Genomic DNA, 52,288 nt, shown 5'->3' with positions numbered 1-52,288 from the left:
CGCGGGGGGCCATGGGCGGCGCGCTCGTGGCCGGGGTGCGCGGTGGCGCCCCCGGGGGGGGCGCGGGGCCCGACGGTCCGGGCCGGCTACTTCAGGCGCTCGGCGATGCGGTTGCGCATGGAGTCCATCGTGAAGCCCCTGGGGTCGGGCTTGCCCGGCTGCCACTCGCGGTGGCCGATCACCGAGCGGGCCGTCCAGCGGTGGATCCGGCAGACGGCCGCCGAGGCGCGGGCGATGGCGTCCAGCTGGACCGCCGGCCAGGGGTCCTGGCCGTCGCCGAGGTTCTCGCACTCGAAGCCGTAGAAGTGGCGGTTGCCGTCGGTGTCCGTCTCGTTGTCCGGCGGGAGCCGCTTCTCCGCGATCACCGCCGCGAGGACGTCGGAGTCGCCGGCGCCCGCGTGGTTGGCACGGCCGTAGCCGACGAGGTGGACGCGACCGTCCTTGGCGATCACGCCGTGGCAGAGGGGGCCGGGCAGGGCGCTGTGGCCCTCGCGGCAGAGCTCGACGGTGTACGGGGTGCCGCGCGTGACGGTGTGGTGGATCATCACCCCGTGCACGGGCCCCCAGGGGCCCTTGTGGTTGCGGTTGTGGGTGCGCCAGGCGCCGACCTCGACGACGGTCAGACCCTCGTTGCGCAGTGCGTTGACGAAACGGTCCGCGGACATGGGTGCGGCCATGGCCGCCTCCTTCGTTGCGGTGCGCGACGGGCACCCTCTGTGCCCGACTGCTCACCCTCCGGTGTAGTGGAGGCGGCCCTTCCGCGGCTAGTGCATTCGTACGGCGAGCGAGCGGATCCGGCCAGGGATCAGACCGATGCGAGCCACAGGTCCGGGCCGAAGACCTCGTAGTGGATGTCGGCGGCCGGCAGGCCCTTGGCGATCAGCTGTTCGCGCACGGCCCGCATGAAGGGGAGCGGTCCGCACAGGTAGGCCCTGGTGCCCGGGGCGACGGGGACCGCCGAGAGGTCCATGAGGCCCTCGCCGTCGCCCGGTTCGGCCGCCTCCTCGTACCAGAACCGCGCCGAGGCGTCGGCGAGCTTGTGCGTCAGGGCCCGGTGGTCGCTCCTCAGCGCGTGGTCGGCGGGGGAGCGGTCGGCGTGCAGCACGGTCACCGGGGCGGCGTGTCCGGTGTCGGCCAGGTGCTCCAGCATCGAGAGCATCGGGGTGCAGCCGATGCCGGCCGAGGCGAGCAGGACGGGGGCGGCGGAGTCCGCCAGGACCAGGTCGCCGTACGGGGCCGAGACCCGCAGGGTGTCGCCGGTGCGGACCCGGGTGTGCAGGTGGTGGGAGACCTCGCCGTCGGGGCCCGCGGCGGCCGGGCCGTGGATCCGCTTGACGGTGATCGCGCGGACCGCGGAGCCGGGTGAGGTGATGAGGCTGTACTGGCGGATCTGGCGGGCGCCGTCCGGGAGCTCGACCTGGACGGAGACGTACTGGCCGGGCCGGTGCGCGGGCGCGGGGGCGCCGTCCGCGGGGGCGATCCGGAAGGTGGCGCAGTCCGCCGTCTCCTCCGTCCGGCCGGTGACGGTCCACTCGCGCCACACGTCGCCGGCGACGACCCGCTGCTCGGCGTAGAGGCGCTCCTCCAGGGCGATCAGGGCGTTCGCCATCAGCCAGTAGACCTCGTCCCAGGCCCGGGCCACCTCGGGGGTGACGGCCTCGCCGAGGACCTCGGCGATGGCCTCGAAGAGGTGCCGGTGGACGACCGCGTACTGCTCGCGGGTGACGCCGAGGCTGGCGTGCTTGTGGGCGATGCGGCTCAGCATCACGTCGGGGCGGGTGTCCGGGTGGGCGAGGAGGTGGGTCGCGAAGGCGGCGATGGAGCCGGCGAGGGCCTGCTTCTGGAGGCCGGCGTTCTGGTTGCCCCGGTTGAAGAGGTCGCGGATCAGTGCCGGGTGGGCCGCGAAGAGCTTGGTGTAGAAGAGCTCGGCGATGTCGCCGATCGCCGCCCCGACGGCGGGCAGGGTGGCTCGTACGGTCGCGCTGGACTTCTCGGACAGCATGCGGGACTCCTTGCGTGTTGGGCGTGACTCTTTGAACTTGCATCTAAGATGCGTATTTTTGATCGCGAAAGACCGGTGGGGTGCGGACTTCCGTTCGAACTCCCGCCGGAAATGATTCCGGCGGGTCGGGGCGGGGGTGGTAATCGGCCATCCGGCCCGGATGGGTCAGGGGCCTGCGGCCCCGGTCGGCGCCCGGCTGGAAATGCCCAGCAGGAGCGGCCCGGTCGGGGACGCCACCAGGTCGTTCACCGTCAGCGGGTCCAGTGCGGCGTAGAAGGCATCCTGGGCCCGGCGCAGGGCGCCGCGCAGGACGCAGGCGCCGCGCAGCGGGCAGGGGGTGGTGCCTTCGCAGTCCACGACGTCACCCTCGCCCTCCAGTTCGCGCACCACCGCGCCGACCCGTGCGGCGCGCCCGGCGGCGGTCAGGGCGAGCCCGCCGCCACGGCCGCGCCGCGCCTCGACCAGGCCGAGGTGCTGCAGCCTGGCGACCACTTTGGCCGTGTGCGTGTAGGGGACCTCCATGGTCGCCGCCACGTCACGGGTGGTCGGGAGGTCCGTTTCCTCGATGGCCAGGCGCATCAGGACGCGCAGCGCCAGGTCGGTGAATCGGGTCAGCCGCATGGGGCCACCGTAGAGAAATTTGTATCTCATATGCAAGTTAGGTGTTCGCGGATCCCCTGCTTGGCCGAAAACGATGGGAAGCGTGGGACTGAAGGGGCTCATGGGGCGGTGGTGACCCCAAAGGGTGCCCCGCGCCCGGACGGGGTAGTCCCACCCGTTTGTGTAATGGTCCCACCACGTTCCGTGCTGAAAGGCTGCACTCGCAGATCCATGGAGTGATCGAAAGGGAAAGACATGTCGGTCCAGGCGGGTTCCGAGTCCGAGGCCCAGACACCGCAGCGCAGTCTTGGGACGGCGGCCGCACGGAACTTGGCAACCACGACCAAGTCCGCGCCGCAGATGCAGGAGATCACCTCGCGGTGGCTCCTGAAGATGCTGCCGTGGGTGTCGGTGCAGGGCGGCACGTACCGCGTCAACCGCAGGCTGAGCTACTCGGTCGGCAACGGCGTCGTGGAGTTCATCAAGACCGGCACCCAGGTCCAGGTGATCCCGGCCGAGCTCGGCGAGCTCCCGCTGCTGCGCGACTACGAGGACCTCGACGTCCTCGGCGAACTCGCCCAGCGGTGCCGGCAGATCGACTTCGAGGCCGGCCAGGAGCTGACCTCCTTCGGCAGCCCCGCCGACCAGGTCTTCCTGCTCGCCCACGGCCGCATCGACCAGATCGGCCCCGGCCCCTACGGGCAGGACGCCGTCCTGCGGACCGTCGCCGACGGCGCGTACTTCGGCGACGACTGCCTCGTCGATGAAGAATCGATTTGGGAGTACACCGCCCGCGCCGCCACCTCCGGCACCGCGCTCGCCCTGTCCCGGCAGGACTTCCAGCTCCTCGCCGACCGGGTCGAGTCACTGCGCGAGCACGTGGAGGACGTACGGACCCGGCCCGGCCGGGAGACCAACAAGTACGGCGAGGCCGCGATCGAGCTCTCCGCCGGCCACCGGGGCGAGGCCGTCCTCCCCGGCACCTTCGTGGACTACGAGGCCCGGCCGCGCGAGTACGAGCTCTCCATTGCACAAACGGTCCTGCGCGTGCACAGCCGCGTCGCCGACCTCTACAACCACCCGATGAACCAGACCGAGCAGCAGTTGCGGCTCACGGTCGAGGCGCTGCGCGAGCGCCAGGAGCACGAGATGCTCAACAACCGCGACTTCGGCCTGCTCCACAACGCCGACTACGACCAGCGCATCCAGCCGCACGACGGCGCGCCCAGCCCCGACGACATGGACCAGCTGCTCAGCATGCGGCGCGGCTCCAAGCTGTTCCTGGCGCACCCCAAGGCGATCGCCGCCTTCGGCCGCGAGTGCAACAAGCGCGGCATCCACCCGGAGTCGGTCGACATCGGCGGCAACCGGGTGCCGGCCTGGCGCGGAGTGCCGATCTTCCCGTGCAACAAGATCCCGATCAGTGACGCCCGCACCACGTCCATCCTGTGCATGCGCACCGGCGAGGACGAGCAGGGCGTGATCGGCCTGCACCAGCCGGGCATCCCGGACGAGATCGAGCCGAGCCTGTCGGTGCGCTTCATGGGCATCAGCGAGCAGGCGATCATCTCGTACCTGGTCACCGCCTACTTCTCGGCCGCCGTACTGGTGCCGGACGCGCTCGGCGTGCTGGAGAACGTCGAGATCGGCCGCTGGCGCTGACCGCCGTGAACGCCATCGCGACCGGGGAGGGCCAGGACGCCGCGGCCCTGCTGGAACGGACGAGAGAAACGGTTGACCCGCAGCTGCGCCGCACGGTCGAGAGCCTGCCGGGTTCGATGCGGCGCGTGGCGATGTACCACTTCGGCTGGGAGCACGAGGACGGCAGCCCCGCCGCCGGCGGGGCCGGCAAGGCCATCCGGCCGGCCCTGGTACTGGCCGCGGCCCAGGCCCTGCGGGGTCCGGGGGCCGGCCCGGCCGACGCGGCGGTACGGGCGGCCGCCGCCGTGGAGCTGGCCCACAACTTCACGCTGCTGCACGACGACATCATCGACAAGGACGTCCGGCGTCGCGGCCGGGCCACGGCCTGGACCGTCTTCGGGACGCCGGACGCGATCATCACGGGCGACGCGATGATGGCGCTCGCGCTGAGGCTGCTCGCGGAGGACCCGCACCCGGCCGCCGCGGCGGCCTCGGCCCGGCTCGCGGCCTGCATCATCGAGCTGTGCGCGGGACAGCAGGCGGACTGCGCCTTCGAGCAGCGCCCGGACGTCTCGCTCGACGAGTGCCTGGCCATGGCCACGGCCAAGACCGGGGCGCTGCTGGGCTGCTCGTGCGCGCTCGGCGCCCTGTACGCCGGGGCCGGGGCGGACGAGGTCGACGCCATGGACGCCTTCGGCCGGGAGGCAGGGCTGGCCTTCCAGCTGATCGACGACCTGATCGGCATCTGGGGGGACCCGGGGCACACCGGCAAGCCCGCCGGGGCCGACCTGATCGCCCGCAAGAAGTCCCTCCCGGTCGTGGCCGCCCTCACCTCGGGCACCGCCGCCGGCAAGGAGCTGGCCGCGCTGTACGCGGGCCCCATGACCGGGGACGACGTGCGCAGGGCGGCCGACGCGGTGGACCGGGCCGGCGGGCGCGACTGGGCCCAGGCGGAGGCCGCGGACCGGATGGGGCGGGCGGTCCAGCAGCTGTCCCGGGCCGTTCCGGACCTCGGGGCGGCGGGCGGGCTGCTGGCGCTCGCGGAGTTCGTGACGCGCCGTACGAAATGAGCCCGGGGCCCGTTCCGGTACCACTCGGTGCCGGAACGGGCCTTACCGCATTCCGGTGCCAACTCTAGGATCGCTCACGGTTGTTGACGCGTGAGTGAAGGGTGTGGCCAGTGGCACTGGAGATACGTCAGGCGGATCAGTCGGACCGGGACGCGGTGGCGCGGCTCCTCGACGATGCCTTCCGCACCGACCCGGTGAGCAGCTGGGTCTTCCCGGACCCGGAGCACCGGGCCGCGGTGCACGGGAAGTTCCTGGGCGTCTTCGTGGACGTGGCGCTGGAGGAGGGGCGGATCGACTACGCCGCGGACGGCTCGGCGGCCGCGCTCTGGCTGCGGATCCCGGCGGGCGTTCCGGAGGGCGAGGACGAGGTTCCGGCCAGGATGCGGGCCGTGGCGGACCCGGACAACGAGCGGTGCGAGCTGGTCGGCCGCCTCACGGGCGCCGTGCATCCGACGGCGGAGGAGCACGAGTACCTGCTGATGATCGCGGTCGCCCCGGGCCGCCAGGGGCAGGGGCTGGGCAGCGAGCTGATCCGGCCGGTGCTGGAGCGGTGCGACCGCGAGGGCGTGCCGGCGTACCTGGAGGCCAGCAGCGAGCGCAGCAAGGGGCTGTACGAGCGGCTCGGCTGGGAGTTCACGGGGGAGGCGGTGCGGCTCCCCGAGGGGCCGTTGATGTGGCCGATGTGGCGCAAGCCGCAGGACTGACAGGGCCGACGGGTCGACGGGGCCGACGGGGGACGGCAGGGCGGACGGCGGTGGGGCTTGCGTAACCACTGCAGGCGAAGTACTTTATGCGACGTGCCCCGGAGCGGTGGCACCGTCCAGCGAAAGAGAATCGCTTGCGCAGGCTCACGTACTTCATCGCCACCTCGGTCGACGGGTTCATCGGTGCCCCGGACGGCGACGGCGACTTCTTCTACAGCCACCTCGACCCCGAGTTCGTCGGGTTCCTCGCGGCCGAATACCCCGAGACCGTCTCCGCCCAGGGCCGCACCCACCTCGGCATCGCCGACGCAGCGCCCAAGCGCTTCGACGCGGTGATCATGGGGCGCAACACTTACGAGCCGGGCCTCAAGCAGGGCATGACCAGCCCATACGGCCACCTGCCCGAGCAGTACGTCGTCTCGCGCTCCCTCACCACCCCGCCGGACCCGCAGGTCCAGCTGATCAACGGTGACCTCGCGGCCCGGGTCCGCGAGCTCAAGGCCCGCGACGGCCTCGGCATCTGGCTCTGCGGCGGCGCGGACCTCGCCACCCAGCTGATCGACGAGATCGACGAGATCATCGTCAAGACCTACCCGGTCTTCGCGGGCACCGGCATGCCGATGTCGCGCGCCGGCTTCGAGGTGCGCGCGCTGGAGCTCACGGAGGTCAAGACCTTCGGCGGCGGCCAGATCGTCAGCACGTACGCCCGCAGGCGCTGACCCGCCGAACGCACGGAAACCGGCCTACCGTGGAGGTATGGCCGGTGAACAGCAGCACCACGCGCACGAGACGGTGGCCCCGCAGGCCGGGCACGAACAGCAGGCGTGCCCGGCGTGCGGGCGCCGCGTCGACACGGTCGTCAGGCGGCGCAAGTCCCTCGGGGTCTTCATTCCGGTGTGGGGCCGGGGTCCGTGTCACAACCCCGACTGCACCGATTACGCGGATCCCGAGGAGCGGTGACTCAGCCCTTGACGGCGAGTTCCTTCGCGCCCAGGCCGGACGCGAAGCCGTTGGCCCAGAGCTGGTTGACCCGCGCCCGCTCGGCGGAGTTCGGGTTGGCGTTCTGGCACGAGGTGCCCGGGCCGCCGCCCGACATCAGCTCGCTGCACGGGCCCGAGTAGTGGTCCGGCAGACCCAGCACGTGGCCGGTCTCGTGCGCGGTCACCCGGGTGGAGTTGTACTGCTGGTTCTGCCGGTAGTCGAGGAAGATGTAGCCCCGGCCGTGTCCGTCCGTGCTCGCGTACGAGCCGCGTGAGTCGTTGCCCTCGCGGTACGAGAAGTTCCCGCCCGAGGACACCTCCTGCAGCTTGACGTTGGACACCGAGCTGTTCCAGATCTGCGTGGAGCGGGCTATCTGGCTGCGGAAGCTGGGGGCACTGCGGGTGTTGTACGTGACGGTCACGGCCAGGGCGCCCGGGTTGGCGGCGCGCTGCTCGGCGACCGAGCGCTGCACGGCCTCGAAGAAGGCGCGGTTGGCGGCGTCGTTCTCCGGCGAACGCTCGTACGCGGCGTAGCTCACGGCGTTTCCGACGGGGGCGGGCGCGGCGGTGGCGGTGGGGACGACACCAAGGGTGGCGGCGAGGCCGAGGCCTGCGGTCGTGGCCAGCATGACCTTACGGGAGTGGCGCATGTGGGGGAGCTCCTACTCGTCCGGTGCGGTGGGGGGTGGTGGTTCGGTACCGGAGTCTGCGGGAGCGGAAGTGCCCGGCGGATGATGTCACTGCCCGATAGCGCGGGCCTATCGGGAAGATTTCGACAGCCCAACTAGCGTGAGAATGGCGGGATTCGGGGGGCTATCGGTGGCTGGTGCGGTCCGCAGGGCCCGGCCTACCCTCTGGGCATGGAGCTTGAGGTCAGGCACCTGCGCGCCCTGTGCGCCATCGCCGACGCCGGAAGCCTGCACAAGGCCGCCCGGCAACTCGGCGTGAGCCAGCCCTCCCTGACGACCCAATTGCGCCGCATCGAACGGGCCCTCGACGGCGAGCTGTTCCTGCGCGAGCGCACCGGCTGCCGCCCCACCCCCTTCGGTCGTACCGTCCTGGGCCGGGCCCGTCCGCTGCTCGCCGGGATGGCCGCGCTGGTGGCGGAGGCCCGCGAACTGGCCCAGGGGTCCCGGCTGCGCATCGGCTCCACCGCCAGCAGCGCACTGCCGGGATGGCTGCGGCGGATCCACCGGCGGCTGCCGGACACCGAGACCTCGCTGGTGGTGGACGTCTCCGCCAACGCGCTGCTCAGGATGGTCTCCGTCGGGCAGCTGGACGTGGCGTTCGTGCACGAGGTGGAGGGCAGCCCGCTGCGGGTGCCGTCCGGGCTGCAGATGCACGTGCTGATGGAGCGGGAACCGCAGTTCGTGTCGATGTCCCGGGACCATCCGGCCGCCGCGCAGGCGGTGGTCTCCTTACAGGACCTGGCCGCCGACCGCTGGATGGTGGACCCCTCGGTCGACGGCGAGTGGGACGGCCTGCGCCGGGTCTTCGCCGGGGCCGGGCTGGACCCGCCGGTGCTGCACGCCGACTACCACACGGCGACCTCGCTGATCATCTCCGGCGAGGCGGTCGCCCCCTGCCAGCCGACCTCCGGGCCGCGCGAGGACATGGCGATCCGGCCGCTGGCCGGGGACCCGCTGGCAGTGCGCCTGCTGCTGGCCACCCGGCCCGGCGCACACGCGGAGGTCTACGAGGACCTGCGCGCGGCCTATCGCGAAGCCGCGCTGCGGACACCCCCGTACCGGGCCTGGCTGCACCACCACGCGAGCCCGCTGCTGGAGGTCGCCTGAAGAACGGTGCCGCGCGGCCGGGCCGTGCCGCCTAACGCCTCGTACGGGCCCGGTCGTAGGCCAGCGACAGGGCTCCCTGGGCCACCAGAACGGCCCCCGCCGCCGCCCATCCGGGGCTGCGCCGGTGTGCCGCCCAGGCCAGCAGGGGGGCTCCGGCCGCCACTTGGGCCGCGCCCAGCAGCCGGGCCTTCGGGCCGCGGACCCACGGGCCCAGCGGGCCCCCCTCCACCGCGTCGAGCTCGGTCCGTACCGCGTCGCGCCAGCCGGACCACTCCACCGTCTCGACGCCGGGAGCCACCCGCGCCGTCGCCCGCAGCCGGTCGGCCGGCTCGCCCGGGGTCAGCCCGGTCGGCAGGGCCAGTCCGGCCCGCGTCAGCAGGGCGACCAGCGCGCGCAGCCGGCCCTCCCCGTCGACGCCGGGGTCGGTATCGGTGCGGGTGAGGCGTTCCAGTTCCTCCAGGTCGAGGACGGGGTCGAGGCCCAGCCGCGCCGACAGGGCCCGCATGGCGTCCGGATCGCCGGCCGGCCGCCCGGCCGCGTCCCACGCGTAGGCGGCGGTGCGCCGGAAACCTCCGGCCAGGGCGAAGCCGGCCCGGCCGTCCTCCCACCACAGACCGAGGACCGGCCAGTTGGCGCCGACGGCGATCGCCGATCCCCAGCCGGAGAGGACCTCCGACACGTCCTCCGGGCCGTCCCGCCAGGGCTTGTCCTCGGGGACGAGCACGCTCCATTCGCCTGCCGGGGCGAGCAGCAGGCGTACGCGCAACAGGTGTGCCGGGACCCGTACGGCTTGGGGTTCGGCGCGGCAGAGCAGCATTCCGCCGGTCACGGTCCTGGAGATTGACATGCCCACACAATAGTCCAAAACGCCCCAAACGGTGGGATTTCTGTAGGGCGCTTGACTTCCCTCGACCGCGATATATCGTGTTAGCAGAAGACGCGATATGTTGCGTGCGTCGAGCCCGGTCCGTGAACGCACGAGGAGGATCAGCACCATGGCAGAGCAGTCGCCCCGGCCGTCGCAGTCGACGTCGACATGGCACTTCGCCGAACCGCAGAAGCTCACCTTCGAGGAGCCGGTGACCGAGCTCCGCGTCCGCGTCGTGAGCGGCACGGTCAACGTGGTCGCCGCCGAGGAGGGCCCCGCCCGCCTGGAGGTGACCGAGGTCGACGGACCGCCGCTGTACGTCGTGCAGGACGGCGGCACGCTGACCGTCTCCTACGAGGACGCGCCCTGGAACGGCGCCCAGCGCCTCAAGGAGTGGTTCGAGTCCAAGCCCTGGAAGGCATGGTCCGGTTCGTCCTCCGGCCGCAAGGCCTGGGAGCGCAGCGCCGCGATCACCCTCACCGTCCCCGCCGCCACCCGGGTCCACGTGACCGGCGTCGACGCCACCGCCTTCGTCTCCGGCATCGCCGGAGGCACGGACGTCATCGGGGTGTCCGGCGACGCCACGCTGGTCGGGCTGTCCGGCCGGGTCAAGGCGAACACCGTCTCCGGCAGCGTCGAGGCCCAGTCCGTCACCGGCGACCTCGGATTCCACTCGGTCTCCGGCGGCCTGACGGTGGTCGACGGCGCGGGCGTGCGGGTGCGGGCCGATTCGGTCAGCGGTGACATGCTCATCGACCTGGACCCCGGCCCGGAGGCCGCCCGCCCCGTGGACATCGCCCTGAAGTCCGTGTCCGGCCAGGTCGCGATACGCCTCCCGCACCCCGCCGACGCCCGGGTGGAGGCCAACACCGCCACCGGCGGCATCTCCAACGCCTTCGAGGACCTGCATGCCTCGGCCCAGCTGGGCGCCAAGCGGATCACCGGAACCCTCGGGACCGGCGCAGGCACCCTGCGGGCCACCACGGTCTCCGGCGCCATCGCGCTGCTGCGCCGCCCCCAGGCCGAGGCCGACGCCCCCACCCCGCTCGCGCTCGACAAGAAGGTGCTCTGACATGCCGCCCGTCTTCGCCCACGGCCGCCTCCGCCTGTACCTCCTCAAGCTGCTGGACGAGGCCCCGCGCCACGGGTACGAGGTGATCCGCCTGCTGGAGGAGCGCTTCCAGGGCCTGTACGCGCCCTCCGCGGGCACCGTGTACCCGCGGCTGTCCAAGCTGGAGGCCGAGGGCCTGGTCACACACGCCACCGAGGGCGGGCGCAAGGTGTACTCCATCACCGAGGCGGGCCGCGCCGAGTTGGCCGACCGCCGCGGCGAACTCGCCGACCTGGAACTGGAGATCCGCGAATCGGTCACCGAACTGGCCGCGGAGATCCGCAGCGAGGTCCGGGGCGCGGCGGGAGACCTGCGGCGCGAGATGCGGGCGGCGGCCTCCGCGTCGGCGACGCAGGTGACCGAGGACGAGTCCTGGAAGGCCGCCAAGGAGGAGCTGCGCAAGGCGCGGCAGGAGTGGAAGGAACAGGCGCGCCGGGCGAAGGACGAGAGCCGCCGTGCCCGCGAGGAGGCGCAGCAGGCCCGCCGCCAGGCCAAGGAGGCCCAGGAGCGGGCCCGCGAGGAGGTCCAGCGCATCGCGGGCCAGCTGCAGGAGCAGTTCGCCAAGTCCGGCGGCGTCCTGGGCAGTCTGGCCGGCGCCTGGCTCGGCGGCGGTTCGCAGACCACGCCCCAGGCGGGTGGCGATGCGGCGGGCGGCGGCGCGGCGGGTACGGAGCCCCGTACGGCGGCTGCCGACGCGGAGGTGGCCGACGCGGCGGCCGCGGACTGGGCCGAGGACCTGACGTCCACCGGCGACCCGGCCCGTGACCTGGACCGGCTGCTGGACCGCTTCCGCGACGAGGTCCGCGACGCGGCGCGCGACCACGGGGTGACCGCGGCCCAGCTGGCCGGGGCCCGGGTCCACCTCGCGACCGCCGCCGCCCGGCTGGGGGCGACCTTCGGGGCGAGGCCGTAGCCGTCCGCAGCGCGGGGTGCGGGGCGCCGCCCCGGACCCCGCGCCCCGAACGCCGGCGGGGCTGAAGATGCGGGCGCTGCCCGGTCCCGCGGGTGAAGTGGCGGCGGGGCCCGAGGGGCGTGGAGCGGGATGGCGTTCGGCGCCCTGCGGGGATCCCCCGGCCCCGCCGGGGGCGGTCAGGCCGCCAGGGTCGTCTCGGCCGTGCCGTAGGTGATGCCGTGATCCGTCAGGATCTCGGAGACCGTGCCGGGGCGGGAGAGCAGGGCCAGCAGGAGGTGGACCGTGCCGATGTGGCGGTCCTTGCGGCCCAGCGCGATGCGGAGTGACTGCTCCAGGACCTTCTTGGAGCCCTGGGTGAAGGGGACGTGGTGGCTGCCGGCGCGAGCCGGGAGGAGTGAGGCGCCCAGGGTCCGTCTGCGGGGCGCCGGGGCGGACAGGGCGCCCTCGCCGTGGGTCTCCTCGATGCGGGAGACGATCTCGGTGAGGTCGATGCCGAGTCCGGCCAGCGCCTCCTCGTCCGCCCTGGACATGCCGCCCCGGCGGCGGGCCGCCGCGAGATCGGCGGCCACCGCCGCGCGGTCCACCCCGAGGGGGTCCAGGGCGCCCAGGGCCAGCAGGGCGAGCAGCAGGTGTTCCTCGGTGACGGTGGCGGCCCCGGTCTGCCGGGCCTCGGTCACCGCCCCGGTCACGGTCGACCGGGCGTCACGGGTGAAGCGTTCGAACATCAGAGCCTCCCGTACTTCTTGTGCACGGCCTGTCGGCTGACGCCGAGCTCGGCCGCGATCTCCTGCCAGGACCACCCCTGCGCGCGGGCGCTGCGTACCTGTACTGCCTCCAGCTGCTCCAGCAGCCTCCGGAGGGCGGCCACGGCACGCAGGCCCACACGTGGGTCGCGGTCACCGGCCCGCTCGGCGAGATCAGTGGCTTCGGTCATGGATGTCAATGTAGGTTGACGCGGGAGGTTCGTCAACCCCAGTTGACGTCAGGGGGTGAGGACGATCTTGCCGAAGAGGTCGCCCGACGCGAGCTTCTCGAACCCCTCGCGGGCCCGGTCCAGCGGCAGCACCTCGTCGATGACCGGCCGCAGCCCGGTGGTCGCACAGAAGGCGAGGAGGTCCTCCAGCTCGTCCTTCGAGCCCATGGTCGAGCCGACCACCTTCAGCTCCAGGAAGAAGATCCGGGTCAGCTCGGCGTGCGCCGGACGGTCCCCGCTCGTGGCGCCGGAGATCACCAGGGTGCCTCCCGGGCGCAGCGACTTCACCGAGTGGGACCAGGTGGCGGCGCCCACCGTCTCGATCACCGCGTCCACCCGCTGCGGCAGCCGCGCGCCCGGCTCGTACGCCTCCACCGCGCCCAGCTCCACGGCCCGCTTGCGCTTGGCCTCGTCCCGGCTCGTGGCGAAGACCCGCAGGCCGGCCGCCTTGCCGAGGGCGATCGCGGCGGTCGCGACACCACCGCCGGCGCCCTGCACCAGCACCGAGTCCCCGGGGCGGACCCCGGCGTTGGTGAACAGCATCCGGTACGCCGTCAGCCAGGCCGTCGGAAGGCAGGCGGCCTCCTCGAAGGTCAGCTCGGCGGGCTTGCGCAGCACGTTCCAGGCGGGGACGGTCACCTGCTCGGCGAAGGTCCCCTGGTAGCGCTCGGTCAGGATCGAGCGGGGCTCGTCGGGGCCGACCCCGTGGCCGCTCTGGCCGATCACGGAGTGCAGGACGACCTCGTTGCCGTCCTGGTCGATCCCGGCGGCGTCGCAGCCGAGGATCATCGGGAGTCTTTCCTCACCGAGGCCCACCCCGCGCAGCGACCACAGGTCGTGGTGGTTGAGGGAGGCGGCCTTGACGTTCACGGTCACCCAGCCGGGCCGGGCCTCGGGAGCCGGGCGGTCGCCCAGCACTAGGCCGTTCAGCGGCTGGTCACGGTCGATTCGGGCGGCGTAGGCAGCGAACATGCGGCGACGCTACCGCTCGGTAGGGGCGGGTTCCAGTCCCTCGGGGACCGCCTGCCTGAGGTCTTCGTCTCAGCCCGCGCGGTCGGGCCCTTCCGTGGCCGCGGTCCTCCCGGTGGCCCCCGTCCGCCGGGGCGGGTACGAAGAAAGGCCCGGCCGGAGGGATCCGGTCGGGCCTTTTCTCGTACTGCTCAGGTCTGCGGTCAGACCAGGCGGGCCACACCATCGGCCTTCGCCGCGGCGGCGACCGCCGTGGCGACGGCCTCGGCCACGCGCTCGTCGAACGGCGACGGGATCACGTAGTCGGCGGCGAGCTCGTCACCCACGACACCGGCGATGGCGTCGGCGGCGGCGATCTTCATGCCCTCGGTGATCCGGGTGGCGCGGACCTTCAGGGCGCCCTGGAAGATGCCCGGGAACGCCAGCACGTTGTTGATCTGGTTCGGGAAGTCCGAGCGGCCCGTGGCCACGACCGCCGCGTACTTGTGCGCGACGTCCGGGTGGACCTCCGGGTTCGGGTTGGCCATGGCGAAGACGAACGCGTCCTTCGCCATCGAGGCCACCGCCTCCTCCGGGACCGTACCGCCGGAGACGCCGATGAAGACGTCCGCGCCGTTCAGCGCCGTCTCCAGGGAGCCGGTCCGGCCGGTCCTGTTCGTCAGGCCCGCGATCTCCGCCTTGACGTCCGTCAGGTCGGAGCGGTCCGCGGACACGACGCCCTTGCGGTCGGTGACGCAGACGTCGCCGATGCCCGCGTCCACCAGGATCTTCGCGATGGCGATACCGGCGGCGCCGGCGCCCGAGATCACGGCGCGCAGGTCGCCGAGGGTGCGACCCGTCAGCTTCGCCGCGTTGCGCAGCGCGGCCAGCGTCACGATGGCCGTGCCGTGCTGGTCGTCGTGGAAGATCGGGATGTCCAGCGCCTCCTGGAGGCGGCGCTCGATCTCGAAGCAGCGGGGGGCGGAGATGTCCTCCAGGTTCACCCCGCCGAAGGACGGAGCGAGGCGGATGACCGTCTCGATGATCTCGTCCGTGTCCTTGGTGGCGAGCGCGATCGGGACCGCGTCCACGCCGCCGAACTGCTTGAAGAGGATGGCCTTGCCCTCCATGACGGGGAGGGAGGCCTCGGGACCGATGTCACCGAGTCCGAGCACGGCCGTACCGTCGGTGACGACGGCGACCACGTTGGACTTCCAGGTGTACTCGTTCACCAGCTCCGGCTGCTCGGCGATGGCGGTGCACACCTTCGCCACGCCGGGCGTGTACGCCAGGGAGAGGTCATCCTTGTTGGTGACCGGCACTGTGGCCTGGATGGCCATCTTGCCGCCCCGGTGCAGCGCGAACACCGCGTCCGGGTTGTTGTCCGTGACGCTGTCACTGCGAGGGTTGAAGATTTCCGCTGCCACTTCGTGTGACCCCTTAAGTCCTTTGAATCGTTGAGGGTGGCCACTCCTGGTTAAGGGGTGGGCGGGCACCGCGTCCGTACTCCGCGTCAACGGTTGGCCCGTCTCCGCGAAGGGGAGGTTCGTACGCGCGGGCGCGCCGCACGCGCGCCCTGAGCCCCGGATGAGGGGTGTAAGGATCTGTTCTACCCGAAGAACGCTCGCCCAGACGAGTCGATTCCCGCTCAACTGTAGGTCCCTTGCCCGGCTTTTGGCGAAAAGTCCAAACCTTGCTGTCCGGTGGGCGAGACGCTCCGTAGAAACTGCGGCAAAAAGACCAGGTCACAGCAGTATCTGCGGTCCGGAACCCCCTTCTCCGCAGTCCTGTTGGGCCACCCCCGCCGCCCGTTATGCGATTTTGACCTGACGGGCACCCTGAATGTCTCAGTCCGAATGGCAAGATGCCGTAATCACACAAGGTCGCGACACTCGATGGTGCGTGTCCGACCGTTTTTCGATGCTTTTCCACCAGCGCCGGAGGAACCAAGCCATGACCGCTAGCACCACCCGTCGTACGACCGCCGCACGGTCCCGGATCGCCGCGGTCGGCGCGATCGCGGTCGCGGGCGCCCTGATCCTCACCGGTTGTGGTGACCAGACCGACAAGGCTTCCACCAGCCCGTCGGGTGCGGCGAACAACAGCAGCGCGCCGCTCTTCTCGAAGCTTCCGAAGAAGATCCAGGACGCCGGTGTCATCAAGGTCGGCACCGACGCGACCTACGCGCCGATGGAGTTCACCGAGGGTGGCAAGATCGTCGGCGTCGACCCCGACATCGCGGCGGCCCTGAGCAAGCAGCTCGGCGTTCAGTTCAAGTTCGAGTCGGGCACCTTCGACACTCTGATCGGCAGCATGCAGACGGGTCGCAGCGACCTGGTCATGTCCTCGCTCACCGACACCAAGGCCCGTCAGGAGGGCCTGGACGACAAGGGCGCCAAGACCGGTGCCGGTGTCGACTTCGTCGACTACTTCTCCGCCTCCACCGGCATCCTGGTCAAGAAGGGCAACCCCCAGGGCATCAAGACCCTCGACGACCTGTGCGGCAAGACGGTCGCCGTCCAGCGCGGCACCACGTACGAGGAGTCCGCCAAGACCCAGGCCGAGAAGTGCAAGACGGACGGCAAGGGCGAGCTCAAGATCGAGTCGTTCCCGACCGATGCCGAGGCCCAGACCCGAGTGAAGGCCGGCGGCGCCGCCGCGGACCTGAACGACTCCCCGGTCGCCGCGTACATCGCGCAGACCGCCGGCGGCGGCAACGACTTCGAGGCCATCGCCAACCCGACCGACGCCGGCCTCTTCGGCATCGCGGTGGACAAGAAGAACACCGAGCTGCGCGACGCGCTCAAGGAAGCCCTGGACGCGGTCATCAAGGACGGCACGTACAAGGCTGCCCTGGACAAGTGGAACGCGGGCTCCGGCGCCGTGACCGAGGCCAAGATCAACGCCGGTTCCTGACCTCCACGTACCACCGCAGCACACTGAAGGGCAGTCACTGTGACTGACAAGCTCGACAAGGTCCCGGACCCGGCGGACACCCCGCCGGCCGGGGCTGTCCCCCCCGAGGCGATCCGTGCCATTCCGGTCCGCCATTACGGCCGCTGGATCAGCGCCGTGGTCGTCATCGGCCTGGTCGTGGCGCTCGTCGTCGCCTTCTCGCAGGGCAACGTGCGCTGGGCGACCGTGCCGGAGAAGCTGTTCGACCCGACGATCCTGCGCGGTGTCGTCAACACGATCTGGATCAGCATCACCTCCATGGCCCTGGGCCTGGTCCTCGGTGTTCTCTTCGCCGTCATGCGGCTCTCGAAGAACCCGGTGACCAGCACCATCGCCTGGTTCTACATCTGGCTGTTCCGCGGCACCCCGGTGTACGTGCAGCTCCTCATCTGGTTCAACCTCGCCCTGATCTTCCCGATCCTGAACCTCGGGTTCTACAAGGACGAGATGACCCAGGTCATGACCCCCTTCCTGGCCGCCCTGCTGGGTCTGGGCCTCAACGAGGGCGCGTACATGGCGGAGATCGTCCGCGCCGGCATCCAGTCGGTCGACGAGGGCCAGACCGAGGCCTCGCACGCGCTGGGCATGACCCGCACGCAGACCATGCGCCGGGTCGTGCTCCCGCAGGCCATGCGGGTGATCGTGCCGCCGTCCGGCAACGAGTTCATCAACATGCTCAAGACCTCGTCGCTCGTGGTCGCCGTGCAGTACTTCGACCTGCTGCGCGCGGCCCAGGACATCGCCTCGACCTCGTTCGCGGTGATGGAGATGTTCTTCGTCGCGTCGATCTGGTACCTCGCCCTGACCTCGGTGTTCAGCGTCGGCCAGTACTACCTGGAACGCCGCTACGCCCGTGGCGCGCTCCGCTCGCTGCCGCCGACACCGCTGCAGAAGATCAAGGCGAAACTGTCCAGCTTCTCGAACCGCAAGGCGGTGGCCCGATGACGACTGCCATGGTGAAGGCCGAGGGCGTCCACAAGTCCTACGGTGCGGCGCACATCCTCAAGGGCATCGACCTGGAGGTCGCCCCGCGTGAGGTCTTCTGCCTGGTCGGCCCGTCCGGCTCCGGCAAGTCGACGTTCCTGCGGTGCATCAACCACCTCGAGCAGATCAACGCCGGACGGCTCTACGTCGACGGGGACCTCGTCGGCTACCGCCAGAAGGGCGACAAGCTCTACGAGCTGAAGGACAGCGAGGTCGCCGCCCAGCGCCGGGACATCGGCATGGTCTTCCAGCGCTTCAACCTGTTCCCGCACATGACGGCCGTCGAGAACGTCATGGAAGCCCCGGTCATGGTCAAGGGCGAGTCCAAGGCGGTGGCCCGCGAGCGTGCCGTCAAGCTCCTGGACCGTGTCGGCCTCGGTGACAAGGGCGGGAACTACCCCACCCAGCTCTCCGGCGGCCAGCAGCAGCGCGTGGCGATCGCCCGCGCGCTGGCCATGGAGCCCAAGCTGATGCTCTTCGACGAGCCCACCTCGGCGCTCGACCCCGAGCTGGTGGGTGACGTCCTGGACGTCATGCGGGACCTCGCCGAGTCGGGCATGACCATGATCGTGGTCACCCACGAGATGGGCTTCGCCCGCGAGGTCGGCGACAACCTCGTCTTCATGGACGGCGGCGTCGTCGTCGAGTCCGGCCACCCCCGCGACGTCCTGGGCAACCCCCAGCACGACCGGACCAAGGCATTCCTCTCCAAGGTGCTGTAGTCCGCACCTGCGGACGGACGAGGGGCGGTACGGGATCCCGTACCGCCCCTCGGTCATTTCAGGGTCACTGCTTCAGGCCCAGGACCAGCGCGTCCGAGGGGGAGCTCCAGACCGTACGGGCCTCCGCGAAGCCCGCGGCGCGCAGGGTCTCGGCGTGCCAGGCCGCGGAGGGGGTGTCGCCGTCCGCGTGCTCCCCGTAGATCTCGAAGCGCTGCTTCACCTGCTCGGTCAGCGCAGGGTCGGCGCCCGCCAGGGCCCACCACTCGCGCCAGTCCACCGCCCCGGCCGCCCTGGCCCGGTCCATGCCGGCGTGCCGGTGGGCGTGCTCGGCGGCGTTGATGCGGGGGGTGGCCGGGTCGGGCATGTGGTCGGCGTTCATGAACACCCCGCCCGGGGCCACCAGCGGTGCGAGCTGCCCGTACAGGACGGCCAGCTCCTTGCTCGGCAGCCAGTGCAGGGCGGTGGCCGTCAGAACCGCGTCGTACGTGTCGTGGGGCAGGGCGGCCCGCCAGTGGGGGTCCTTGAGGTCGGCGGTCACGAAGCCGACCCGCTCGTCCCCCGCGAAGTGGCCCCCGGCGATGGTCAACAGGGCCGGGTCGAGATCGACGCCCGTACTGGTGGCTTCCGGGAACCGCTTGAGGACGCGGTCCGTAATACTTCCCGTACCGCATGCGAGATCCAGCACCCGGGGGGTGGGTCCCACCAGTGCCTCGACCATGTCCAGCATCACCCGGAACCGCTCCTCGCGGTCGGGCATGTACCACTCCTGCTGGCGGTCCCAGCTGTCCTGCCAGGCCTGCCAGTCGGTCGTGCCCGTCGCCCCGGTCGTATCCGTCACCCCGAACCCCTTCATACGTAATACCCTCGAAGACGTCTCAGCTGTTACCAGAGACCTTAAGCCGCAGCCGTAAGGACTACAAGTGGAACTGGCCCATTACTCGGACTTCGCCGTGCGCCTGGTCAACACCGAGGAGCCGGCCCGCAACAAGGACGCGCTCACCTCGGTGGACGCCGTCCGCGCCCTGTTCGGCGCGAGCCAGCAGATGGCGCGCCGCGTCACCGACGGTGACGTCACCCGCTTCCGCAACGTCCGCGGCCGCCTGCGCTCCGTCTTCGAGGCCGCCGACGGCGGCGACCACGTCCTCGCGGTCGACCTGCTGAACTCGCTGCTCATGGAGTTCCCCATCAGCCCCCAGGTGTCCGGCCACGAGACCCTCGACGACGACGGCCGCCCCGACTGGCACATCCACCTCGCCGAGCACCCCTCGAACGCCTCTGCGGGCTACGCCGCCATGGCGGCCATGGGCCTGGCCTTCGCCCTCACCGAGCACGGCCCCGACCGCCTCGGCCTGTGCCAGGCCGCGCCCTGCCGCAACGCCTACCTCGACACCTCCACCAACCGCTCCCGGCGCTACTGCTCCGACCGCTGCGCCACCCGGGCGAACGTGGCCGCCTACCGCGCCCGCAAGCGGCTGGAGGCTGAGGCGTCCGCCCGCAGCGGGCGCAGCGCCGAGACCGCCCAGGACAGCCGGGCCCTGAGCGAGCGCTGATCCTCCTCGCGCGGCCGGAAGCGCAGCACCGCCGTCGCCAGCACCAGCTCCCGGGGCACCGGGCCGTAGACGGTGCTGTCGCCGGTCTCGTTGTACGGGTTGTCGCCGAGCACCCACCAGCTGCCGCCCGGCCGCCGCTCCACCGCCCGCTTGACCACCAGCAGGTCCTGCTGGAAGGGGTGGCGCAGCACCACCACGTCACCCGGCCGGACGGCGGCCCCGTACCGGACCACCAGCTGGTCCCCGTTCAGCAGCGTGGGGACCATCGACGCCCCCGTCACGTCCACCACCCCGAACCGCTTCCGCGGGCGCCCGTTCTCCACCATGCGTGTCCTCCTCATCACCCTCGCATGCTGCCGCACGGGTCCGTACATTCGCTCACCGGTCCGGCCGCGACCCTGGACTTTTGTCCTAAGCCCCCGGGGGCGCCCGCGAAATCCGGTTGTTCAGCGAGTAATCTCCCCCTTGAGAAGACGATCACGAGGAGGACAAACTCCATGCTTTCCCGCCTCTTCGCCCCCAAGGCGAAGGTCTCCGCCCACTGCGATCTTCCGTGCGGCGTGTACGACCCTGCCCAGGCCCGCATCGAGGCCGAGTCCGTCAAGGCCGTGCAGGAGAAGTACCAGGCCAACGACGACGCCGACTTCCGCGCGCGCGCCATCACCATCAAGGAGCAGCGCGCCGAGCTCGCCAAGCACCACGTCTCGGTGCTGTGGAGCGACTACTTCAAGCCCCCGCACTTCGAGAAGTACCCGCAGCTGCACACCCTGGTCAACGACACCCTGAAGGCCCTCTCGGCCGCCAAGGCGTCGAACGACCCGGCGACCGGCGCCAAGGCTCTTGAGCTCATCGCCGAGATCGACCGCATCTTCTGGGAGACCAAGGCCGCCTGATCCAGGGCGCCCCTTGCCTTCCGTTCGCGCCCGCCGCACCGGCCGGCGCGAACACCGAGAACGGCCCGACCGCACCGAGCGGTCGGGCCGTTCTCCGTCTTCGCGTCCAACAGGTCCCGCAGGTCGCCCGCGGGGGATCAGCCCTCGTCCTCGTCCTCGTCGTCGTCCAGGCGGGCCAGCCAGGTGGCCAGGCGTTCCACCGGGACCTCGAAGTCCGGGTTCAGGTCGACGAAGGTGCGCAGCTGCTCGGCGAGCCACTCGAAGGTGACCTCCTCCTCGCCGCGCCGCTTCTCCAGCTCCTCGATGCCGCGATCGGTGAAGTACAAGTCGGGCTCCGTGCCGTGATGGGGGTGTGCAGGGGGTGTTTCCCGCCAGGATAATCCGCCTATCGGTGAGACCTCCCGCACACGCCGTCACCGGGTCTAGCCTGGATGCCCAACGAGCGGGGGGCGCGGATGACGGACGGGCGCACGACGGGTGCCGCGCGCGCCTTCGAGCTCCTCGAACCCCTCGTCCAGGCGGCGACCGTACGCGTTCACGCCCCGCCCGGCGGGTATGAGAACCCCCGCAGTCATCGGACCGGTCCCACGTGGGGGAGCGGCTTCTTCATCGCTCCCGGCTGGGTCCTGACGTGCGCGCACGTGGTCGGCGAAGGGGGTGCTGCGGTGCGTCTGACGGGGCGCGAGGTCGGCATCACCTTCTCGGCGGGAAGCCTCACCGGGACGGTCACCGGCCGCGTGGAATGCGTACTGCCCGAGCGGCTGGAGGAGCGGCGCCCCGGCCGGCACGCGCTGTGGGACCTGCCCGACCTGGCGCTGATCAGGGTCCTGGCGCCCGTCTCGCACGCCTGCGTCTGGCTGACCGACCGCTCCCGACCACGCTTCGACGAGGTCGCCTACTTCGGCTGCACCGAGGACCTCGGCACCCCCGAGATCACCGGCCGCACCACCCGGCTGCGCGGCACCGCGGGCAACGGCGCGGCCATCCGGCTCGGCGACGACGACGAGATCGAGCCCGGCATGTCCGGCGGGCCCGTCGTGGACCTGGCCCGCGGGGAGGTCGTCGGCGTGCTCAAGGCCCGGCGGCAGACGGGGGGCGGCGGGCTCGCCGTATCCGTCGTGCAGCTGCGCACCCTGCCGATGGCCGCGCGGGGCCGGGTCGGGCTCTACCGCCGGATCATGCAGGCCCACGACCTGTACCACTACGACCAGCACCTCAGCGACCTCGACAACCGCCGGACCTGGACGGACGTGCACGGTGAGCTCCCGCCCGAGGAGGGCGACCCGTACGCCGGCCGGGGCCGGCTCACCCCCGGCGAGCGCACCACCCTGTGCGGGCTGCTGGCCGAACTGCCCCCGCCCGGCTCCTCCGAGGTCGTGCGCGCCCTGGTCGAGGCGGTGCGCGGGGAGGAGCCGGACCCGCTGCCGCCGGCCCCGCTGAGCTGGCGCGACGGGCTGGGCCTGCTGCACGACCCGCCCGGCGGGACGGGGGAGGCCGCGGCGATGCTGCGGTACGCGACGGACGTGAGCGTGGCCGACCACCGGGAGCCGGTCACGCCGGGCGCGGACGAGGAGCTGTGGGACTGGGTCCGGGCCACGGCCGAGCGGCTGTGGCGGCCGCTGCGGCGGGAGCTCGGCGAGCGCCGCGAGCGGGGCCTCGCCGAGCGGGAGCGGCACCGGCGGGCCTCGGCCGGGCGGTCGGTGCACGGCCCGGCCCGGCGGTCCGGCGGGCTGCCGCCCGGGGCCTCGGTGCTGCTGGAGGTGTGGGCGCACGGCTGGGAGGACGTCTACGACTGGCGGGTCTCCGTGCTCGCCGGTCCCGCGCACGCGGGGCGGGTGACGCCGGTGGACTCGGGCGTACGGGCCACCCTGGCGGGTCTGCCGGAGGCGTTACGGGTCCCGCTCGCCGAGGGCTTCCGGCGGTGCGACACCCACGAGGCGGCGGCCCTGCTCGAAGTGGCCGTGGCCCCCGCGCTGTTCGGGCTGGCGGTGGACGAATGGGTGGTGGTGGGCGGCGTACCGCTGGGCGTGCAGCGGCCGGTGGTGCTGCGTCATCCCGCAGGATCGAACCCCCGTCGGCCGAACCCGGGCGTGGCGGACCCGGGCGTGCCGAACCCGGGCGTGCCGAACCCGGGCGGGGCGGACCCGGGCGGGGCGAGGGAGCACCCCGCCGACCGTGAGGGCACCGATGCTGCCGCCCGGTGGACCCGGGTGCAGACGGGACCGCTGCTGGACGAACGGGCCGACTGCGCCGGGGGGCGCCCGCGCAGCCCCGCCACCGAGTGGCTGACGGGACTGCCCGACAACACCGTGCCGGTGCACTGCCGGGCGGCGGACCAGGAGCCCACGCTCGGCTCGCTGCACGCGGTACGGGAAGCCGGATACGGGGTGGTGGTGACCCGCCGGCCTCCGCCGGAGCCGGGGGCCTCGTGCGCACCCTTCCACCGCGGGCTGCGGGAGGAACTGGCCGACGCCGGGCGGGCGGAGGTGCTGCCGGTGCGCCTGCAGCACCTGCGGGGACGGGCGTACGGGGCGGACCCCGACGCCTACTGGGCCGCCGGGACGGGGCTGGTGTGGGAGGACCCGGCGCGGCCGCTGCCCGACGAAGAGCCGCTGCAGGGCGACCTGTGACGGGGCCGGGCCCGGCGGACCCGGGCGGCCGGCCCGGGCGGCGGACGTGAACGGGCGGCGGACGTGAACGGGCGGCGCGAGCGGATGACGGCGGGAACGGATGACGCGGACGGACGATCCGGGCGGCGGACGCGAGGGAGGGAGCATCATGAATGACGAGTGGCTCATATACCGCGGGGTGGGTGAGCCCCACGACGGGATCGACGCCCTGCCCGACCCGCCGCCCTGGCGGGACTTCGACGGCGGGCCCGTGACGGAGGCGGACGGCCCGGCCCGGGTCACCGACGGCAACGTCGCCCGGCGGCTCGGGGCGCACCGGCAGGCCGCCGAACTGCACCGGCCCGAGCCCGAGGAGCTGGAGGCCATCAACGCGGCGCTGTACCTGCGGCGGCCGCTGCTGGTGACCGGCTTTCCCGGAACCGGGAAGTCGACCCTCGCGCACGCCGTCGCCCACGAGTTGAAGCTCGGGCGGGTGCTGCGCTGGCCGGTGGTGTCGCGGACCGTGCTCCAGGACGGGCTCTACCGGTACGACGCCCTGGCCCGGCTGCAGGACGTGCAGATCGCCGCGGGCGGCGGCCCTGCCGCAGGCTGTGGCACGCCCCCCGGCTCCACCACGGCCGCCGGCCCCGCAACCGCCCCCGGCATCGGGAAGTACATCCGGCTCGGGCCGCTGGGCACCGCCCTGCTGCCGACCGCCCGGCCCCGCGTGCTCCTCATCGACGAGCTCGACAAGAGCGACATCGACCTGCCCAACGACCTGCTGAACGTGCTGGAGGAAGGGGAGTTCGCGCTCCCCGAGCTGGAACGGGTCGCCGACAGCGAGCCCGAGGTGCGGGTGCTCACCGACGACGGGACGAAGGTGACCGTCCGCGGCGGCCGCGTCCGCTGCCGGGCCTTCCCCTTCATCATCCTGACCAGCAACGGGGAACGGGACTTCCCGGCCGCCCTGCTGCGCCGCTGCATCCAGCTCAAGCTCGGCCAGCCCGGCGAGAAACGGCTCGCCACCATGGTCCGCGCCCACCTCGGCGAGGAGGCCGCCCGCCTCGGGGCCGACCTGATCCGGGAGTTCCTCAGCCGCTCCCAGTCCGAACTGGTCGCCGCCGACCAGCTGCTCAACGCCGTGTACCTGACCCACTACGCCGCCCCGCCCACCCGGGAGGACCTCGCGGACCTGCTCATCCAGCGCCTCGACCGTCCGAGGTGATCGGCCGTGGCCTCCGCCGGACCGTCCGGCGTCCGTGAACTGGCCGCGCTGCTGCGCGCCGCGGGGCTCGACCCGTCCGCCGAGGAACTCGCCGACGCCCTGTGGCTGGCCGGCCACATCCGCCGGCCCGGGCAGACCTCCCCGGGCGCCCAGGAGCCGGGCGGCCCGGACACCGACGCCGAGGAGACCGCCGAGGAGACCGCGGAACCCGTACGGGCGGACGCGGAGGCCGAGGACCCGGTCGGGCTCTACGCGCCCGGCGCGGCCCGCCCCGACGGCGCCGAGGGGGAACGGCCGGGGGACTCTCCCGAGGAGTACGGAGTGCCCGTACGGGTGCCGGGAGCCGCCGCGCTGCCCCGCATCCTGGACATCCAGCGCGCCCTGCGCGCCCTCCAGCGGCACCGCCCGCCCGGCCCGCCCACCCGGCTGGTCATCGACGAACAGGCCACCGCCGACGCGAGCGCGAGGGCCCTCGGACCGGTCATCCCGGTGCTCCGGCCGGAGAGCCGGCGCGAGGCGACCGTGCGGCTGGTGATGGACGCGTCCCCGTCGATGGCCGTCTGGCAGGACATGTTCGAGGAACTGCGGTCCGTGTGCGAGCGGTTGGGTGCCTTCCGCGACGTCCAGGTGCACTACCTGCACCGCCTCGCGGACGGCACGGCGGCCCTCGGGCGCAGCGGCGACCCCGGCTCCGGCCTGCGCTCGGGGGACCAGCTGCGGGACCCGACCGGCCGGGCCCTGACCATGGTGGTCTCCGACTGCGCCGGGCCGCTGTGGCGCGAGGGCACGGCGCAGCGGCTGCTGCACCGGTGGGCCGAGTGCGCCCCGTGCACCGTCGTCCAGCCGCTGCCGCAGCGGCTGTGGGGGCGCAGCTGGCTGCCGACCGAGCGGGGCACGCTCACCCGGCTGGAGGGCGGCGCGCGCAGGCTCGCCTTCCGGCCGGACCGGCCGCCGCTGCCCGGGCGGCCCGGGGGAGGGCTGACGGTGCCGGTGCTGCCGCCGAGTCCGACCGCCCTCGGGGCATGGGCCCGGCTCCTGGCCGGGATCGCCGCCGGGCCCGTACCGGCCGAGGTGGGCCGGGTACTGCCCGACCATCCGACCGCGCCGCTGCCGCCGCCGCGTGCCGTACGGCCGCCGCGCGAGCTGGTGGCGCGCTTCCGGTCCTCGGCCGCGCCCCGGGCCCTGCAGCTCGCGGTGTACCTGTCGGCGGCGCCGCTGACGCTGCCGGTGATGCGGCTGGTGCAGCGCACGATGCTGCCGGACTCCGAGCCCTCCGACCTGGCGGAGGTGCTGCTGAGCGGGCTGCTGCGGCGCAGCGGGCCGGGGCACTGGTACGAGTTCGTCCCCGGGGTGCAGGACGTGCTGCTGGGGCCGCTGGGACGGGACGAGGCGGCGCTGGTGCTCAAGCACTGCTCGGAGTACATGCTCGCGCACTTCGGCCGCGGCGTACGGAACTTCCCCGCGCTCGCCGTCTCCCAGCTGACCGGGGCGCCGCCGACGGCCCCGGACCCCGGCCCCGAGGACGCCGAGCGGATGCCCGAGGGACGGCTCCCGCAGGCCTTCGCACAGGTTTCGGCCAAAGTCGTACGGCGCTACCTGCCCGGGATGCCCGAGGAGGGCCCGGCGGTACGCCGGCCCGCCCCGGCCCCGGTGCCCGCCAGGGCCGGGGCGGTGCGCGCCGCCCGGGACCGGCTCGCGGACGCCGACGCCGACGGGGACGGCGGCGCGCGGGCACTGTACGAGGCGGTGGCGGTGCTCCGGAGGGCGGTGACCGCCCCGGCCGGGCCCGGCGATCCGCCGGAGGAGGCGGAGACCGAACTGGCGGGAGCCCTGCTGCGGCTGTGGACGGCCCAGCAGGACCCGGAGCTCCTCGCCGAGGCGGAACGGGCCGTGACCGGGCTGCGGACGGCGCAGGCGGGAGCCGTGCTCGGCCGGGTGCTGTACGAGCGGGCGCTGGCCTCGGGACCGGACGCGGAGCTGCTCGCGGCGGCGGACCTGGAGTTCGCGGCGGCGGGCGCCGCGGCCGACCCCGAACTGCGGCGGGACTGCGCGGTGCGGCGGGCCGAGACCCTGATCCGGCTGAGCGGGCTGCGGGACGACGCCGGCGCGCTCCGCGAGGCCCGCGCGGCCCTCGAACCCCTGGCGGGCCCCGTGCCCGGCACGGACACCGCCGCGGCCCCCGGCGGGTACGGCGACGGCGACGGCGGCGGGGACGGCGGAGCGGGCCCGTCCCCGTACGCGGAGCTGCACCTGGCCCTGGGCCGCGTCCTGCTGGCCATGCTGCCCCGCACCCCGGACCCGGCCGAGCGCACGGCCCTGGCCGAACAGGCCGCGGCCCGCCTCTCGACGGCCCTGGACACCCCACCGGCCGCCCCCGGACGGACCGGCGCGGGCAGCACCGCGCGGGTGCGGGTGGAGCTGGCCGACGCGCTGCGCCACCTCCCCGGCCGGCTGGAGGAGGCCGCCGGGCAGCTGGACGCGGCCCTGGCGCAGGCGGGCGGGGAACCGGAGCTGAGGGTGGCCGCCCTGGTGTGCCTCGCGCGCGTGCACCGGGAGCGGTACGCCCGCGACGGCGACCCGGCGGCACTGGAGGACGCGGCCGAGGCGTACGGCCGGGCCCGGCGGCTGATCCCCCGCGACGGGGAGGCCTTCGGGGAACTGCTGCCCGAGTGGGGCGAGGTGCTCCTGGAGCGGGCCCGGGCCGCCGACGGCCGGCGGTTCACCGGGGCCGCCGTACGCGTCCTGCGCGAGAGCCGGGCCGCGGTCCCGCAGTCCGACCCCGGGTCGGCCCACCGGCTGCTGCGGCTGGCCACCGGGCTCCGGCTGCGGCACACGTACGAGGGCGACGCGGTGGACCTGCGGGAGGCCGAGTACCTGCTGGAGCTGGCCGTCCGGCACAGCCGGAGCCCGCTGGAACAGGCCCGCGCCTGGCGGGACCACGGCGACGTGCAGCAGGAGATTCACGGCCACACCCGGGCGCTGGACCGCCTCGACCGGGCGGCGGACTCCTACCGGCGGGCCTGGCGGGCCGCGCTGGAGGCCGACGTGGAGGAGCGCGAGGACACCGGCGTCCAGCTGGCAGCCCGCGTACAGGAGTTGCGCGGGGAGGTGCTGGAGCGCCTGGCCCGGCCCCGCGCGGCCCTGGACGCGTACCGCTCGGCGCTGGAGCTGTGGACGCGGACCCGCGAGGGCGCCGCAGGGCGCTCGGAGTCGGTCCGGGCCCGGATCCGGACTCTGGAGGCCGGGCTCTGACGCCCGCGCCGCGGGCGCGGCCGCGACCGGGGACCGCTGTTTCCGCGGACCGGTCGGCGGGAAAAGGAAGTGGACCATCCGGTGTGCGACGCGACAGGGGGCCCGGCGGCACATGGTGACGAAGCAGCAGGAAGTGGCGGCGGCGACCCCGGGATGCCCGGGGCGGCTGCCGGATCTCTCCGGGCTGGACCTTGCGGCGCTGCGCGGGATCGACCATCCCGTGCTGGCCCGGGTGATCGAGGGCATGGTCGAGCGGGTGACCCATCCCGCGGAGATCCTCAACGCCTTCGACTCCAGCGTGGCCTGATCGCGCCGTGCCTGAACGCGCCTGATCCGCCCCACCTTGAAACCGAGTTGACCACTTTCCGCCGTTAGCCGGGACCGTCCCCAGGGCAGGGATGGACCGTCCGCCGGGGTGTCCCCGGCCGGTGGCCGGGGGAGGAGGTGCGGCGATGGGGCGAGCGGTCGCGAACGACCCCCCGCTGCCCACCCCGGGCAGCCCCACCCCACCCGCACCCGCCGTCCCGCCCGCACCTGCCGCCCCGGCCCCGCATGACGAGAGGCCCGTGCACGGCGGCCCGGCCGCGCACGACGCACCGGCCGTTCCGGCCGCCCCGCGCCACGACGCCGCCGCCCAGCGGCTGCGCCACGCCCGGTACGCGCCCTGGCCCTACCTGCGGCTCGACGTGGCCGCCGCGCGGGCCGCCGGCCACCGGCCTCACCCCGTACGGCAGTTCGTCCTCAAGACCCGCAGCCGCTGCAACCTCGCCTGCACCTACTGCTACGTCTACGAGATGGCCGACCAGGGCTGGCGCGACCAGCCGCCCGCAATGACCCCCGCCACCGCCGCCCGCGCCGCGCAGCGGATCGCCGAGCACGCCGCCGCCCACGACCTGCCCCGGGTCGACCTCGTCCTGCACGGCGGCGAACCGCTGCTCACCGCCCCCGCCGCCCTGGCCGCGCCCGTCGACGCCGTACGGGCCGCCGTGGCCGGCGCCGCCCCCCGCACCCGGGTCACCGCCACGGTCCAGACCAACGGCACCCTGCTCACCCGCGGCCGCCTCGCCGCCCTGGCCGCCGCCGGGATCCGCGTCGGCGTCAGCCTCGACGGCGGACTGCCCGCGCACAACACCCGGCGGGTGGACCACGCCGGACGGCCCGGCTTCGGCGCAGCCGCCCGCGGCCTGCGGCTGCTGGCCCGGCACCCGCAGAGCTACGCCGGGGTGCTGTGCGTCGTCGATCTCGGCCAGGACCCGGTGGAGACGTACGAGTCGCTCCTCGCCTTCACCCCGCCCAGCATCGGGCTGCTCCTGCCGCTCGCGAACTGGAGCGCCCCGCCCCCCGGCCACCACCCGGACCGGACCCCGTACGCCGACTGGCTCCTCGCCGTCTTCGAGCGCTGGTGGCACGACGGCGTAGGGAGCACCCGGATCCGGCTCTTCGAGGAGATCATCGCCCTGTTGCTCGGCCTGCCCGCCGCCACCGAGACCCTCGGGCTCACGCCCGCCGCCACCGCCGTGATCGAGACCGACGGCTCCATCGAACAGGCCGACTCACTGAAATCCGCGTACGAGGGCGCCGCCGCGACCGGGATGACCCTCGACACCCACAGCTTCGACCAGCTCCTCGACCACCCCGGACTCGCCGCCCGCCAGCTCGGCCGGGACGCGCTCGCCGCCCGGTGCCGCGCCTGCGAACTGGTCGAGGTGTGCGGCGGCGGGCACTACCCGCACCGCTACCGCGCCGGCGAGGGCTTCCGCCAGCCGTCCGTGTACTGCGCCGACCTCCAGGCGCTGATCCGGCACGTGGCCGCCGCCGTCCAGCGGGCCGCGGCACAGGCCACCACCGTCGCCCGCCCCCCGGCGGTCGCCTCATGACCGCCGCCCTCGCCGCCTTCACCGTCTCCTCGCCCACCCTGCGCGCCCTCGCCTCCACCGAGCCGTCCCCGGAAGGCACCCGGCTGGTCCGCGACGTACGCCGCTCCAAACGCCTGCTCCTGCTGCGGGCGGTCCTCGACGCCGCCCCCGGCGGCCGGTCCGGCGAGGCCGCCGACCACTGGGCCCTGCTGGAGGAGGCCGAACGGCACGACGCGGGCGCCGTGCACGACGTACTGCACTACCCGGCCACCGGGGTGTGGGCCGAGGAGACCCTGCGCCGACTGCACGCCCCGTACGGCCCCCCGCCCGACCTCGGACACCTCGGCGCCCTCGCCGCGGCCGCCGCACTGCGCGCCGGGATCGCCTTCACCCGCACCCTGCGGCCCCTGCACGGCCGGCTGGTCCTGCCCACCCTCGGACTGCTGCGCCCTGACCGACCCGGTCCGCTCGCCCTCACCGAGCGCTCCTGGGACCCCGACGACCCCGCCACCGTGCCCCTGCACACCCTGCCCGGCGGCCGGACCGCCCTCGACGACCTCGACCCCTACCGGGCGCCGGGCCCCGCCCAGCCGGCCCCGGTCCGCCCCGCCCGCCGGCTCACCGCCAAGGGGCACAAGCGGTGGGACACTCAGTGGTCCGGCGCGCTCACCCTGCTCCACCGCTACGACACCATCCGCGCCGAGGAGACCGTCCAACTGCTGCGCTCCGTCGTACCGCTGGCCGGAGCCTCCCGCTCCAGCGGTGCCACCCTCCCCGCGGCCGCCGGATCCGTACTGGCCCGCGCACAGGCGCCGCCCGCGCTCGCCGCCACCCTCGTCCACGAGGTCCAGCACGGCAAGCTGACCGCCCTCGCCGACGTCGTGACCCTGCACACCGCGGACCACACGCCCCGTCACTGGGCCCCCTGGCGCAGCGACCCCCGCCCCCTGGAGGGCCTGCTGCACGGCGCCTACGCCCACCTGGCCCTCGCCGGGTACTGGCAGCGCGCCGCCCTCTACGGGGCCCGCGGGGCCTGGGCCCAGCACGCCCGGATCCGTGCCCAGGTGGCCGCGGTCCTGCCCGTCCTGCGGGCGCACGAGCGACTGACCATCGCGGGACGGGAGTTCACCGACGCGATGGGAGCCGCCGAGCGCGCCATGGACGACCTGCCGCCGCCGGGCGACCAGCACGCCGCGGCCCGCCGGGCCGTCGACCGGGAACGCCGCGCCTGGTGCGAGGCACATCCCGAACTCGCCCCGTTCGCACAAGGCTGACGGACCGTCCGCTGCGGTACCTTTCAAGCCCGTCCATCGCCCGGATTCCAGGGAGACGGCCGAATGACCACCGGTAGTCGGCAGGACCGTGAACCGGCGGCGCAGCCGCCGCCCCGGCCGCAGCGCTTCGTCATCAGCTTCGCGGGATTCAACCGCCCCTGGGCGGTGTGGATCGCCCACCGCCTGGAGGAGCACGGCCACCGCGTCGCCCTCCAGCGCTGGGACCCGCAGAGCAGTCCCGGCATCGGCCAGGCCCTCGACGACCTGGCACGCTCCGGCAGCCGCGTCCTCCTCGTCCTCAGCGAACGCTACTTCTCCGCCGGCACCCACACCGAGGAGGAGTGGAACACCGCCCTGCGCGCCGTCACCGACCGCCACCCCGACCGGTTCGCGGCGGTCTGCCTCACCGACGCCCCGCTGCCCAGCGCCGTCGCCGTACTGGAGAAGACCGACCTGTGGGGCCTGGACGCGTACGAGGCCGAGTACCGCGTGCTGCGCCGCCTGGAGCTGCCCACCGACCGGATCGGCACCGAGACCGGCCGCCGCGGCCCGCGCTTCCCCAACGACCCGCCGGAGATCTGGGGCCGCGTCCCGCGCCGCAACCCGCGCTTCACCGGCCGCAACGACGTCATCGGCACCCTGCGCGAAGCACTGACCGAGGCCCCGCCCGGCGCGTCCACCGTCACCCTGCTCGGGCTCTCCGGCGTCGGCAAGACCCAGGTCGCCACCGAATACGCCTACCGCTTCGCCTCCGAGTACGACGTGGTGTGGTGGGTGCCCGCCGAGGACCGGCCCACGCTGCGCGAACGCCTCGCCGACCTGGCGCCGGCGCTCGGGCTGCCGCGCGGGGCGGGCAGCTACGGCGAGCAGATCCGGGCCGTCCTCGAAGCGCTGCGGCGCGGAAACCCGTACGGCCGCTGGCTGATGGTCTTCGACGGCTGCGACAACCCGGACGACCTGATCGACCTGCTGCCCTCCGGCGCGGGCGACGTCATCATCACCTCGCGCAACCGCGAGTGGGCCGCCCGGCACACCAGCCTGGTCGAGGTCCCGCTCTATGCCCGGCCCGAGTCGATCACCTTCATCCGCCGCCGGGCCCTGCGCCTGACCGCCGAAGAGGCCGACCTGCTCGCCGACGCCCTGGAGGACTACCCGCTCGCCCTCGACCAGACCGCCGGCTGGCTCGCCGACTCCCCGCTGCCGGTGGGCGACTACCTCGTCCTGCTGCAGCACCGGATGGACTCCCACGAGGCCGTCACGGTCTCCGACGACTACCCCCTGCCCTTCCCCACCGCCCTCGCCATACTGCTCAACAACGTCCGGGAGAACTTCCCCGACGCCCTCGCCCTGCTCCGGCTGTTCGTCTTCTTCGCACCCGGCCCGGTGCCACTGCGGCTGCTGCGCGAATTCCCCGCCGACGACGTGCCCGAACAGCTCGCCGGACTGATCAACGACCAGATCCGCTGGAACGCCGCCCTCAACAAACTCGTCCAGTTCTCCGTGGTGCGGCTGGAGTACTCCGACCTGGCCGTGGAGGAGGGCGGCAGCGGGCTGGAGACCGTACAGCTGCACCGCATGGTCCACGGCATCGTCCGCGAGAACCTCTCCGAGCCGGAGGCCGAACCGCTGGCACGCGCCGTACGCCAGGTCCTCGCCGCCGCCGACCCGGGCCGCCCCTCGGACGCTCGCCTGTGGCCCCGGTACGCCGAACTCGTTCCGCACCTGGCCACCTCCGGGGTGCTCACCAGCAGCAACCCGCGCATCCAGAACTTCCTGCTGCACTGCCTGCGCTACCTGGTCCTCGCCGGGGAGTACCGCACCTGCCTGCGCCTGTCCGAGGAGACCGACCTGATCTGGCGCGCCCTGCTCGGCGAGGACCACCCCAAGGTCCGCGAACTCAGCTACCAGTACGGCGAAGCCCTGCGCAACCTCGGCCTGTTCCGGCGTGCCGAGACCCTCACCCGCGCCCGCGCCGACCGGCTCGCCGGGGAACGCGGCGACCGCGACCTGGAAACCCTGCGCGCCACCAGCTCGTACGGCGGGGTCCTGCTGTGCATCGCCCGCTTCGAACCGGCCCGCGAGATCTTCGAGCACTGTCTGGCCACCTACCGTGAACTCCTCGGCGAGGACGACTCCACCACCCTCGCCGCCCAGAACAACCTGGCAGCCACCTACCGCCTCCTCGGCCGCTACCAGGACGCCTACGACCTCGACCTGGACACCCTGCGCCGCCGCGAACGGGTCCTCAGAACCCATCACATCTCCACCCTGTCCTCCGGGATCGCCTGCGCCATGGGGCTGCGGCTGATGGGCCGCTACCACGAGGCCCAGACCCGGCAGGAACAGGGCGTGAAGATCAACACCCAGGTGCTGGGCCTGGAACACCCCCAGACCCTGCGCGCCGAGCACAACCTGGGGATGTGCCTGCGCCGCTCCGGGGACATCCCCGGCGCGGGCCTGCGGCTGCGGACCGTGTGGGAGCGGGCGACCAGGGTCTTCGGGGCCGACTACCCCTGGACCCTGATGGTCGCCTCCGACTACGCCACCTACCTCAGGGAGTACGGGGACATCGGCGAGGCCCGCCGGATCTCCGAGGACGTGGTCCGCGGCTACCAGTCCCAGCTCGGCCTCGCCCACCCGTACAGCATCGGCACGGTCGGCAACCTCGGCCTCGTCCTGCGGGCGCAGGGCGAACGCGCGGAGGCCCTCTCCCTGGCGGAGCAGGCGCTGGTCGGCATGCGGGGCGCGCTCGGCGACCGGCATCCCTGGACCCTGGGCTGCGCCCTCAACGCCACCGGCCACCGCAACATCACCGGGCGGCTGGAGGACGCGCTGGACCTGAGCCGGGAGACGCTGCGCGCGGCCGAGCGGGTCCTGGGCCCGGACCACCCGATGGCCCTGAGCGCCCAGATCGCCCTGGCGGCGGACCTCCGGTCGGTACGGGAGTACGAGGAGGCGGCCAAACACGAGGACGCGGGCATCAAGGGCCTGACCCGCACGCTGGGCGCGCAGCACGTCCACACGATCTCGGCGAAGCAACAGACCAGGCCGTACTGGGACTTCGAGCCGCAGCCGTAGGGGGACGGTACGGGCCCACGCACGCGGGGTCTTCACCCCCTCAGCCCCACCGCTCGCGGTCGGCGGCTGCCCACCCGCCCTCCACGGCGGAGGGGTGAGGGCCGATGGCCTGTCGGGCGGGGTCGGGTGTCGGCGAGCTCTGCCGGGACCCGACTGGAATGGCCGGCTTCGGTCGGCGGGAGCCGCTCGGCCGGGATCAGAGCCGCTCATGGGGGTTTCCCGTCAGTCCCATCGTCTCTCCGTGTCGGGCCGGCCCCTCAAGGGCGCTCCCTTCGGTCGCGTCGCTTCGCGATGGCCTTCGGCCACCCTTGACCGCCCATCCCGCCCCGGAAAGTCGAAGACTGCCGGGAAACCCCCGAAGGAACGGGCCGGTCGTTCCTTTTCAGGGGCGGGGACATCAGCGATGAGCGGGCAGGTGCCCAGTTGGCCGGCTCCCGGGGCGGGGCCCATCTGCATCGAATCCCGGGTCCGGGGCGGCCGAAGTCCCGTCACGCGGAGGTCAGATGGGGACGGCGGCCTGCCGGGCGGCCTGGACGCGTCAGATCGCTACGCGCTCCTCGGTGATGGCGGCGCACCGTCGGACGGGGTTGGTCATTCGGCCGGCTCGACGTTGGCGACTGCTGTGGTGAACTCGCGGCCCGAGGCGGCTCGGATGTAGGCCAGTTCCATCCAGTGCGGGTGGACGGAGTCCGACACGTCCTCGTTGACCACGGCCATCAGCACTCCTTCGGTGCCGGACGCGACATCTCGTACTCGGCGTCGCAGCAGGCGATGAGGGACGTCTTCGTACCGGTCAGTCATCGGACGGCTCCTGGAGGGAGGAGGTCTCCTGTCCGCCGAGCCGGCGAGGGCAGTGCGTGATCGGCCAAGGGTGGTCCGGCTTGGGGCCTTCGACGTGCTGAGTCACGAGCCCTCCCATCTGTCGGTGTGCGGGCTGACAGATGGTGTTCCGTTACGAGTACCGCAAGGGATGCAGGCTGTATCCCTGCCGAAGGCTCAGATCGCACCGATCCATTCGGCGTAGGACATCAGTGACGCGGCGTCAGCCCGCTTGATTCGGCGGATCTTTCCGATGTCCTCTCTGGCCCACGGGTGCTCGCGTACATGCTGCGGCGCGTGCGTGCGGGCTTCCTTGAGGCAGTCGAAGGCCTTGTCGGGGTTGCCGGACCACAGCTGTGCACGTGCCGCCTCGATCCAGAATCCGGATCGGCGCTCTGCAGGGATCTCTCGGCCCGGGCTCCACACACGGGCGATGTCCAGGGCATGGCCGATGTGGTCGTGGCCGAGGCTCACCGAGACGGCCACCTCGTGGATGCGAACATTGGACGGCCCGAACGAGGTGCCGAGGTAGATGCCCTCGGGGAGGCCCTGGGCCAGTGTCCGCGCCTTGTCCAGATGGGCGTAGGCGGCGTCCGCGCTGCCTGCCCGTGCAGCGAGGACGGCGGTCCGCATGTGCAGTGCGCCGAGGGTCGCCGTCGACCGCTCGGTGTTCGGTGCAGGAGCCACGCCGAGGGCTTGCTCCATTGCGAGGTGGCCGACCCTGTAAGCGTGGGCGGCAAGGAAGGTCTCAGCGCGTACATAAGCGACCGAGGCGCTCAGGTCCGGATCCGTGGAGTGTCCGGCCGCCCACCGCATCAGGTCGATCAGCCGGGCCGAGAGGTCGTGAGCGCCGAATTTGTAGGCCACCGCATCAACCGTCCGCGCTGCCGCCACGACCAGGCGCGCCGCTTCCTCGGTCTGAGCGCCGGAGGCTGAGTGCAGGTACGCCAGCGCGTCTCCGAGAAGCTCGGGTCCCTGCGCCGCGATCAGGCCGTACTGGGCTGCGAGGCGAAAGCCGACAGCGGCAGCGATGTCGTTCCGCAACTGGTCCAGCGGCCTGCCGGCTGCGTCCGGCGGGAGCTCGTACCCGGCAATCGCCGCAGAGATCGCCGGGAGCGCGGCGTGCACGCGGCGGCCGGTGCCGACGTACGCCGGATCGAGACGGGACGCGTCCACGCCGAGTGCTGCGGCGATCGCTTCCAGCGTGGACGGGCCGGGTGAACGGACGCCTCGTTCGCAGCCGTTGATCACGGGGAGTGAGACGTGGGCTTCGCGGGCGAGGTCCGCTTGCGTCATGCGTCGGGCTCGCCGCCTGGCGGCGATGCGCTGCCCGATGTGTTCGGCCATGCCCGGACCGTACCCTGCAGAGCGGTGGGCGTACCGCGAACAGCCCTTACTGCCTGACGATGCCGGGCAGTTCGGTGAGGGAGTCGATCGACCAGTCTGCGGCGGCCCGGACCTCGGGGGCGTCTGCCCACCAGTGACCCCAGGGGCCACGTCGGATGTGGGCCGTGCGCAGGCATGCGGCTCTCGCCGGGTGGATGTCGTTGGCCGGGTGGTCGCCCACGTACAGGGTCTCGTCGGCGGGGCTGCCGGACACCGCCAGCACCTGGTCGAAGAAGGCGCGCGCAGGCTTGGAAACGCCCCACTCGCCCGATGTGACGACGAGGTCCGCCGGTAGGTCGAGCGCACGCAGCAGGTCACCGGCCCGTGGGCTCTGGTTGCCCGCGACGACCACCCGCACTCCGGTGGCCCGGAGTGTTGTCAGGGCCGGACGGACGTCCTCGTAGAGGTCGTTCTCTTCGAGCCGTTCGCCGCGTCCCGCGGCCTCGCGGGCGGCGTACTCGGCGGTGATGTCGATGCCCGGGCGCAGGAGGCGGATGGCGTCCGCATTGTCCCGGCCGTCCACGACCACGGCACCCACCAGTGCGGAAAGGGTGTGCCGGGGCACGCCGAGCCAGTCCGCCCATGCCGCCCAGTAGCGATCGTCTCGCGTGAGGGTCTCGCCGATGTCCAGAACGACGGTCCGAATCATTCGGCCAGCGTACCGACCTCGGATGAACGGGCGCCGACAGCTTGCCCCCTGACGGCCCGAGAGAGGAGCCGTCCGAACGGCCGGAAGGCCCGGCACCCCCTGAGGGGGCCGGGCCTTCCGTGGTGCCGCGGGGCGGTTACGCCTCGAAGACCTCGTTCAGCAGGAGCTGCTGCTCTGCCTGGTGGCGCTTCGCGGAGCCCACCGCCGGGGACGAGCCGTGCGGGCGCGAGATGCGCCGCAGGCGCTCGCCCGCCGGGACGTCCGCGCCGACCGCCAGGTCGAGGTGGTCGATCAGGTTCAGCGCGATGAACGGCCACGCACCCTGGTTCGCCGGCTCCTCCTGGGCCCAGATGTACTTCGCCGCGTTCGGGAACTTGGCGATCTCCGCCTGGAGTTCCGCGCCCGCCAGCGGGTACAGCCGCTCGATGCGGATGATCGCGGTGTCCGTGATGCCGCGCTTCTCGCGCTCGGCCTCCAGGTCGTAGTAGACCTTGCCGGCGCAGAAGACGACCTTGCTGACCGCGTTCGGGTCCACCGTGCTGTCGCCGATGACCGGACGGAACGAACCGGTCGTGAACTCCTCCGCCTTCGACGCCGCAGCCTTCAGACGCAGCATCGACTTCGGGGTGAAGACGATGAGCGGCTTGTGGTGCGGGTTGTGGACCTGCCAGCGCAGGAGGTGGAAGTAGTTCGACGGGAGGGTGGGCATGGCCACCGTCATGTTGTCCTGCGCGCACATCTGGAGGAAGCGCTCGGGACGCGCGGACGAGTGGTCCGGGCCCTGGCCCTCGTAGCCGTGCGGGAGGAGCAGCGTGACGCCGGAGGTCTGGCCCCACTTCTGCTCGGCCGAGGAGATGAACTCGTCGACGACGGTCTGCGCGCCGTTGACGAAGTCGCCGAACTGGGCCTCCCAGAGGACCAGCGCGTCCGGGCGGGCCAGCGAGTAGCCGTACTCGAAGCCCATGGCCGCGTACTCGGAGAGCAGCGAGTCGTAGACGTTGTAGCGGGCCTGGTCGTCCGACAGGTAGAGGAGGGGCGTGTAGTCCTCGCCCGTCTCCCGGTCGATGAGGACCGCGTGGCGCTGGCCGAAGGTGCCGCGGCGGGAGTCCTGGCCGGACAGCCGGACCGGAGTGCCCTCCATCAGCAGCGAGCCGAAGGCGAGGGTCTCGCCCATGCCCCAGTCGATGGTGCCGTCGTCGATCATCGCCGCGCGGCGCTGCAGCTGCGGCAGCAGACGCGGGTGGACGGTGACGCCCTCGGGGATGGTGACCTGGGACTCGGCGATCCGCTTGACGACGTCCTGCGAGATCGCGGTGTTCACGGCGACCGGGAAGACGGCGGACGTGGCCGGGGAGGCCGGCGCGGCGACCGCGGGCTGCGTGGCGGCCTCGCGGACCTCCGCGAAGACCTTCTCCAGCTGTCCCTGGAAGTCCTGGAGCGCCTGCTCGGCCTCTTCCAGCGTGATGTCGCCGCGACCGATGAGGGACTCGGTGTAGAGCTTGCGCACCGAGCGCTTCTTGTCGATCAGGTCGTACATCAGCGGCTGCGTGAAGGCCGGGTTGTCGGACTCGTTGTGGCCGCGGCGGCGGTAGCAGATGAGGTCGATGACCACGTCCTTGTTGAACGCCTGGCGGAACTCGAAGGCCAGCCGCGCGACGCGGACGACGGCCTCGGGGTCGTCGCCGTTCACGTGGAAGATCGGCGCCTCGATCATGCGGGCCACGTCGGTCGCGTACATGGACGAACGCGAGGACTCCGGGGCGGCGGTGAAGCCGACCTGGTTGTTGATGACCACGTGCACGGTGCCGCCGGTGCGGTAGCCGCGCAGCTGCGACATGTTCAGCGTCTCGGCGACGACGCCCTGGCCCGCGAAGGCCGCGTCGCCGTGGAGCGCGAGGGGCAGGACCGTGAAGTCCGTGCCGCCCTTGTTGATGACGTCCTGCTTGGCGCGGGCGACACCCTCCAGGACCGGGTCGACCGCCTCCAGGTGCGAGGGGTTCGCGACGAGCGAGACCTTGATCTGCTCGCCGTCCAGGCCGGTGAAGGTGCCCTCGGCGCCCAGGTGGTACTTGACGTCGCCGGAGCCGTGCATGGACTTCGGGTCGAGGTTGCCCTCGAACTCGCGGAAGATCTGCGCGTACGACTTGCCGACGATGTTCGCCAGGACGTTCAGGCGGCCGCGGTGGGCCATGCCGATGACGACCTCTTCGAGGCGGGCCTCGGCGGCCGAGTCGATGACGGCGTCGAGCAGCGGGATGACGGACTCGCCGCCCTCCAGGGAGAAGCGCTTCTGGCCGACGTACTTCGTCTGCAGGAAGGTCTCGAAGGCCTCGGCCGCGTTCAGGCGGCGCAGGATGCGCAGCTGCTCCTCGCGCTCCGGCTTGGTGTGCGGGCGCTCGATGCGGTCCTGGATCCAGCGGCGCTGCTTCGGGTCCTGGATGTGCATGAACTCGACGCCGGTGGTGCGGCAGTACGAGTCGCGCAGCACGCCGAGGATGTCGCGGAGCTTCATCATCGACTTGCCGGAGAAGCCGCCGACCGCGAACTCGCGCTCCAGGTCCCACAGGGTGAGGCCGTGCTCGGTGATGTCGAGGTCGGGGTGCTTGCGCTGCTTGTACTCCAGCGGGTCGGTGTCGGCCATGACGTGGCCGCGGACCCGGTAGGAGTGGATCAGCTCGAAGACGCGGGCGGCCTTCGTGACGTCGTCGTCGTGCGAGGCGTCGATGTCCCGGTTCCAGCGGACGGGCTCGTACGGGATGCGCAGCGACTCGAAGACGGCGTCGTAGAAGCCGTCCTCGCCGAGCAGCAGGTTCGCGACGATGCGCAGGAACTCGCCGGAGGCCGCGCCCTGGATGACCCGGTGGTCGTAGGTCGAGGTCAGGGTCATGACCTTGGAGATGCCCAGCTTGTTCAGGGTGTCCTGGGAGGTGCCCTGGAACTCGGCGGGGTAGTCCATGGAGCCGACGCCCATGATGACGGACTGTCCGGGCATCAGGCGGGGCACGGAGTGCACGGTGCCCAGGCCGCCGGGGTTGGTGAGGGAGCAGGTCACGCCGGTGAAGTCGTCCATCGTCAGCTTGCCGACGCGGGCGCGGCGGACGATGTCCTCGTATGCCTGCCAGAACTCGAAGAAGTTGAGGGTCTCGGCCTTCTTGATGCCGGCGACGACGAGCTGGCGGTCGCCGTTGGGCTTCACCAGGTCGATCGCGAGGCCGAAGTTCACGTGCTCCGGCTTGACCAGGGTCGGCTTGCCGTCCTTCTCCGCGAAGGAGTGGTTCATCGACGGCATGGCCTTGATGGCCTGCACCATCGCGTAGCCGATCAGGTGCGTGAAGGAGATCTTCCCGCCCCGGGCGCGCTTGAGGTGGTTGTTGATGACGATGCGGTTGTCGAACAGCAGCTTCACCGGGACGGCGCGGACGGAGGTGGCCGTCGGCACGTCGAGGGAGGCGTTCATGTTCTTGGCAACGGCAGCCGCCGGGCCGCGGAGCGTCACCAGCTCGGGGCCGGCGGGGGCCTCGGTGGCGGGCGCGGCCTTCTGGGCGGCGACGGAGGAGGGGGCGGGCGCGGCCGGTGCGGCGGCCGGGGCCTGGGAGGTGACAGTCACAGCAGGGGCACCAGAGGGGGTGGCAGGAGCAGGGGCAGGAGCTGACACAGGCGTGGGCGCGGGAGCCGGGGCGGCGGTCGCGGGCGCGGCGCTCGCCGCCCCCGTGGCGGCGTCGGCGACCTGCGGGGCCTGGGCGACGGTGGTGGCGGCCTGTGCGGAGGCGCCGTCCGTCGTCGTCGTGGGCTTCTCCGGACCGTCGGACTTCACCGGAGCGACAGCGCCCCCCGGCTTGTAGTCGGCGAAGAAGTCCCACCAGGCCCGGTCGACCGAATTCGGGTCCTGGAGGTACTGCTGATAGATCTCGTCGACGAGCCACTCATTCGCGCCGAAGCCTGAGGCAGGGTTCTTCCCGCCCTCTGCTGCTTCGGTCGTGGTGCTCGCATTACTGGGGGACTGTGGCGACACGGCGGCAACCGCCCTCTTCCGCTTCACAAGGTATGGACAGCGGGAATAAAGGCTACGCCTCCTCGGCCGCTGCATGCAGGCCGGGCGGGACTTCCGTCGCGCAGGTCACATCGAACGGCGGGTTTCACCACCTGGAATGGCGGGAAACAAGTGTGGTTCGGGTAGGGGGCACCGAGGTTGCGGCCCCCTGGCTTCGCACCCCTGACGGACCCCGGGTACGTGTGGCCGAGATCATGTCCTTCCCACTCGAACCCTACGTCAACACGGCACCTATGAGCTGCCCGGAAGCGTGACGAGGATGCGGCAGCCACGTGACGATTCGGCCACTCCGATCCGCCCTCCGTGCAGCTCCACGGCCCAGCGGGCGATCGCCAGGCCCAGTCCGGTGCCTCCGTCACCGCCGCGGGCGCTGCCCCGGTTGAACCGCTCGAAGACCCGGTGGCGCTCGGCCTCCGGGATGCCGGGACCCTCGTCCCGTACCTCCAGGACCAGGCTTCCGGGCGCGTCGCCGGTCCGGGCGCGGACCGTGACCCGGCCGTGCGGCGGGCTGTGCTTGACCGCGTTGTCGATCAGATTTGCCACCACCTGGTGCAGCCGCTCGGCGTCCGCGTGCGCCCACAGCTCGGGCGGGAAGACGTCCAGGTGCAGGTGCACGTCGTTGCGTGCGTGTCCGCCCGAACCGGAGAGCAGGCCCGGCCGGCCGGCGGCCGCCAGCCGCGATTCCTTCAGCACGCCCGACAGGTACGGCCACACCTCGAAGCGGCGGGCGCGCAGCGGGACCACGCCGTTGTCCACCCGGGACAGGTCCAGCAGGGTCTCCACGAGCCCGCCGAGCCGCTCGGTCTGCTTCAGCATGGTGCGCATGGTCTCCGGATCGGCGGCCGAGACCCCGTCCACGACGTTCTCCAGCACCGCCCGCAGCGCCGCGATCGGGGTGCGCAGCTCGTGGGAGACGTTGGCGACGAGCTCCTTGCGGTGCCGGTCCACGGCCTCCAGGTCGTCCGCCATCAGATTGATGGTGGAGGCCAGGTCGCCCAGCTCGTCGCGGCGTCCCGCCCCCCGCACGCGCCGGGTGAAGTCGCCGTGGGATATCGCCCGGGCCACCCTCGTCATGTCGTCCAGCGGCGCCGTCAGGCTGTGCGCCACGAACTGGGTGATCAGCATGGAGGCGATCACCGAGAAGACCGTGATGAAGCGCAGCTCGGTGTCGGTGCGCAGGGCCACCAGAAGCAGGCCCGTCGTGATGAAGACCGAGACCACCACGAGGGTGCCCAGCTTGGTCTTGATCGAGAAGGGCGAGAAGGGCCGCAGCCCTCCCGGGGGCCGCTCCCGCTCCCGCTCCCGCTGCCGGGCCGGTGGGCCGCTCATGTCTGGGCCGGGGTCTCCAGGGCGTACCCGACGCCGTGGACCGTACGGATCCGCTCCGCGCCGATCTTGCGCCGCAGGGCCTTGATGTGGCTGTCGACCGTACGGGTCCCGGACGCGTCGGCCCAGTCCCACACCTCGGCCAGTAGCTGCTCCCGTGAGAGCACCGCCCGCGGGGTGCCGGCCAGGCACACCAGCAGGTCGAATTCGGTCGGCGTCAGGTGGACGTCCTCGGTGTGCACCCGCACCCGGCGCTGGGCGTGGTCGATCTCCAGATCGCCCAGGCGCAGGGTGGCCCCGCGCGGGGTGTGCGCGGCGATGGTGGCCCGCTCCACGCGCCGCAGCAGTACGTGGACGCGGGCGGCCAGCTCGCGCATGGAGAACGGCTTGGTCATGTAGTCGTCCGCGCCGACCCCTAGCCCGACCAGCAGGTCGGTCTCGTCGTCACGCGCGGTGAGCATGAGTACCGGCACGGGCCGCTGGGCCTGGACCCGGCGGCAGACCTCCAGGCCGTCGAAGCCGGGCAGCATGATGTCGAGGACCAGCAGCTCGGGAAGCCAGCTCTCGGCCGCGGCGACGGCGGAGGGGCCGTCCCCGGCGGTCTGCACCTGGAAGCCCTCCGCGCGCAGGCGGGCCGCAATGGCCTCGGCGATGGTGTGGTCGTCCTCGACGACCAGCACACGCCGCTGGGCGCCGGGTGTCGCGGCGCCCTGATGGGTGGTGTGTGTCTGTTCCATGTCCGCCCCTGAAGATCCCGCGTGAATGGGGTGCAGCGTAGAGGAGGCGTCGGCCTGCGGCTACGTGGGGTTCGGACATGGCATATGTGCTGGACCACAGTAAGTGGAATGTTATGTACCGGGTGCCGGCCCCCCCCACGGGACCGGCACCCGGCGGGCGAGACCGGTCAGGTGCCTCGCCGTTCGTGCCCCCTGGGGAGCGGCTGGAGGGTCAGCCCGTGGCCGTGCGGGAAGACCGGGTCGAGTGTGTCGTTCGGCACGTCCGGGCGGGATGCCGCGACGGCCTCCATCGAGCGCGGGAGCTCGAAGGGGAGGCGGCCCTCCGGGGTGGCGCGGCCGAAGGCCACGTCCAGCAGGGCGGCGTCGGCGGCCCCGTAGTCGGCGATCAGGGCCGCCGCGCGCTCGGCGATCTCCGGGATGACGGCGGCGCGCTCCAGATTGATGCAGACCAGGGTGGGGACCCGGTCCAGGAGCTCGAGGATCCCGGCGAGTTCGGGCTCGGGGAAGGCCAGCGAACCCGAGTGGAAATAGGACTCGAAGAGGTTCTCCCGCGGCTCGTACGGGGTCCGCAGGCGCAGCACGGCCAGATCCGCGTCGGCCGGGTCGGTGACCACCTCGCCGTACTCGGCGGCGACGGCCTCGTCCACGTTCCGCACGTAGAGCCTCGGCCGCCCGCGCAGCGGCAGCCGGTTGCCCGGATCGGTGAGGACGGTCAGGGAGCGGCGCTGGGCCGCGGCCCCCAGGGCCGTGAAGTCGGCCCGGCCCACCGTCTCGGCCGCCGCGTCCGGGTCCACGTACGGGTCCTCGAACAGGCCGAGCGTGAACTTCTCCCGCAGCAGACGGCGTACCGAGTCGTCGATCCGGGACTCCGCGACGCGGCCGGATCGGACCAGCTCCACGACCACCTCCGGGCACTGCTCGCCGCCGAACTGGTCGCAGCCCGCCTCCAGGGCCCGGGCCGCCCGCTCGGCCACGGACAGGTGCTCCAGGCCCCAGGCGCGCGCCGGGTGCACCTGCCCGAAGATCGTCGCGTCGTTGAGCAGCCCCCAGTCGCTGCAGACGATGCCCCCGAAGCCCAGTTCCTCGCGGAGCAGGCCGGTGACCACGCCCTTGCTGAAGCCGAAGCCGACCTCCTCCCAGTCCGTGCCCATCGGCTGGCCGTAGTACGGCATCATCTGCGCGCACCCGGCGGCGATCGCCGCCCTGAACGGCTCCAGGTGGTGCTCGCGCATCCCGCCGGGGTAGATCTGCTCCTTGCCGTGCGCGAAGTGCGGGTCCTCGCCGTCCTTCTGGGGGCCGCCGCCGGGGAAGTGCTTGACCATCGCGGACACCGACCGGGGCCCGAGGGCCGGCCCCTGCAGACCGCGCACGTACGCCGCCACGAGCTCGCCCGTCAGCCGTGCGTCGGAGCCGAAGGTGCCGGACTGGCGGGCCCAGCGCGGTTCGGTGGCCAGGTCGATCTGCGGGTGCAGGGCGACGCGGAAGCCGACGGCGAGGTACTCCCGGCGGACGGTGTCGGCGAACCGGTGGACGAGCGAGGGGTCGCCGATGGCGGCCAGGCCCAGGGCCTCCGGCCAGGCGGAGAAGGCGCCGGCGTTGAAGGAGGCGCCGATGTTGTCGGTGAAGGTGTGGCGCGGGTCGGTGGAGAGGGTGACGGGGATGCCGAGGCGGGTGGCCGCGGCCATCTCCTGGACGGCGTTCTGCCACAGGGCCATCTCGCGGGGCCCGTAGGTGCCGAGCAGGTTGAAGTGGGTGAGGAAGCGGTCCTCGATCAGCTCGGGCGTGGTGAAGGGGAGCATCGAGCCGTCGGTCTCGGTGACCGGGCTGCCGTCCGCGTTCATCATCAGCATCGAGTGGAAGAGCTGGCCCGCCTTCTCCTCCAGCGTCATCCGGGAGAGCAGGTCCTCCACGCGGCGGCCGACGGGGAGGGAGGCGTCCTGGTAATCGGGCGCTGCGTTCATGGCGGGGCTCCTGGCGCGTGACCGGGCGGATCGGCACGGCCAAGGTAAGGGTGAAAACCATGTACCTGCTAGGTTTTTGAAAAGTGACCTGGATCACTCGTTCCGGGCGGGAAGGGCCGCCGCTTAGGGTGTCCGCATGGCACAGGAGAACGGGCGCACGCCCTCGGGGACCGCCGGCCGGGGACGGGCCCGGGGGACCTACGCGGTGGGCGACGCCCGGCGCCAGAAGATCCTCGACACCGCCGTCGAGCACTTCGCGCAGTGGGGCTTCAACGCCTCCTCACTGGCCCGCATCGCCACCGACTGCGGGATCACCCAGGGCGGGCTGCTGCACCACTTCCGCGGCAAGGAGGACCTCCTCCTGTCGGTCCTCGCCCGGAGCGAGCAGCACGACGTGGACCGGCTGTTCAGCGAGCCCGCCGCAACCGTCGCCGCCCACTTCGAGACCGTCGTCGCCCTCGCCGCCGACAACGCGCGGCGGCCCGGCCTCGTCCGGATGTTCAACACCCTGGTCGGCGAGTCCGGCAACCCGGGACACCCGGCACATGCGTACTTCACGCAGCGCTACGCCCGGGTTCTCGGCTACACCGTCGACCTGCTGGAGGCCGGCGTCGCCCGCGGCGAACTGCGCCCGGACACCGACTGCGAGGCAGTAGGCCGGGAGACCCTCGCCGTCATGGACGGCCTCCAGATCCAGTGGGTGCTGGCACCCGGCAGCGTGGACATGCCGGCCCGGCTGCGCGGGTTCCTGGACCGGCTGCTGCGCGAGATCTCCAGCACGGGGACGGGCCTGCCGGCCCCGCCGGCCCCGTCCGCGGACGCTCCCGGGGGCCCTTGCTCCTGAGGGCCCTTGCTCCTGATGGTCCTCAGGGAGCGTCCTACGGGCCCTAGCCGCCGGTGAACGGGGGCAGGGCGTCCAGCACCTTCGTCAGGACCGCCGGCAGGGAGCCCTGATCGCCGGCCACCTCGTGACCGTCGTGCACGAAGGCGTAGAAGAACCCGTCGTAGATCGTGGGGCCGCCGGTCGCGATCCGGGGCAGCCGGGCGAAGTCCGCCTCCCGCAGGGCGGCGCGCAGGCCCGCCAGCTGCGCCTCCGACAGCTTTCCGGTGCCCGTCGGCTTCGCCCCGGCGTCCAGACGGGTCCACGAGCCGTCGCCCTTGACGACGAGGTGGTGGGTCTGCCCGGCGAAGCCACCGGTCCGGGTGACCCGTACCAGGGTCTCGCCGGGGGCGGGGAGCCGGCCGGCCGTGGGGCTCGCGCCCGGGCCGTCGGTCGGACCGGCGCTCGGGCCCGCCGAGGTGCCCGGGCTCGCGGGGACGCCCGCGCTGCCCGAGGCGCCCGGGTCGGCGGACGCGCTCGCGCCGGGCTCCGTGGAGGCATTCGGGGGCTTCCCGTCGCCGTCCCCGGAACCGGACGGCCCGCAGCCCGCCAGGACCACCGCACTGAGCACAGCCGCGGCCACCGCTCGGAACGCGCGCACACCCACCTCCGCAGGAACTCGGGTCCACCCCCGAGTATGGAGTCCGCACATCCGTTCCGACAGCACCCGGAGGCCGTCATCAGCCGGATCGCCCCCTGGCGCCTGCTCCCGCCGCTGCTCGCCGTGCTCCTCGGCCTCTGGGGCCTGGAGCGCGGCGGCAGCATGTGGCGCGACGAATCGGTCACCTGGCAGGTGGCCCACCGTCCGCTCGGCGGGATCGTGGAGCTGCTGGGCCGGGTCGATGCCGTCCACGGCCTGTACTACCTGCTCATGCACGGGGTGTTCCAGGCATGGGACGGCGGCCTGTGGGCGCTGCGGCTGCCCTCCGTCGCCGCCACAGCCCTCGCCGCCGCCGGAGTGGCCGCGATCGCCCACCGGCTCGCGGGGGAGCGGGCCGCACTGCTCGCGGGCTGCGTGTACGCCGTGCTCCCGCCCGTGCAGATGTACGCCCAGGAGGGGCGCGCGTACGCCCTGGTCGCCGCCGCCGTGGTCTGGGCGACGTACCTGATGCTGCGCGAGCGGTGGACGGCTTACGCGGTGGTGCTGCTGCTCGGCTGCTGGCTGCACGAGTTCGCGGCGCTGGCGCTGCTCGCCCACGCCTTCACCGCGTGGCGCTCGCGCGGCTGGCGGTGGAGCGCCGCGGCCGTGCTCGCCCTGCTGCTGCCGCTGGCCGTGGTGAGCGCCCGGCAGGCCGGGCAGCAGCTCGGCTGGCTCGGGCGGCCGAGCTGGCAGGACTGGGTGGCCTACGGGGTCGTGGGCGCCGCGTCCCTGCTGCTCGCCCGGGGGGCCGCGCGGGACCTCGTACGGGTGGCGCTCCCGCTCGTCCTGCTGCCGCCCGGGCTGCTGATGGCGATCTCGCTGCTCAATCCCTGGTACGTCGACCGGTACGTGCTCTACGCGCTGGCCGGGCTCGCCCTGCTGGCGGGGGCCCGGCTCGCGGAGGCCCGCGGATGGTGGCCGTGGCTGCTGGCGGGCGCCCTCCTGGTGCCCCTCGGCATCTGGTCGGTGTGGCTGCGTACGCCGGAGAGCCGCAAGGACGACGTGCTCGCGGTGGCCGCCGCGGTCCGGGAGCGGGCCCGGCCGGGGGACGCGGTGCTGTTCATGCCCTCGCGCAGGCGCGAGTGGCTGCTGTCCTCGCCGGAGGTTTTCGGGGAGCTGCGCGACGTGGCCCTGGAACGCAGCCCGGCGGCGTCGCACAGCCTCCAGGGCACCGAGCTGCCCCCGGACCGGATCCGCGCGGCGCTGCTCGCCTCGCCCCGGGTGATCGCCCTGATGGACCCGGCGGGCCAGCCGCTGGACCCGTACCCGGGGGAGGTGGCCAAGCGGGAGGAGCTGGCCGCCCGCTTCGAGCTGTGCTCGACGACCGAGGTGCGCGGCGCCCGGGTCGGGGTCTACGCCCGGCCGGGCGGCTGCCGCTGACCCCGCCTCCGGAGCCGGGGCGGGCCGCGTCGGAGGATGGGGCGACCCGTGTCGCACAGCCGGAGGTGCCGCATGACCACGCCCCAGAACGCCACGCCCGCACCGCTGCCCGAGTCCCGTCCCGAGCCCGGTCCTGAGCCCGCCCCTGCGCCCGGTCCCGGTCCGCTTCCCGGTCCGCTTCCCGGGCCCCTCGTCGGGGCCGGCTGGCTCGCCGGGCGGCTGGGGGCACCCGGCCTGGTCCTCTTCGACGCCTCCGTCGGGGTCCACCGCGGGGCGGACCACCGGATCCCGAGCGCCCGCCCCTTCGACCTCGACGGGGCCCTGTCCGACCACACCGCCCCCGCCCCGCACACCATGCCCGGGGCACCGGAGTTCACCGAGGAGATGCGGGCCCTCGGCCTGCACGACGCGGACACCGTCGTCGTCTACGACGGCGCCGGCCTCTACTCCAGCGCCCGCGCCTGGTGGATGCTGCGCGCCATGGGCTTCGACCGGGCCGCCGTCCTCGACGGGGGACTGCCCGCCTGGACGGCCGCCGGCCTGCCCGTCGAGGCCACCGGCCCGGTGTACGAGGGGCCGCGCGGCTCCTTCACCGCCCGGCCCCGGGCCGGGCTGCTGGTCGGCAGTGCCACCGTCGTGCAGGCCCTGGCCGACCCGGCCGCGGCCGTCCTCGACGCCCGCACCCGGGAGCGGTTCGCCGGCACCGCGCCGGAACCCCGGCCGGGCCTGCGCGGCGGCCACATGCCGGGCGCGGTCAACCTGCCGTTCGCCGAACTCCGTGACGGGGGCGGGCTGATGCGCCCGGCCGCAGAACTGCGCTCGGCCTTCCGGGCGGTGGCCGGGGAGCGCGAGCGGCTCTGCTTGAGCTGCGGCTCCGGGGTGACCGCCTGCGTACTGGCCCTCGGCGCCCGCCTCGCCGGGTACGAGGAGATCGCGGTGTACGACGGCTCCTGGAGCGAGTGGGGCATGCCCGGGGAGCTCCCCGTGACCACGGACCTGCAGCCGGCGGGGGGTTAACCCCACCCGGGGACCGGGTACCGGCCCCATCGGCAGGGGCCGGGCTCCCGCCCGAGAATCGGGCCATGACCTCACACACCACCTCGGCCCGCCTCGCCCGTGCCACGATCGCCGCCCTCGGGGCGGGCATCCTCCTGGCCGGCTGTTCGCTCCCGGACGCCTTCAAGGACGAAGTGCGCAGGACGGCGACCGCCGACGCCACGGTCACCGAGGCGGTCACGGCGGTGGAGGTGACGAACGGCCGGGCCGGGTCGATCGAGGTCACCCCCGGGACCGGTCCCGGCGTCGTGATCCGCCGCACCGTCCACTACCGCGAGGACACCGCCCCGATGCCCGGGCAGAAGGTCACCGGCGGGGTGCTGACCTTCACCGACGGCTGCTCGTCGAGCTGTTACGTCGACTACCGCCTGGAGGTCCCGGCGACGGCCACGGTCAGGCTGGAGAACTCCAGTGGCAGCATCTCGGTGACGGGTGTCGCGGCGGCCGAGGTGCGGTCCGACTCCGGCACGGTCACGGCCGGTCGGATCGACGGCCCGCTGAAGGTCCGTACCTCCTCGGGCGACATCACCGCCACCGGCCTGTCCGCGGCCGGCGCCGACGTCCACTCGGACTCGGGCGACGCCCGCCTGGACTTCGCGAAGGCCCCGTCCTCGGTGCGCGCCGAGACCACCTCCGGCGACGTCACCCTGAAGGTTCCGCAGGCCCCGTACCGGCTCGCGGTCTCCACCACCTCCGGCTCCCGCGACATCACCCTCCCCGACGAGGCCGCCGCCCCCTCGCGCCTCTTGGCGAAGACCACCTCGGGCGACGTCCGCATCTCCGCCGTGTGACGGCCCCGCAGCAATCCGCCGGCGGCCCGGTCCCGGTTCCGCTTCCGTGCAGATCGACCACGGCCGAGAAGGACACCGGACGCCCGTTCGCCCCGGGCGAACGGGCGTCGGGGAACATCGGGAGGCGCACATGCATTGAGTCGGCATAGCTCAACTTCACTGCCGGAGGGAAGATCATGGCTTCGACGTCCGTCACACTCACTCTGCCCGTGCTGCCGCTCGACGACGAGGTCGTGCTGCCCGGAATGGTCGTTCCGCTGGACCTCTTGGACGCCGAAGTGCGTGCCGCCGTGGAGGCGGCGCAGGCCGCGGCCGGGAAGACCGGCAGCGGGAAGCCCCGGGTGCTGCTCGTGCCGCGCATCGACGGGAAGTACGCCGCGACCGGTGTGCTCGGGACCGTCGAGCAGGTCGGCCGGCTCTCCGGCGGAGACCCCGGCGCGCTCATCCGCGGCCTCGGCCGGGTCCGCATCGGGGCCGGGACCACCGGCCCCGGGGCCGCCCTCTGGGTCGAGGGCGAGACCGTCGACGAGGCGGTTCCCGATCCGCTGCCCGGGGCGGTCGCCGAGCTCGTCAAGGAGTACAAGGCTCTTGCCACGAGCTGGCTCAAGAAGCGCGGGGCCTGGCAGGTCGTGGACCGGGTCCAGCAGATCGAAGGGGTCTCCGCGCTGGCGGACAACTCCGGATACTCGCCCTTCCTGACGGTCGAGCAGAAGGTCGAACTGCTGGAGACGGCCGACCCGGTCGCCCGCCTCAAGCTCGCGATCAAGGCGCTCAGCGACCACCTCGCCGAGCAGGACGTGGCCGAGTCCATCGCCAAGGACGTCCAGGACGGCGTCGACAAGCAGCAGCGCGAGTTCCTGCTGCGCCGCCAGCTGGAGGCCGTCCGCAAGGAACTGCGCGAACTGAACGGCGAGAAGGACGGCGAGGAGTCCGACGACTACCGGGCCCGCGTCGAGGCCGCCGACCTCCCCGAGAAGGTCCGCGAGGCCGCGCTCAAGGAGGTCGAGAAGCTGGAGCGGTCCAGCGACCAGTCGCCCGAGGGCTCCTGGATCCGGACCTGGCTGGACACCGTCCTCGAACTGCCCTGGAACGAGCGCACCGAGGACCGGTACGACATCCGGGGCGCCCGGGCGGTACTGGACGCCGAGCACGCCGGCCTCAGCGACGTGAAGGACCGCATCACCGAGTACCTGGCCGTGCGCAAGCGGCGCGGCGAGCGCGGCATGGGCGTCATCGGAGGCCGCCGCGGCGGGGCCGTGCTGGCGCTCGTCGGGCCCCCCGGCGTCGGCAAGACCTCCCTCGGGGAGTCGGTCGCCCACGCCATGGGCCGCAAGTTCGTCCGGGTCGCGCTCGGCGGCGTACGGGACGAGGCCGAGGTCCGCGGCCACCGCCGCACCTACGTCGGCGCCCTGCCCGGCCGGATCGTCCGGGCCATCAAGGAGGCCGGGTCGATGAACCCGGTCGTCCTCCTCGACGAGATCGACAAGGTGGGCTCCGACTTCCGGGGCGACCCCGCGGCCGCCCTGCTGGAGGTCCTGGACCCGGCGCAGAACCACACCTTCCGCGACCACTACCTGGAGGTGGAACTGGACCTCAGCGATGTCGTCTTCCTGGCCACCGCCAACGTCCTGGAGGCCATCCCCGAGGCCCTGGCCGACCGGATGGAGCTCGTCCGCCTCGACGGGTACACCGAGGACGAGAAGGTCGTCATCGCACGGGACCACCTGCTGCCGCGCCAGCTGGAGCGCGCCGGACTCGCCGCCGACGAGGTGGTCCTGGCGGAGGACGCCCTGCGCAGGCTGGCCGGGGAGTACACCCGCGAGGCGGGCGTACGCACCCTGGAGCGGTCCCTCGCGCGCCTGCTGCGCAAGGTGGCCTCGCAGCACGAACTGGGAGAGCAGGAACTGCCGCTGACCATCGGCGCCGACGACCTGCGGGGGCTGATCGGGCGCCCGCACCACGTGCCGGAGTCCGCCCAGGACCCCGCCGAGCGGCGCACCGCCGTACCCGGCGTGGCCACCGGCCTCGCGGTCACCGGCGCGGGCGGCGACGTGCTGTTCGTGGAGGCATCGCTGGCCGACCCGGAGACGGGCGCGGCCGGCCTGACCCTCACCGGCCAGCTCGGCGACGTCATGAAGGAGTCGGCGCAGATCGCGCTGAGCTTCCTGCGCTCGCACGGCGCGGAACTGGAGCTCCCGGTCGCCGACCTGAAGGACCGCGGCGTGCACATCCACTTCCCCGCGGGCGCGGTGCCCAAGGACGGCCCGAGCGCGGGCATCACCATGACCACCGCCCTCGCCTCGCTGCTCTCCGGCCGCCAGGTGCGCACGGACGTGGCCATGACCGGCGAGGTCTCGCTGACCGGGCGCGTGCTGCCGATCGGCGGGGTGAAGCAGAAGCTGCTCGCCGCACACCGGGCCGGACTGACCACGGTGATCATCCCGAAGCGGAACGAGGCCGACCTGGACGACGTCCCGGCCGAGGTCCTGGAGGGGCTGGAGGTTCACCCGGTGACGGACGTGCGCCAGGTCCTGGAGCTCGCCCTGGCGCGGGCCGAGGCGCCGGTCACCGCCGCCGCCTGAGCACCGCACACGGCCCGGTACCCCGC

The 52,288-nt window shown here is 72.9% G+C and carries 45 protein-coding genes; 25 read left to right on the top strand and 20 right to left on the bottom strand.

The window, feature by feature from the left end; genetic code table 11:
- Positions 1–86: 86 nt before the first annotated feature.
- The 3 genes from ACWGE1_RS03930 to ACWGE1_RS03920 all read right to left on the bottom strand — a co-directional run bounded on the left by ACWGE1_RS03930 (position 87) and on the right by ACWGE1_RS03920 (position 2,623).
- Positions 87–677, bottom strand: coding sequence for an N-acetylmuramoyl-L-alanine amidase (locus ACWGE1_RS03930; protein ID WP_453418968.1), 591 nt, complete (start codon positions 675–677; stop codon positions 87–89).
- A 128-nt stretch (positions 678–805) separates the two neighbouring features.
- A complete protein-coding gene (locus tag ACWGE1_RS03925; protein ID WP_453418967.1) occupies positions 806–2,002 on the bottom strand; it encodes a globin domain-containing protein in 1,197 nt (398 codons plus the stop codon).
- A 165-nt stretch (positions 2,003–2,167) separates the two neighbouring features.
- On the bottom strand, positions 2,168–2,623 hold the full coding sequence (locus ACWGE1_RS03920) for an RrF2 family transcriptional regulator (protein WP_453418966.1): 456 nt from the start codon (positions 2,621–2,623) through the stop codon (positions 2,168–2,170).
- A gap of 234 nt (positions 2,624–2,857) precedes the next feature.
- On the opposite strand from ACWGE1_RS03920, the gene ACWGE1_RS03915 reads away from it, so the two are divergent.
- The 5 genes from ACWGE1_RS03915 (at position 2,858) to ACWGE1_RS03895 (ending at position 6,977) form a co-directional block, all read left to right on the top strand.
- Entirely contained in the window at positions 2,858–4,264 is a 1,407-nt protein-coding gene (locus ACWGE1_RS03915) for a family 2B encapsulin nanocompartment shell protein (protein ID WP_453418965.1), read from the top strand.
- The gene (locus ACWGE1_RS03910) at positions 4,261–5,313 is read left to right on the top strand and encodes a family 2 encapsulin nanocompartment cargo protein polyprenyl transferase (protein WP_453419006.1); all 1,053 of its coding nucleotides are present in this window, start codon (positions 4,261–4,263) and stop codon (positions 5,311–5,313) included. The genes ACWGE1_RS03915 and ACWGE1_RS03910 overlap by 4 nt, the downstream gene beginning before the upstream one ends.
- A gap of 116 nt (positions 5,314–5,429) precedes the next feature.
- On the top strand, positions 5,430–6,017 hold the full coding sequence (locus ACWGE1_RS03905; protein WP_453419005.1) for a GNAT family N-acetyltransferase: 588 nt from the start codon (positions 5,430–5,432) through the stop codon (positions 6,015–6,017).
- A 134-nt stretch (positions 6,018–6,151) separates the two neighbouring features.
- Positions 6,152–6,736, top strand: a complete 585-nt coding sequence (locus ACWGE1_RS03900; protein ID WP_453418964.1) for a dihydrofolate reductase family protein — start codon at positions 6,152–6,154, stop codon at positions 6,734–6,736.
- A gap of 37 nt (positions 6,737–6,773) precedes the next feature.
- Positions 6,774–6,977 carry a hypothetical protein gene (locus tag ACWGE1_RS03895; RefSeq protein WP_453418963.1) on the top strand — a complete coding sequence of 68 codons (204 nt, stop codon included), beginning with the start codon at positions 6,774–6,776 and terminating at the stop codon, positions 6,975–6,977.
- 1 nt (position 6,978) lies between these two features.
- Here the strand turns inward: ACWGE1_RS03895 and snpA are convergent, their stop codons facing one another.
- On the bottom strand, positions 6,979–7,647 hold the full coding sequence (gene snpA / locus ACWGE1_RS03890; RefSeq protein WP_453418962.1) for a snapalysin: 669 nt from the start codon (positions 7,645–7,647) through the stop codon (positions 6,979–6,981).
- A gap of 210 nt (positions 7,648–7,857) precedes the next feature.
- Here snpA and ACWGE1_RS03885 point away from each other — a divergent pair, with 210 nt between their 5' ends.
- A complete protein-coding gene (locus tag ACWGE1_RS03885; protein WP_453418961.1) occupies positions 7,858–8,793 on the top strand; it encodes a LysR family transcriptional regulator in 936 nt (311 codons plus the stop codon).
- A gap of 31 nt (positions 8,794–8,824) precedes the next feature.
- Here ACWGE1_RS03885 and ACWGE1_RS03880 read toward each other — a convergent pair whose 3' ends face one another.
- Positions 8,825–9,634 (bottom strand): hypothetical protein, encoded by an 810-nt coding sequence (locus ACWGE1_RS03880; protein ID WP_453419004.1) that lies wholly within the window; start codon positions 9,632–9,634, stop codon positions 8,825–8,827.
- A gap of 154 nt (positions 9,635–9,788) precedes the next feature.
- Here ACWGE1_RS03880 and ACWGE1_RS03875 point away from each other — a divergent pair, with 154 nt between their 5' ends.
- Entirely contained in the window at positions 9,789–10,733 is a 945-nt protein-coding gene (locus ACWGE1_RS03875; RefSeq protein ID WP_453418960.1) for a DUF4097 family beta strand repeat-containing protein, read from the top strand.
- Position 10,734: 1 nt separating this feature from the next.
- Positions 10,735–11,685 (top strand): helix-turn-helix transcriptional regulator, encoded by a 951-nt coding sequence (locus ACWGE1_RS03870; RefSeq protein WP_453418959.1) that lies wholly within the window; start codon positions 10,735–10,737, stop codon positions 11,683–11,685.
- Positions 11,686–11,861: 176 nt separating this feature from the next.
- On the opposite strand, the gene ACWGE1_RS03865 is transcribed toward ACWGE1_RS03870, so the two are convergent.
- From ACWGE1_RS03865 to ACWGE1_RS03850, 4 genes are all read right to left on the bottom strand, one after another.
- A complete protein-coding gene (locus ACWGE1_RS03865) occupies positions 11,862–12,410 on the bottom strand; it encodes a Clp protease N-terminal domain-containing protein (RefSeq protein WP_453418958.1) in 549 nt (182 codons plus the stop codon).
- Positions 12,410–12,619 (bottom strand): helix-turn-helix domain-containing protein, encoded by a 210-nt coding sequence (locus ACWGE1_RS03860; protein WP_030013034.1) that lies wholly within the window; start codon positions 12,617–12,619, stop codon positions 12,410–12,412. The genes ACWGE1_RS03865 and ACWGE1_RS03860 overlap by 1 nt, the downstream gene beginning before the upstream one ends.
- A 48-nt stretch (positions 12,620–12,667) precedes the next feature.
- Positions 12,668–13,630 carry a zinc-binding dehydrogenase gene (locus ACWGE1_RS03855; protein WP_453418957.1) on the bottom strand — a complete coding sequence of 321 codons (963 nt, stop codon included), beginning with the start codon at positions 13,628–13,630 and terminating at the stop codon, positions 12,668–12,670.
- A 200-nt stretch (positions 13,631–13,830) separates the two neighbouring features.
- Entirely contained in the window at positions 13,831–15,033 is a 1,203-nt protein-coding gene (locus ACWGE1_RS03850) for an NAD(P)-dependent malic enzyme (RefSeq protein ID WP_453418956.1), read from the bottom strand.
- A gap of 526 nt (positions 15,034–15,559) precedes the next feature.
- Between ACWGE1_RS03850 and ACWGE1_RS03845 the strand changes: the two genes are divergently transcribed.
- The 3 genes from ACWGE1_RS03845 to ACWGE1_RS03835 are packed head-to-tail and all read left to right on the top strand — an operon-like array spanning position 15,560 to position 18,267.
- Positions 15,560–16,522: an ABC transporter substrate-binding protein gene (locus ACWGE1_RS03845; RefSeq protein WP_383562867.1), complete on the top strand. Its 963-nt coding sequence runs from the start codon at positions 15,560–15,562 to the stop codon at positions 16,520–16,522.
- A gap of 39 nt (positions 16,523–16,561) precedes the next feature.
- Positions 16,562–17,506: an amino acid ABC transporter permease gene (locus ACWGE1_RS03840; RefSeq protein WP_453418955.1), complete on the top strand. Its 945-nt coding sequence runs from the start codon at positions 16,562–16,564 to the stop codon at positions 17,504–17,506.
- Positions 17,503–18,267 (top strand): amino acid ABC transporter ATP-binding protein, encoded by a 765-nt coding sequence (locus tag ACWGE1_RS03835; protein ID WP_453418954.1) that lies wholly within the window; start codon positions 17,503–17,505, stop codon positions 18,265–18,267. Before ACWGE1_RS03840 ends, ACWGE1_RS03835 begins: the two co-directional genes overlap by 4 nt.
- A 64-nt stretch (positions 18,268–18,331) precedes the next feature.
- Here the strand turns inward: ACWGE1_RS03835 and ACWGE1_RS03830 are convergent, their stop codons facing one another.
- Complete coding sequence (locus tag ACWGE1_RS03830) at positions 18,332–19,120, bottom strand: class I SAM-dependent methyltransferase (RefSeq protein WP_453418953.1); 789 nt, start codon at positions 19,118–19,120, stop codon at positions 18,332–18,334.
- Positions 19,121–19,187: 67 nt separating this feature from the next.
- On the opposite strand from ACWGE1_RS03830, the gene ACWGE1_RS03825 reads away from it, so the two are divergent.
- A complete protein-coding gene (locus ACWGE1_RS03825; RefSeq protein ID WP_453418952.1) occupies positions 19,188–19,817 on the top strand; it encodes a CGNR zinc finger domain-containing protein in 630 nt (209 codons plus the stop codon).
- On the opposite strand, the gene sodX is transcribed toward ACWGE1_RS03825, so the two are convergent.
- Positions 19,721–20,143 (bottom strand): nickel-type superoxide dismutase maturation protease, encoded by a 423-nt coding sequence (gene sodX, locus ACWGE1_RS03820; RefSeq protein WP_453418951.1) that lies wholly within the window; start codon positions 20,141–20,143, stop codon positions 19,721–19,723. The genes ACWGE1_RS03825 and sodX overlap by 97 nt on opposite strands.
- Before the next feature lie 171 nt (positions 20,144–20,314).
- Between sodX and sodN the strand changes: the two genes are divergently transcribed.
- On the top strand, positions 20,315–20,710 hold the full coding sequence (gene sodN / locus ACWGE1_RS03815; protein ID WP_030709803.1) for a superoxide dismutase, Ni: 396 nt from the start codon (positions 20,315–20,317) through the stop codon (positions 20,708–20,710).
- A gap of 137 nt (positions 20,711–20,847) precedes the next feature.
- Here the strand turns inward: sodN and ACWGE1_RS03810 are convergent, their stop codons facing one another.
- A complete protein-coding gene (locus tag ACWGE1_RS03810) occupies positions 20,848–21,036 on the bottom strand; it encodes a DUF6104 family protein (protein WP_453418950.1) in 189 nt (62 codons plus the stop codon).
- Positions 21,037–21,141: 105 nt separating this feature from the next.
- On the opposite strand from ACWGE1_RS03810, the gene ACWGE1_RS03805 reads away from it, so the two are divergent.
- The 7 genes from ACWGE1_RS03805 (at position 21,142) to fxsT (ending at position 34,004) form a co-directional block, all read left to right on the top strand.
- Positions 21,142–23,340, top strand: coding sequence for a VMAP-C domain-containing protein (locus ACWGE1_RS03805; RefSeq protein ID WP_453418949.1), 2,199 nt, complete (start codon positions 21,142–21,144; stop codon positions 23,338–23,340).
- Positions 23,341–23,488: 148 nt separating this feature from the next.
- Complete coding sequence (locus ACWGE1_RS03800) at positions 23,489–24,544, top strand: AAA family ATPase (protein WP_453418948.1); 1,056 nt, start codon at positions 23,489–23,491, stop codon at positions 24,542–24,544.
- A 6-nt stretch (positions 24,545–24,550) separates the two neighbouring features.
- Positions 24,551–27,796, top strand: a complete 3,246-nt coding sequence (locus tag ACWGE1_RS03795) for an SAV_2336 N-terminal domain-related protein (RefSeq protein WP_453418947.1) — start codon at positions 24,551–24,553, stop codon at positions 27,794–27,796.
- 112 nt (positions 27,797–27,908) lie between these two features.
- A complete protein-coding gene (fxsA, locus tag ACWGE1_RS03790; protein ID WP_202199748.1) occupies positions 27,909–28,103 on the top strand; it encodes an FxSxx-COOH cyclophane-containing RiPP peptide in 195 nt (64 codons plus the stop codon).
- A 145-nt stretch (positions 28,104–28,248) separates the two neighbouring features.
- Positions 28,249–29,673 carry an FxsB family cyclophane-forming radical SAM/SPASM peptide maturase gene (locus tag ACWGE1_RS03785; protein ID WP_453418946.1) on the top strand — a complete coding sequence of 475 codons (1,425 nt, stop codon included), beginning with the start codon at positions 28,249–28,251 and terminating at the stop codon, positions 29,671–29,673.
- Positions 29,670–30,926, top strand: coding sequence for an aKG-HExxH-type peptide beta-hydroxylase (locus ACWGE1_RS03780; protein WP_453418945.1), 1,257 nt, complete (start codon positions 29,670–29,672; stop codon positions 30,924–30,926). Before ACWGE1_RS03785 ends, ACWGE1_RS03780 begins: the two co-directional genes overlap by 4 nt.
- Before the next feature lie 63 nt (positions 30,927–30,989).
- The gene (gene fxsT, locus ACWGE1_RS03775; protein ID WP_453418944.1) at positions 30,990–34,004 is read left to right on the top strand and encodes an FxSxx-COOH system tetratricopeptide repeat protein; all 3,015 of its coding nucleotides are present in this window, start codon (positions 30,990–30,992) and stop codon (positions 34,002–34,004) included.
- 591 nt (positions 34,005–34,595) lie between these two features.
- Here fxsT and ACWGE1_RS03770 read toward each other — a convergent pair.
- The 7 genes from ACWGE1_RS03770 to ACWGE1_RS03740 form a co-directional block, all read right to left on the bottom strand.
- On the bottom strand, positions 34,596–34,721 hold the full coding sequence (locus tag ACWGE1_RS03770) for a hypothetical protein (protein ID WP_453418943.1): 126 nt from the start codon (positions 34,719–34,721) through the stop codon (positions 34,596–34,598).
- A 279-nt stretch (positions 34,722–35,000) separates the two neighbouring features.
- The gene (locus tag ACWGE1_RS03765; RefSeq protein WP_453418942.1) at positions 35,001–36,170 is read right to left on the bottom strand and encodes a helix-turn-helix domain-containing protein; all 1,170 of its coding nucleotides are present in this window, start codon (positions 36,168–36,170) and stop codon (positions 35,001–35,003) included.
- Positions 36,171–36,216: 46 nt separating this feature from the next.
- Positions 36,217–36,858 carry an HAD family hydrolase gene (locus ACWGE1_RS03760; protein WP_453418941.1) on the bottom strand — a complete coding sequence of 214 codons (642 nt, stop codon included), beginning with the start codon at positions 36,856–36,858 and terminating at the stop codon, positions 36,217–36,219.
- Between the two features lie 136 nt (positions 36,859–36,994).
- Positions 36,995–40,870 carry a multifunctional oxoglutarate decarboxylase/oxoglutarate dehydrogenase thiamine pyrophosphate-binding subunit/dihydrolipoyllysine-residue succinyltransferase subunit gene (locus tag ACWGE1_RS03755; RefSeq protein WP_453418940.1) on the bottom strand — a complete coding sequence of 1,292 codons (3,876 nt, stop codon included), beginning with the start codon at positions 40,868–40,870 and terminating at the stop codon, positions 36,995–36,997.
- 270 nt (positions 40,871–41,140) lie between these two features.
- Positions 41,141–42,238 carry a HAMP domain-containing sensor histidine kinase gene (locus ACWGE1_RS03750; protein WP_453418939.1) on the bottom strand — a complete coding sequence of 366 codons (1,098 nt, stop codon included), beginning with the start codon at positions 42,236–42,238 and terminating at the stop codon, positions 41,141–41,143.
- Complete coding sequence (locus ACWGE1_RS03745; RefSeq protein ID WP_453418938.1) at positions 42,235–42,972, bottom strand: response regulator transcription factor; 738 nt, start codon at positions 42,970–42,972, stop codon at positions 42,235–42,237. Before ACWGE1_RS03745 ends, ACWGE1_RS03750 begins: the two co-directional genes overlap by 4 nt.
- A 167-nt stretch (positions 42,973–43,139) precedes the next feature.
- Positions 43,140–44,933 carry a glycoside hydrolase family 3 protein gene (locus ACWGE1_RS03740; RefSeq protein WP_453418937.1) on the bottom strand — a complete coding sequence of 598 codons (1,794 nt, stop codon included), beginning with the start codon at positions 44,931–44,933 and terminating at the stop codon, positions 43,140–43,142.
- Positions 44,934–45,069: 136 nt separating this feature from the next.
- Here ACWGE1_RS03740 and ACWGE1_RS03735 point away from each other — a divergent pair, with 136 nt between their 5' ends.
- Complete coding sequence (locus ACWGE1_RS03735; RefSeq protein ID WP_453418936.1) at positions 45,070–45,777, top strand: TetR family transcriptional regulator; 708 nt, start codon at positions 45,070–45,072, stop codon at positions 45,775–45,777.
- A gap of 43 nt (positions 45,778–45,820) precedes the next feature.
- Here ACWGE1_RS03735 and ACWGE1_RS03730 read toward each other — a convergent pair whose 3' ends face one another.
- Complete coding sequence (locus ACWGE1_RS03730; protein WP_453418935.1) at positions 45,821–46,414, bottom strand: hypothetical protein; 594 nt, start codon at positions 46,412–46,414, stop codon at positions 45,821–45,823.
- 36 nt (positions 46,415–46,450) lie between these two features.
- On the opposite strand from ACWGE1_RS03730, the gene ACWGE1_RS03725 reads away from it, so the two are divergent.
- The 4 genes from ACWGE1_RS03725 (at position 46,451) to lon (ending at position 52,262) form a co-directional block, all read left to right on the top strand.
- Entirely contained in the window at positions 46,451–47,833 is a 1,383-nt protein-coding gene (locus ACWGE1_RS03725; protein WP_453418934.1) for a glycosyltransferase family 39 protein, read from the top strand.
- Positions 47,834–47,905: 72 nt separating this feature from the next.
- Complete coding sequence (locus ACWGE1_RS03720) at positions 47,906–48,850, top strand: sulfurtransferase (RefSeq protein ID WP_453418933.1); 945 nt, start codon at positions 47,906–47,908, stop codon at positions 48,848–48,850.
- A 65-nt stretch (positions 48,851–48,915) separates the two neighbouring features.
- Positions 48,916–49,680 carry a DUF4097 family beta strand repeat-containing protein gene (locus ACWGE1_RS03715; RefSeq protein ID WP_453418932.1) on the top strand — a complete coding sequence of 255 codons (765 nt, stop codon included), beginning with the start codon at positions 48,916–48,918 and terminating at the stop codon, positions 49,678–49,680.
- Positions 49,681–49,856: 176 nt separating this feature from the next.
- Positions 49,857–52,262, top strand: a complete 2,406-nt coding sequence (gene lon / locus ACWGE1_RS03710; RefSeq protein ID WP_453418931.1) for an endopeptidase La — start codon at positions 49,857–49,859, stop codon at positions 52,260–52,262.
- Positions 52,263–52,288: the final 26 nt, after the last annotated feature.

The sequence above is a fragment of the Streptomyces sp. NPDC054932 genome (genome assembly GCF_053610205.1).
The sequence above is the reverse complement of the archived record's forward strand: the minus strand, read 5'-3'. Positions and strand labels throughout refer to the sequence as shown.

Excerpts from the sequence above, each read along its gene's own strand:
- ACWGE1_RS03930 (WP_453418968.1), bottom strand. The coding sequence starts at position 677 with ATGGCCGCACCCATGTCCGCGGACCGTTTCGTCAACGCACTGCGCAAC.
- ACWGE1_RS03925 (WP_453418967.1), bottom strand. The coding sequence starts at position 2,002 with ATGCTGTCCGAGAAGTCCAGCGCGACCGTACGAGCCACCCTGCCCGCC.
- ACWGE1_RS03920 (WP_453418966.1), bottom strand. The coding sequence starts at position 2,623 with ATGCGGCTGACCCGATTCACCGACCTGGCGCTGCGCGTCCTGATGCGC.
- ACWGE1_RS03915 (WP_453418965.1), top strand. The coding sequence starts at position 2,858 with ATGTCGGTCCAGGCGGGTTCCGAGTCCGAGGCCCAGACACCGCAGCGC.
- ACWGE1_RS03895 (WP_453418963.1), top strand. The coding sequence starts at position 6,774 with ATGGCCGGTGAACAGCAGCACCACGCGCACGAGACGGTGGCCCCGCAG.
- snpA (WP_453418962.1), bottom strand. The coding sequence starts at position 7,647 with ATGCGCCACTCCCGTAAGGTCATGCTGGCCACGACCGCAGGCCTCGGC.
- ACWGE1_RS03885 (WP_453418961.1), top strand. The coding sequence starts at position 7,858 with ATGGAGCTTGAGGTCAGGCACCTGCGCGCCCTGTGCGCCATCGCCGAC.
- ACWGE1_RS03875 (WP_453418960.1), top strand. The coding sequence starts at position 9,789 with ATGGCAGAGCAGTCGCCCCGGCCGTCGCAGTCGACGTCGACATGGCAC.
- ACWGE1_RS03870 (WP_453418959.1), top strand. The coding sequence starts at position 10,735 with ATGCCGCCCGTCTTCGCCCACGGCCGCCTCCGCCTGTACCTCCTCAAG.
- ACWGE1_RS03865 (WP_453418958.1), bottom strand. The coding sequence starts at position 12,410 with ATGTTCGAACGCTTCACCCGTGACGCCCGGTCGACCGTGACCGGGGCG.
- ACWGE1_RS03860 (WP_030013034.1), bottom strand. The coding sequence starts at position 12,619 with ATGACCGAAGCCACTGATCTCGCCGAGCGGGCCGGTGACCGCGACCCA.
- ACWGE1_RS03855 (WP_453418957.1), bottom strand. The coding sequence starts at position 13,630 with ATGTTCGCTGCCTACGCCGCCCGAATCGACCGTGACCAGCCGCTGAAC.
- ACWGE1_RS03845 (WP_383562867.1), top strand. The coding sequence starts at position 15,560 with ATGACCGCTAGCACCACCCGTCGTACGACCGCCGCACGGTCCCGGATC.
- ACWGE1_RS03835 (WP_453418954.1), top strand. The coding sequence starts at position 17,503 with ATGACGACTGCCATGGTGAAGGCCGAGGGCGTCCACAAGTCCTACGGT.
- ACWGE1_RS03830 (WP_453418953.1), bottom strand. The coding sequence starts at position 19,120 with ATGAAGGGGTTCGGGGTGACGGATACGACCGGGGCGACGGGCACGACC.
- sodX (WP_453418951.1), bottom strand. The coding sequence starts at position 20,143 with ATGGTGGAGAACGGGCGCCCGCGGAAGCGGTTCGGGGTGGTGGACGTG.
- sodN (WP_030709803.1), top strand. The coding sequence starts at position 20,315 with ATGCTTTCCCGCCTCTTCGCCCCCAAGGCGAAGGTCTCCGCCCACTGC.
- ACWGE1_RS03805 (WP_453418949.1), top strand. The coding sequence starts at position 21,142 with ATGCCCAACGAGCGGGGGGCGCGGATGACGGACGGGCGCACGACGGGT.
- ACWGE1_RS03800 (WP_453418948.1), top strand. The coding sequence starts at position 23,489 with ATGAATGACGAGTGGCTCATATACCGCGGGGTGGGTGAGCCCCACGAC.
- fxsA (WP_202199748.1), top strand. The coding sequence starts at position 27,909 with ATGGTGACGAAGCAGCAGGAAGTGGCGGCGGCGACCCCGGGATGCCCG.
- ACWGE1_RS03785 (WP_453418946.1), top strand. The coding sequence starts at position 28,249 with ATGGGGCGAGCGGTCGCGAACGACCCCCCGCTGCCCACCCCGGGCAGC.
- ACWGE1_RS03780 (WP_453418945.1), top strand. The coding sequence starts at position 29,670 with ATGACCGCCGCCCTCGCCGCCTTCACCGTCTCCTCGCCCACCCTGCGC.
- fxsT (WP_453418944.1), top strand. The coding sequence starts at position 30,990 with ATGACCACCGGTAGTCGGCAGGACCGTGAACCGGCGGCGCAGCCGCCG.
- ACWGE1_RS03770 (WP_453418943.1), bottom strand. The coding sequence starts at position 34,721 with ATGGCCGTGGTCAACGAGGACGTGTCGGACTCCGTCCACCCGCACTGG.
- ACWGE1_RS03765 (WP_453418942.1), bottom strand. The coding sequence starts at position 36,170 with ATGGCCGAACACATCGGGCAGCGCATCGCCGCCAGGCGGCGAGCCCGA.
- ACWGE1_RS03760 (WP_453418941.1), bottom strand. The coding sequence starts at position 36,858 with ATGATTCGGACCGTCGTTCTGGACATCGGCGAGACCCTCACGCGAGAC.
- ACWGE1_RS03750 (WP_453418939.1), bottom strand. The coding sequence starts at position 42,238 with ATGAGCGGCCCACCGGCCCGGCAGCGGGAGCGGGAGCGGGAGCGGCCC.
- ACWGE1_RS03745 (WP_453418938.1), bottom strand. The coding sequence starts at position 42,972 with ATGGAACAGACACACACCACCCATCAGGGCGCCGCGACACCCGGCGCC.
- ACWGE1_RS03740 (WP_453418937.1), bottom strand. The coding sequence starts at position 44,933 with ATGAACGCAGCGCCCGATTACCAGGACGCCTCCCTCCCCGTCGGCCGC.
- ACWGE1_RS03735 (WP_453418936.1), top strand. The coding sequence starts at position 45,070 with ATGGCACAGGAGAACGGGCGCACGCCCTCGGGGACCGCCGGCCGGGGA.
- ACWGE1_RS03725 (WP_453418934.1), top strand. The coding sequence starts at position 46,451 with ATGGAGTCCGCACATCCGTTCCGACAGCACCCGGAGGCCGTCATCAGC.
- ACWGE1_RS03720 (WP_453418933.1), top strand. The coding sequence starts at position 47,906 with ATGACCACGCCCCAGAACGCCACGCCCGCACCGCTGCCCGAGTCCCGT.
- ACWGE1_RS03715 (WP_453418932.1), top strand. The coding sequence starts at position 48,916 with ATGACCTCACACACCACCTCGGCCCGCCTCGCCCGTGCCACGATCGCC.
- lon (WP_453418931.1), top strand. The coding sequence starts at position 49,857 with ATGGCTTCGACGTCCGTCACACTCACTCTGCCCGTGCTGCCGCTCGAC.